This window comes from Pseudomonas sp. S1_E05 (assembly GCF_056337105.1).
This window is the reverse complement of sequence record NZ_JBFRHM010000001.1, coordinates 5305001-5362013: the sequence shown is the minus strand read 5'-3', so window position 1 is coordinate 5362013 and position 57013 is coordinate 5305001. Positions and strand designations below refer to the sequence as shown.

At 57.5% G+C, this 57013-nt stretch carries 57 protein-coding genes, 4 tRNA genes, 2 rRNA genes and 2 pseudogenes (2 of these 65 cut by a window edge); 7 read left to right on the top strand and 58 right to left on the bottom strand.

Features of this window, described 5'->3' with window-relative positions; translation table 11 throughout:
* On the bottom strand, window positions 1-703 hold the 5' portion of the coding sequence (locus AB4N33_RS24760; RefSeq protein ID WP_460120456.1) for a sugar nucleotide-binding protein. It extends 182 nt beyond the left edge of the window; only the first 703 of its 885 coding nucleotides appear in the window; the start codon lies at window positions 701-703; the stop codon falls past the left edge of the window.
* Window positions 704-846: 143 nt separating this feature from the next.
* Between AB4N33_RS24760 and AB4N33_RS24755 the strand changes: the two genes are divergently transcribed.
* The gene (locus tag AB4N33_RS24755) at window positions 847-5142 is read left to right on the top strand and encodes a DEAD/DEAH box helicase (protein WP_476458434.1); all 4296 of its coding nucleotides are present in this window, start codon (window positions 847-849) and stop codon (window positions 5140-5142) included.
* A gap of 158 nt (window positions 5143-5300) precedes the next feature.
* On the opposite strand, the gene AB4N33_RS24750 is transcribed toward AB4N33_RS24755, so the two are convergent.
* Window positions 5301-7409, bottom strand: coding sequence for a mechanosensitive ion channel family protein (locus AB4N33_RS24750; RefSeq protein WP_476458433.1), 2109 nt, complete (start codon window positions 7407-7409; stop codon window positions 5301-5303).
* A gap of 257 nt (window positions 7410-7666) precedes the next feature.
* Between AB4N33_RS24750 and AB4N33_RS24745 the strand changes: the two genes are divergently transcribed.
* From AB4N33_RS24745 to AB4N33_RS24730, 4 genes are read left to right on the top strand one after another with little or no spacing between them, the layout of a single operon-like run.
* Window positions 7667-8593, top strand: coding sequence for a DUF72 domain-containing protein (locus AB4N33_RS24745; protein ID WP_476458432.1), 927 nt, complete (start codon window positions 7667-7669; stop codon window positions 8591-8593).
* Window positions 8590-9387, top strand: coding sequence for an endonuclease/exonuclease/phosphatase family protein (locus AB4N33_RS24740; protein WP_460140827.1), 798 nt, complete (start codon window positions 8590-8592; stop codon window positions 9385-9387). The genes AB4N33_RS24745 and AB4N33_RS24740 overlap by 4 nt, the downstream gene beginning before the upstream one ends.
* The gene (clsB, locus tag AB4N33_RS24735; RefSeq protein ID WP_476458431.1) at window positions 9384-10679 is read left to right on the top strand and encodes a cardiolipin synthase ClsB; all 1296 of its coding nucleotides are present in this window, start codon (window positions 9384-9386) and stop codon (window positions 10677-10679) included. Before AB4N33_RS24740 ends, clsB begins: the two co-directional genes overlap by 4 nt.
* On the top strand, window positions 10666-11652 hold the full coding sequence (locus AB4N33_RS24730; RefSeq protein WP_460140825.1) for a lysylphosphatidylglycerol synthase domain-containing protein: 987 nt from the start codon (window positions 10666-10668) through the stop codon (window positions 11650-11652). The genes clsB and AB4N33_RS24730 overlap by 14 nt, the downstream gene beginning before the upstream one ends.
* Window positions 11653-11786: 134 nt before the next feature.
* Here AB4N33_RS24730 and AB4N33_RS24725 read toward each other — a convergent pair whose 3' ends face one another.
* From AB4N33_RS24725 to AB4N33_RS24715, 3 genes are all read right to left on the bottom strand, one after another.
* The gene (locus AB4N33_RS24725; protein WP_460120443.1) at window positions 11787-12545 is read right to left on the bottom strand and encodes an alpha/beta hydrolase family protein; all 759 of its coding nucleotides are present in this window, start codon (window positions 12543-12545) and stop codon (window positions 11787-11789) included.
* Window positions 12535-13644 (bottom strand): DUF3182 family protein, encoded by a 1110-nt coding sequence (locus AB4N33_RS24720; protein WP_476458430.1) that lies wholly within the window; start codon window positions 13642-13644, stop codon window positions 12535-12537. The genes AB4N33_RS24725 and AB4N33_RS24720 overlap by 11 nt, the downstream gene beginning before the upstream one ends.
* A 282-nt stretch (window positions 13645-13926) precedes the next feature.
* The gene (locus AB4N33_RS24715) at window positions 13927-14901 is read right to left on the bottom strand and encodes a GlxA family transcriptional regulator (protein ID WP_476458429.1); all 975 of its coding nucleotides are present in this window, start codon (window positions 14899-14901) and stop codon (window positions 13927-13929) included.
* 102 nt (window positions 14902-15003) lie between these two features.
* On the opposite strand from AB4N33_RS24715, the gene AB4N33_RS24710 reads away from it, so the two are divergent.
* Window positions 15004-15552 carry a cysteine hydrolase family protein gene (locus AB4N33_RS24710; RefSeq protein WP_476458428.1) on the top strand — a complete coding sequence of 183 codons (549 nt, stop codon included), beginning with the start codon at window positions 15004-15006 and terminating at the stop codon, window positions 15550-15552.
* A 90-nt stretch (window positions 15553-15642) separates the two neighbouring features.
* On the opposite strand, the gene AB4N33_RS24705 is transcribed toward AB4N33_RS24710, so the two are convergent.
* Window positions 15643-16155 carry a single-stranded DNA-binding protein gene (locus tag AB4N33_RS24705; RefSeq protein WP_110965122.1) on the bottom strand — a complete coding sequence of 171 codons (513 nt, stop codon included), beginning with the start codon at window positions 16153-16155 and terminating at the stop codon, window positions 15643-15645.
* 9 nt (window positions 16156-16164) lie between these two features.
* A complete protein-coding gene (locus AB4N33_RS24700; RefSeq protein WP_460120435.1) occupies window positions 16165-17562 on the bottom strand; it encodes an MFS transporter in 1398 nt (465 codons plus the stop codon).
* A 190-nt stretch (window positions 17563-17752) separates the two neighbouring features.
* On the opposite strand from AB4N33_RS24700, the pseudogene uvrA reads away from it, so the two are divergent.
* Window positions 17753-20586: pseudogene (gene uvrA / locus AB4N33_RS24695) on the top strand (excinuclease ABC subunit UvrA).
* A 65-nt stretch (window positions 20587-20651) separates the two neighbouring features.
* On the opposite strand, the gene bfr reads toward uvrA, so the two are convergent.
* The 51 genes and pseudogenes from bfr to AB4N33_RS24440 form a co-directional block, all read right to left on the bottom strand.
* Window positions 20652-21116, bottom strand: coding sequence for a bacterioferritin (gene bfr, locus AB4N33_RS24690; protein WP_460120430.1), 465 nt, complete (start codon window positions 21114-21116; stop codon window positions 20652-20654).
* Window positions 21117-21265: 149 nt separating this feature from the next.
* Window positions 21266-22720, bottom strand: a complete 1455-nt coding sequence (locus tag AB4N33_RS24685) for a catalase (protein ID WP_476458427.1) — start codon at window positions 22718-22720, stop codon at window positions 21266-21268.
* A gap of 192 nt (window positions 22721-22912) precedes the next feature.
* On the bottom strand, window positions 22913-23299 hold the full coding sequence (gene rplQ, locus AB4N33_RS24680) for a 50S ribosomal protein L17 (RefSeq protein WP_007955635.1): 387 nt from the start codon (window positions 23297-23299) through the stop codon (window positions 22913-22915).
* Between the two features lie 42 nt (window positions 23300-23341).
* Window positions 23342-24343: a DNA-directed RNA polymerase subunit alpha gene (locus tag AB4N33_RS24675; RefSeq protein ID WP_003186012.1), complete on the bottom strand. Its 1002-nt coding sequence runs from the start codon at window positions 24341-24343 to the stop codon at window positions 23342-23344.
* Window positions 24344-24365: 22 nt separating this feature from the next.
* Window positions 24366-24986 carry a 30S ribosomal protein S4 gene (rpsD, locus tag AB4N33_RS24670; protein WP_122852423.1) on the bottom strand — a complete coding sequence of 207 codons (621 nt, stop codon included), beginning with the start codon at window positions 24984-24986 and terminating at the stop codon, window positions 24366-24368.
* 18 nt (window positions 24987-25004) lie between these two features.
* Entirely contained in the window at window positions 25005-25394 is a 390-nt protein-coding gene (gene rpsK, locus AB4N33_RS24665) for a 30S ribosomal protein S11 (protein WP_002555466.1), read from the bottom strand.
* Window positions 25395-25424: 30 nt separating this feature from the next.
* Window positions 25425-25781, bottom strand: a complete 357-nt coding sequence (rpsM, locus tag AB4N33_RS24660) for a 30S ribosomal protein S13 (RefSeq protein ID WP_009045849.1) — start codon at window positions 25779-25781, stop codon at window positions 25425-25427.
* Between the two features lie 130 nt (window positions 25782-25911).
* A complete protein-coding gene (gene rpmJ, locus AB4N33_RS24655) occupies window positions 25912-26028 on the bottom strand; it encodes a 50S ribosomal protein L36 (RefSeq protein WP_002555468.1) in 117 nt (38 codons plus the stop codon).
* 27 nt (window positions 26029-26055) lie between these two features.
* Window positions 26056-27384, bottom strand: coding sequence for a preprotein translocase subunit SecY (gene secY, locus AB4N33_RS24650; protein ID WP_003228718.1), 1329 nt, complete (start codon window positions 27382-27384; stop codon window positions 26056-26058).
* Window positions 27385-27822, bottom strand: a complete 438-nt coding sequence (gene rplO, locus AB4N33_RS24645) for a 50S ribosomal protein L15 (RefSeq protein ID WP_003228720.1) — start codon at window positions 27820-27822, stop codon at window positions 27385-27387.
* A 3-nt stretch (window positions 27823-27825) separates the two neighbouring features.
* On the bottom strand, window positions 27826-28002 hold the full coding sequence (gene rpmD, locus AB4N33_RS24640) for a 50S ribosomal protein L30 (RefSeq protein WP_003176408.1): 177 nt from the start codon (window positions 28000-28002) through the stop codon (window positions 27826-27828).
* A 2-nt stretch (window positions 28003-28004) separates the two neighbouring features.
* Complete coding sequence (gene rpsE / locus AB4N33_RS24635; RefSeq protein ID WP_460120424.1) at window positions 28005-28505, bottom strand: 30S ribosomal protein S5; 501 nt, start codon at window positions 28503-28505, stop codon at window positions 28005-28007.
* 3 nt (window positions 28506-28508) lie between these two features.
* Window positions 28509-28859 carry a 50S ribosomal protein L18 gene (gene rplR, locus AB4N33_RS24630; RefSeq protein ID WP_003186037.1) on the bottom strand — a complete coding sequence of 117 codons (351 nt, stop codon included), beginning with the start codon at window positions 28857-28859 and terminating at the stop codon, window positions 28509-28511.
* Window positions 28860-28869: 10 nt separating this feature from the next.
* Window positions 28870-29403, bottom strand: a complete 534-nt coding sequence (gene rplF / locus AB4N33_RS24625) for a 50S ribosomal protein L6 (protein WP_025129400.1) — start codon at window positions 29401-29403, stop codon at window positions 28870-28872.
* A gap of 12 nt (window positions 29404-29415) precedes the next feature.
* Complete coding sequence (gene rpsH, locus AB4N33_RS24620) at window positions 29416-29808, bottom strand: 30S ribosomal protein S8 (protein WP_017848802.1); 393 nt, start codon at window positions 29806-29808, stop codon at window positions 29416-29418.
* A gap of 209 nt (window positions 29809-30017) precedes the next feature.
* Window positions 30018-30323: a 30S ribosomal protein S14 gene (gene rpsN / locus AB4N33_RS24615; RefSeq protein ID WP_003228726.1), complete on the bottom strand. Its 306-nt coding sequence runs from the start codon at window positions 30321-30323 to the stop codon at window positions 30018-30020.
* Between the two features lie 13 nt (window positions 30324-30336).
* The gene (rplE, locus tag AB4N33_RS24610; protein ID WP_003210069.1) at window positions 30337-30876 is read right to left on the bottom strand and encodes a 50S ribosomal protein L5; all 540 of its coding nucleotides are present in this window, start codon (window positions 30874-30876) and stop codon (window positions 30337-30339) included.
* A 20-nt stretch (window positions 30877-30896) separates the two neighbouring features.
* Window positions 30897-31211 carry a 50S ribosomal protein L24 gene (rplX, locus tag AB4N33_RS24605; protein ID WP_003186046.1) on the bottom strand — a complete coding sequence of 105 codons (315 nt, stop codon included), beginning with the start codon at window positions 31209-31211 and terminating at the stop codon, window positions 30897-30899.
* Window positions 31212-31222: 11 nt separating this feature from the next.
* Window positions 31223-31591, bottom strand: a complete 369-nt coding sequence (gene rplN / locus AB4N33_RS24600; protein WP_002555479.1) for a 50S ribosomal protein L14 — start codon at window positions 31589-31591, stop codon at window positions 31223-31225.
* A 23-nt stretch (window positions 31592-31614) separates the two neighbouring features.
* Window positions 31615-31881: a 30S ribosomal protein S17 gene (gene rpsQ, locus AB4N33_RS24595; RefSeq protein WP_003176419.1), complete on the bottom strand. Its 267-nt coding sequence runs from the start codon at window positions 31879-31881 to the stop codon at window positions 31615-31617.
* A gap of 2 nt (window positions 31882-31883) precedes the next feature.
* Window positions 31884-32075 (bottom strand): 50S ribosomal protein L29, encoded by a 192-nt coding sequence (rpmC, locus tag AB4N33_RS24590; RefSeq protein WP_002555481.1) that lies wholly within the window; start codon window positions 32073-32075, stop codon window positions 31884-31886.
* Entirely contained in the window at window positions 32075-32488 is a 414-nt protein-coding gene (gene rplP, locus AB4N33_RS24585; RefSeq protein WP_003228729.1) for a 50S ribosomal protein L16, read from the bottom strand. The genes rpmC and rplP overlap by 1 nt, the downstream gene beginning before the upstream one ends.
* Window positions 32489-32500: 12 nt before the next feature.
* Window positions 32501-33187 carry a 30S ribosomal protein S3 gene (gene rpsC / locus AB4N33_RS24580; protein WP_007970424.1) on the bottom strand — a complete coding sequence of 229 codons (687 nt, stop codon included), beginning with the start codon at window positions 33185-33187 and terminating at the stop codon, window positions 32501-32503.
* A 13-nt stretch (window positions 33188-33200) separates the two neighbouring features.
* Window positions 33201-33533 (bottom strand): 50S ribosomal protein L22, encoded by a 333-nt coding sequence (gene rplV / locus AB4N33_RS24575; protein ID WP_003103908.1) that lies wholly within the window; start codon window positions 33531-33533, stop codon window positions 33201-33203.
* A gap of 11 nt (window positions 33534-33544) precedes the next feature.
* A pseudogene (gene rpsS / locus AB4N33_RS24570) lies at window positions 33545-33819 on the bottom strand (30S ribosomal protein S19).
* A 16-nt stretch (window positions 33820-33835) separates the two neighbouring features.
* Window positions 33836-34660 carry a 50S ribosomal protein L2 gene (gene rplB / locus AB4N33_RS24565; RefSeq protein WP_007924198.1) on the bottom strand — a complete coding sequence of 275 codons (825 nt, stop codon included), beginning with the start codon at window positions 34658-34660 and terminating at the stop codon, window positions 33836-33838.
* A gap of 14 nt (window positions 34661-34674) precedes the next feature.
* Window positions 34675-34974: a 50S ribosomal protein L23 gene (gene rplW / locus AB4N33_RS24560; RefSeq protein ID WP_002555488.1), complete on the bottom strand. Its 300-nt coding sequence runs from the start codon at window positions 34972-34974 to the stop codon at window positions 34675-34677.
* Window positions 34971-35573 (bottom strand): 50S ribosomal protein L4, encoded by a 603-nt coding sequence (gene rplD / locus AB4N33_RS24555; RefSeq protein WP_460120420.1) that lies wholly within the window; start codon window positions 35571-35573, stop codon window positions 34971-34973. Before rplD ends, rplW begins: the two co-directional genes overlap by 4 nt.
* Window positions 35574-35585: 12 nt before the next feature.
* Window positions 35586-36221 (bottom strand): 50S ribosomal protein L3, encoded by a 636-nt coding sequence (gene rplC / locus AB4N33_RS24550; RefSeq protein WP_460120419.1) that lies wholly within the window; start codon window positions 36219-36221, stop codon window positions 35586-35588.
* 80 nt (window positions 36222-36301) lie between these two features.
* Window positions 36302-36613, bottom strand: coding sequence for a 30S ribosomal protein S10 (gene rpsJ, locus AB4N33_RS24545; protein WP_003186070.1), 312 nt, complete (start codon window positions 36611-36613; stop codon window positions 36302-36304).
* A 156-nt stretch (window positions 36614-36769) separates the two neighbouring features.
* On the bottom strand, window positions 36770-37963 hold the full coding sequence (tuf, locus tag AB4N33_RS24540) for an elongation factor Tu (protein WP_460120417.1): 1194 nt from the start codon (window positions 37961-37963) through the stop codon (window positions 36770-36772).
* Between the two features lie 31 nt (window positions 37964-37994).
* Window positions 37995-40100: an elongation factor G gene (gene fusA / locus AB4N33_RS24535; RefSeq protein WP_460120415.1), complete on the bottom strand. Its 2106-nt coding sequence runs from the start codon at window positions 40098-40100 to the stop codon at window positions 37995-37997.
* Between the two features lie 30 nt (window positions 40101-40130).
* Window positions 40131-40604, bottom strand: a complete 474-nt coding sequence (rpsG, locus tag AB4N33_RS24530) for a 30S ribosomal protein S7 (protein ID WP_016772941.1) — start codon at window positions 40602-40604, stop codon at window positions 40131-40133.
* 109 nt (window positions 40605-40713) lie between these two features.
* A complete protein-coding gene (rpsL, locus tag AB4N33_RS24525; protein WP_003186084.1) occupies window positions 40714-41085 on the bottom strand; it encodes a 30S ribosomal protein S12 in 372 nt (123 codons plus the stop codon).
* 216 nt (window positions 41086-41301) lie between these two features.
* Complete coding sequence (gene rpoC / locus AB4N33_RS24520) at window positions 41302-45501, bottom strand: DNA-directed RNA polymerase subunit beta' (protein WP_460120413.1); 4200 nt, start codon at window positions 45499-45501, stop codon at window positions 41302-41304.
* A gap of 64 nt (window positions 45502-45565) precedes the next feature.
* Window positions 45566-49639 (bottom strand): DNA-directed RNA polymerase subunit beta, encoded by a 4074-nt coding sequence (gene rpoB, locus AB4N33_RS24515; RefSeq protein ID WP_460120411.1) that lies wholly within the window; start codon window positions 49637-49639, stop codon window positions 45566-45568.
* A gap of 220 nt (window positions 49640-49859) precedes the next feature.
* The gene (rplL, locus tag AB4N33_RS24510) at window positions 49860-50225 is read right to left on the bottom strand and encodes a 50S ribosomal protein L7/L12 (protein ID WP_033703494.1); all 366 of its coding nucleotides are present in this window, start codon (window positions 50223-50225) and stop codon (window positions 49860-49862) included.
* Between the two features lie 78 nt (window positions 50226-50303).
* Window positions 50304-50804 (bottom strand): 50S ribosomal protein L10, encoded by a 501-nt coding sequence (gene rplJ / locus AB4N33_RS24505; protein WP_018925653.1) that lies wholly within the window; start codon window positions 50802-50804, stop codon window positions 50304-50306.
* A gap of 198 nt (window positions 50805-51002) precedes the next feature.
* Window positions 51003-51698, bottom strand: coding sequence for a 50S ribosomal protein L1 (gene rplA, locus AB4N33_RS24500; RefSeq protein ID WP_460120408.1), 696 nt, complete (start codon window positions 51696-51698; stop codon window positions 51003-51005).
* A complete protein-coding gene (gene rplK / locus AB4N33_RS24495; protein ID WP_003176435.1) occupies window positions 51698-52129 on the bottom strand; it encodes a 50S ribosomal protein L11 in 432 nt (143 codons plus the stop codon). The genes rplA and rplK overlap by 1 nt, the downstream gene beginning before the upstream one ends.
* Window positions 52130-52246: 117 nt before the next feature.
* Window positions 52247-52780, bottom strand: a complete 534-nt coding sequence (gene nusG / locus AB4N33_RS24490; RefSeq protein ID WP_007933727.1) for a transcription termination/antitermination protein NusG — start codon at window positions 52778-52780, stop codon at window positions 52247-52249.
* Window positions 52781-52789: 9 nt separating this feature from the next.
* On the bottom strand, window positions 52790-53158 hold the full coding sequence (secE, locus tag AB4N33_RS24485) for a preprotein translocase subunit SecE (protein ID WP_007896620.1): 369 nt from the start codon (window positions 53156-53158) through the stop codon (window positions 52790-52792).
* A gap of 45 nt (window positions 53159-53203) precedes the next feature.
* Window positions 53204-53279, bottom strand: a tRNA-Trp gene (locus tag AB4N33_RS24480).
* Window positions 53280-53466: 187 nt separating this feature from the next.
* Window positions 53467-53542: transfer RNA gene (locus AB4N33_RS24475), tRNA-Thr, on the bottom strand.
* Between the two features lie 26 nt (window positions 53543-53568).
* Window positions 53569-53642 (bottom strand) — tRNA-Gly (locus AB4N33_RS24470).
* Window positions 53643-53666: 24 nt separating this feature from the next.
* A tRNA-Tyr gene (locus tag AB4N33_RS24465) sits at window positions 53667-53751 on the bottom strand.
* A gap of 143 nt (window positions 53752-53894) precedes the next feature.
* Complete coding sequence (locus tag AB4N33_RS24460) at window positions 53895-54335, bottom strand: hypothetical protein (RefSeq protein ID WP_460120405.1); 441 nt, start codon at window positions 54333-54335, stop codon at window positions 53895-53897.
* A gap of 7 nt (window positions 54336-54342) precedes the next feature.
* Window positions 54343-55092, bottom strand: coding sequence for a pantothenate kinase (locus AB4N33_RS24455; protein WP_476458426.1), 750 nt, complete (start codon window positions 55090-55092; stop codon window positions 54343-54345).
* On the bottom strand, window positions 55082-56041 hold the full coding sequence (gene birA, locus AB4N33_RS24450) for a bifunctional biotin--[acetyl-CoA-carboxylase] ligase/biotin operon repressor BirA (protein ID WP_476458425.1): 960 nt from the start codon (window positions 56039-56041) through the stop codon (window positions 55082-55084). Before birA ends, AB4N33_RS24455 begins: the two co-directional genes overlap by 11 nt.
* A 134-nt stretch (window positions 56042-56175) precedes the next feature.
* Window positions 56176-56291, bottom strand: a 5S ribosomal RNA gene (rrf, locus tag AB4N33_RS24445).
* A 146-nt stretch (window positions 56292-56437) separates the two neighbouring features.
* A 23S ribosomal RNA gene (locus AB4N33_RS24440) occupies window positions 56438-57013 on the bottom strand (it continues 2318 nt past the right edge of the window).

The following is a 57013-nucleotide window of genomic DNA, read 5'->3' as shown; positions in this document are numbered from 1 at the left end:
GCGCGCGGGCTTCGGTGAGAATCGCCTGACCGAGCGCCAGCGGCGTGGTCGCCTCGTGCCCGGCGTAGTGATAGGTGCCCCACAGCGGCGCCGCACAGTCGAGTTGCTTGAGCACCGAAATGATCACCCGGGCCGCATCGTCCACCGGTGTCGGATTGCCCCGACGGTCATCGGCCATCAAGAGCTCTTCTGGGTTTTCGGCACGAGCCAGGAATCGTCCGAGTGTACCTTCGGGGCTGTCATCGAGCAGCCAGCCGAAACGCAGCAACACATGTTGCGGGCACGTGGCACGCACGCTCTGCTCGATTCGCCATAACGCCTGGCCGCGCAGGCCAAGCGGTACGGGTTCGTCTTTTTCGCTGTAGGCGGTGGCGCGAGAGCCGTCGAATACGCGATAGCTCGACGGTTGCAGCAGGACGATGTCGTGATGCTGGCACAATTCGGCCAGGCGCTCGACGGCCCGTTCCTGCCCGGCCAGACGCAGCTCGCTGACGGCCTCCGCCTGAAACCAGTCGAAGTAGTAGGCAAGGTTGATCACCGCATCCGGGCGGGTATCGTCAAGCAGTTGCGTCAGGCTCGCGGCATCCCAGCCGTCTTGCGGAGGGCGGGGGGCGAGGAAGCCGATGTCTTCCTCCGCACCGAGGCGAATCAGCGCCTGCCCAAGGGCATTTCCGCCGCCCAGTAACATAAGGCGCATTCGCATAGAGTCAGCAGGCCCAGTCTTGGTGGAAAAAAAGAAAGTTGTCGGAATCGTTGCATTTTGCGGGTTTAGTGCGCAACCGTCATCCGTAAAGTGTCGATGTCCGGGTCTTGCATCTTCCCGCCCCCACCCGCATAACTGGCCCCATGAACCTGCCCATCCCCGCAAACAGTGCCCTGAACGGCTTCCACCCTGCCGTCAGCGCCTGGTTCAGCAGCACCTTCCCAACGGTCACAGCCGCCCAGGCCCGGGCGTGGCCGCTGATCCGCCAGCACCGTTCGACCTTGATCGCCGCGCCCACCGGTTCGGGCAAGACGCTGACCGCGTTTCTCGCCGTGCTCGATGACCTGGTCCATCGCGGGCTGGAGAGCGGCGAAGGGTTGCCCGACGAAACGCTGGTGGTCTACGTGTCGCCGCTCAAGGCCCTGTCCAACGACATCCAGATCAACCTGCAAACCCCGCTGGCCGGCATCACCGCGCAACTGCGCGCCATGGGTTTGCCCGAGCTGCGCATCAACACCGCCGTACGTACCGGTGACACGCCGCAAAAAGAGCGCTCGGCCATGCGCAAGACCGCGCCGCACATTCTGGTGACCACCCCGGAATCGCTATACGTGCTGCTCGGCTCCGATTCCGGCCGGCACATGCTCAAATCCACGCGCACGGTCATCGTCGACGAAATCCATGCGATCGCCGCCAGCAAACGCGGCAGTCACCTGGCCCTGAGCCTGGAACGTCTGCAGGCGTTGAGTTCAACACCGCTGATGCGCATCGGTCTGTCGGCCACGCAAAAACCCATCGAGGCGGTGTCACGCTTCCTGGTCGGACGCGACCGCCCCTGCGAGATCATCGACATCGGCCACGCCCGTCCCCGAGACCTGGCCATCGAAGTGCCGCCGGTGCCGTTGTCGGCGGTGATGACCAATGACGTGTGGGAGCTGGTCTACGACCGCCTCGCCACGCTCGCCCGGGAGCACCGCACCACGCTGATATTCGTCAACACCCGGCGCCTGGCCGAACGCCTGAGCCGGCATCTGAGCGAACGCCTGGGCAAACAGGCCGTCGCGGCCCACCACGGCAGCCTGGCCAAGGAGTTTCGCCTGGACGCCGAACAACGGCTCAAGCGCGGCGAACTGCAAGTGCTGATCGCCACCGCTTCGCTGGAATTGGGTATCGACATTGGCGACGTTGACCTGGTGTGCCAGATTGCGTCGCCACGGTCGATTGCAGGCTTTCTGCAACGGGTCGGCCGTTCCGGCCACCAGGTGGGTGGCACGCCCAAGGGCCGCTTGTTCGCCACCACCCGCGACGACCTGATCGAATGCACCGCCCTGCTCGACTGCGTGCGGCGTGGCGAGCTCGACATCCTGCACATTCCACTCGCGCCGCTGGATGTGCTGGCCCAGCAGATCATCGCCGAGGTCAGTTGCCAGGAATGGCACGAACAGGCGTTGCTGGACATGTTCCGGCAGGCTTCGCCCTACGCCGGACTCGATGACAAGCACTATCAGGCGCTGCTGCAAATGCTCGCCGAAGGCTACAACGGGCGCCAGGGTATCCGCAGCGCGTTCCTGCACCGCGACGCCGTGACCCGTACACTGCGCGCCCGTCGCGGCAGTCGGCTGACCGCCGTGACCAGCGGCGGCACGATCCCCGACAATGCCGACTACAGCGTGCTGCTCGAACCCCAGGGCCTGAACATTGGCAGCGTCAATGAAGATTTCGCCGTGGAAAGCATTGCTGGCGACGTCTTCCAGCTGGGCAACACCTCGTACCGCATCCTGCGGGTCGAGACGGGCAAGGTCAGGGTCGAGGACGCACAGGGTCAGCCACCGACCATTCCGTTCTGGCTCGGTGAAGCGCCAGGACGCAGTAGCGAGTTGTCATTCGCCGTGGCGCGCCTGCAAGGGCACATCGACGAGTTGCTGAGCGCCACCCCCGGCAACTTGCAACCCACCGTCGACTGGCTGACCGACACCCTCGGCCTGGACCTCGCCAGCGCCGAGCAATTGGTCGACTACCTGGCCCGGGCGCGCCTGACACTGGGTGCCCTGCCCTCGCAGGATACGCTCGTGATGGAGCGTTTTTTCGACGAGTCCGGTGGGACTCAATTGATCATCCACACGCCCTTCGGCAGCCGCGTCAACCGCGCGTGGGGCCTGGCCTTGCGCAAGCGCTTCTGCCGCACCTTCAACTTCGAACTGCAGGCCGCCGCCAGTGAAGATGCCATCGTGCTGTCACTGTCCACCAGCCACAGTTTTGAACTGGACGAAGTCTGGCGCTATCTGCACAGCAACAGCGCCCAACACCTGCTGATTCAAGCCGTGCTCGAGGCGCCACTGTTTGGTGTGCGTTGGCGTTGGAACGCCGGGGTCGCACTGGCGCTGCCGCGTTTTACCGGCGGGCGCAAGGTTGCGCCACAGATCCAGCGGATGAAAAGCGAAGACCTGATCGCCAGCGTATTTCCCGACCAGATCGCCTGCGTTGAAAACCTCGCTGGCGAGCGCGAGGTGCCCGAGCATCCTTTGGTGGAGCAGACTCTCGACGACTGCCTGCACGAAGCCATGGACTGCGAAGGCTGGCTCACGCTGTTGCGGCGCATGGAACGCGGAGAGATTCGACTGATCAGCCGCGATCTGCCGGCACCCTCGCCACTGGCGGCAGAAATCCTCAGTGCACGGCCTTACACCTTTCTCGACGACGCACCGCTGGAAGAGCGGCGCACTCAAGCGGTGATCAACCGCCGCTGGACCGATGCGCAATCCACCGACGACCTCGGGGCCCTGGATGCCGAGGCGATTCAAGCGGTGTGCGACGAAGCCTGGCCGACACCGGCCAGTGTCGATGAAATGCACGAAACGCTGATGAGCCTGGCCTGCATCAGCGCAGTGGAGGCGCAGGCCAATCTCCAATGGCACGACTGGCTGGCCACCCTCGCGGAACGTGGTCGCGCCAGCCTTTTGCAATTGGATGACGGGAAATCGTTATGGCTACCCGTGGAACGGCTGACGTGCCTGCAAGCGATTTATCCACAGGCGATTCTGCGACCGCCGCTACAGGTGCTGCCGGGGTTCGATGAAGCCTGGAACGCAGACGACGCAGTGGTGGAAGTCATCCGTGCGCGGCTCGGCGCTTTTGGTCCGTTGCCGTTGCAGGCAATTGCCGATCCCCTGCAATTGCCATCGACGCAAGTCGCCCAGGCATTGGCGCAACTGGAGCGCGAAGGTTATGTGCTGCGCGGATTTTTCACTCCGGGCGCGGACCAGGAACAATGGTGCGAGCGGCATCTGCTCGCCCGAATTCATCGTTACACGGTCAAGCGTCTGCGCCGTGAAATCGAACCGGTGGCGTTGCAGGACTTCATGCGTTTTCTGTTCGACTGGCAGCATGCGTCCGCGAGCGCTCAAGGCAAGGGCAGCGCGGTCTTGCCGGCGATTATCGGCCAGTTCGAAGGCTACCCCGCCGCTGCTTCAGCCTGGGACAGCGACATCCTGCCGGCGCGCGTCACAGACTATTCGCCGAGCTGGCTGGATGAGCTGTGCCGCAGCGGCAAACTGGTGTGGACGCGCCTGACCGCGCACAGCGCCAGCAGCGCCTTGCGCAGCACTCCGATTGTGCTGCTGCCGCGCAGCCAGGTCGGGTTGTGGAGCGGCCTGACGGAACAAACGCCGGTGAGTGAACTGTCGCCTAAAGCGCAGAAGGTCTACGACGCCTTCAACCAGCACGGCGCACTGTTTTTCGATGAGCTGATGCATGAGGCCCATCTGCTGCGTACCGAGCTGGAAATCGCCTTGCAGGAACTGGTGGGTGCCGGGTTGGTGAATGCTGACAGTTTTGCCGGGTTGCGCGCCCTGATCACACCCGCCAGCAAACGCCAAACCCGCAGCAGTCGACGCGGACGGGGGGCATTCATCGGCGGCATGGACGATGCCGGGCGCTGGGCTTTACTGCGACGCGGGCCGACAGGCGCCGCGCGGGATAAAAACCAGCCCATCCCCAGTGACACTCTCGAACACATCGCCATGACCCTGCTTCGGCGTTACGGCGCAGTGTTCTGGCGTCTGCTGGAGCGCGAGGCGGATTGGCTGCCGAGTTGGCGTGAGTTGCTACGCACCTTTCATCGCCTGGAAGCCAGGGGCGAGATTCGCGGCGGACGGTTTGTCAGTGGCCTGGCCGGTGAGCAGTTCGCCTTGCCCGAGGCGATTCCCTTACTACGCGAAGTCCGCCGGCGTGGACATGACGGCAGTCTGATCGTGGTGTGCGGCGTTGACCCGCTGAACCTGGCTGGCACATTGCTGCCGGGGGCGAAAGTGCCGGCATTGGCAAGTAATCGGTTGGTGTACCGCGATGGGTTGCCGGTCGCGGCGGTGATTGCCGGCAAGCCCGTTTATTGGGTGGAGGCAGATGTGGCGTTGCAGGACAAGCTGATCCGACCGTTTTGAGGGCCATGCCCGCTCCTACACAAGCCCCCTGTAGGAGCGAGTTTACTCGCGATGGTCGTCGATGATGACGCTGGCTGTCTGGAGCCCCGCGGTGTCCGGACCTTCATCGCGAGCGTGCTCGCTCCTACAGAGGGCGTTCGTACACTAAAAAACCCTGCCTAAGTCCGCGAAGGATCCGGCAACACCACCCCCGCACTCTCCTCCTGCACATCCTCCTGCGCCGCCTGCCGCTTCGGCATGAAAACCTGCTGTGGATAAGTCTGCGCGAAATGCACCGATGGGTTGTTATCCACAAGCTTTTTCAAGCGCTGGTTGAACGCCCGGCTCACCGCATATTGCCCGCCGGACACCGTGCGAAATTGCGCCGTCAGCACTACGCCGTTGAGGTCCATCTTGTCGACACCGAATACATCCAGCGGGCCTTGCAGGTTGTACTTGAGAAACGCGTCCTCGCGAATCGAATCCCCGGCCTCTCGGATAAGCGCGATGGCCTGGTCGACATCGGTGTCATAGGTGAACTGCACGGAGAAAAACGCAAAGGCGAATTGCCGCGACTGGTTGGTAACGGCCTTGATCTGGCCAAACGGCACGGAGTGGACAAAACCCTTGCCGTCACGCAGGCGCAAGGTACGGATGGTCAGGCCTTCGACCGTACCGGCGTGACCGGAATCGAGCACCACCCAATCACCCACCGACAGCGTGTCCTCGATGATGATAAACAGACCGGTGATCACGTCCTGCACCAGTTGTTGCGAACCAAAACCGATGGCCAGGCCGACCACACCGGCACCCGCCAGCAGCGGCGCGACATTGATGCCCAGATTGGCCATGGTGGTAATCGCGCAGATCACCACCAGAATGATTTTGATCGCGTTGCGCAGCAGCGGCAGGATGGTCTTGACCCGCGTGCTCGGCTGTCGCGCCGAGCGCTTGTTGACCGGTGGTTTCAAGGCTTCCTGGATCGCCGTGTCGAGCACCACCCACAGCAGCCAGGTCACGAGCAGGATCAGGCCGATGCTGCTCAGCGAATCACTGATCGCCCGTCCCACTGAGTTGCGCTCGGCGAATTCAAACAGCGAGACACCCCAGATGCGTCCGAGAATTTCGATGAACGCCACGGCGATGACGATCCGCAGCAAGGCATGCAGCAAACTGAGAAAACGTTCCTTGTAGGCGCTGCTGCGCTGGATCGCTTCGGCTTTGCGGGATTTGAACAGGTGCTGGAACACCGTGCTGAGGAACACGGTGGCGATCAGCAAGATGGTCGTGAGCAGCGCGCAGCGCAGGGCTTTTTGATTGTCTTCGCCAACACCGATCAGGTTGATCACCGAGACCAGCACCATCAGCAGGATCGGCAGATACCAGAGTCCGGAAAATATTCGCAGTGACTCCTGCAATGAGGGCTGTTTCAAGCGCTGCGCCAGCGAGCGGTTACGAATCAGGTGCGCCACCGGCCGGCGCAGGCGAATCACCAACAGGCCGAAGATGACCGAGGCGAACAGGCCGGTGAACACCGCAATACTGCTGGTGAGATTGCCACCGATTTGCCGGGCGATTTGCGGGCTGGTCAAGGCATCGCTGAGGGCAGCGAGGAAGCCAATGAGGAACAGCGGTCTGGGGCAGTAATCACGGATAATCTGCACTGCCGGGCGCTTGTGGCCAGTCTTGAACAACACCACCACGCACAAGAACATCGACGTAGAGAAAATGCCGCTGCTGGTGGCGTAGGCAAAACACAGCGCCAGCGCCCTGCCTACCGAGACGGGCATGAAATGACTGGCATAGAGGGTCAACGGCAGGCAGACCAGCGCGGGTAACGTGTACGGCAACACGTAGCCAAGCAGATCCTGCGCACGATGACGCTCGCGCAGCCAACGTCCCTGACTCAAGCGCCGCGCCAGCAAGCCGCCGAGCACCGTGAGCAAGGCGAACACGCCGAGCCAAACACCGGACAAGAGCATGAAGTCGCCCGCCACGCTCATGGGTGATCGCGACGACGGCTGGTTCACCAGCTTACCGACCTCGTCCGCCGCCCGGTCCGCGCGCAGGCGCCAGGCGTCGACCAGGTTTTCGTTGAGGTCGAGTTTGTCCTGCACGTCATCGATGCTGGAACTGATGGCGCCCAGCAGGCCACCCTGGACCAGCGGCTCGGGTTTCGCCGGTTCCTCGGCAGCTGCGGGAACGCCCGGCAGCGCAGCGGCTTGCAACCCGTTGCTGCCCAAACACAGCAACGCCCCCAGTAACATCATGATCCTGAACTTGAGCAAAACGGAGAGCTCCTCGACAAGGGTCTGTTAGGAACTGATCAGCATTTGCCCGGCAAGTTCGGTTTTTGCTAAGCAGCCTGTAGGAGCGAGCATGCTCGCGATGGTCTTGAACGATGACGCTGGCGGCCTGATGCCCCGCGGTGATCTTGCGTCCATCGCGAGCATGCTCGCTCCTACAGGTCATGCGTCACTCGCTCGAAACTTTCGCCGCCCTCGCGCAGTCAGCCTGTAAATGGGGCACTCGGACAGGAGGCGACATGGCGGCGATTCACATCGGAATTTCAGGCTGGCGTTATACGCCCTGGCGGGGGGATTTCTACCCAAAGGGGCTTACCCAGAAGCGTGAATTGCACTTCGCCTCACGGGCCGTCAACAGTATCGAGATCAATGGATCGTTTTACGCCCTGCAACGCCCGGAGCGTTATGCCCAGTGGTATGACGAAACTCCGCGAGGCTTCATCTTCAGCGTCAAGGCCCCACGTTTCATCACGCACATCAAGCGCCTGCGGGACATCCACCTGCCCCTGGCCAACTTCTTCGCCTCCGGGGTACTGGAGCTCAAGGAAAAACTCGGCCCGTTCCTTTGGCAGTTTCCACCCAACTTCAAGTTCGACCCCGAACTGTTTGAGCATTTTCTTGAACAACTGCCCCGCGACACCTCCGAGGCTGCGGCCCTCGCCCGCCAGCATGATGACCACCTGCACGGCCAGGCCAGCACCCGAGCGTACAGGAAGAAGCCGCTACGCCATGCCGTGGAGATCCGCAACGACAGCTTCATCGACCCACAGTTCGTACGCTTGCTCAAGCGCTACAACGTCGCCCTGGTGGTCGCCGACACGGCCGGCAAATGGCCTTACCGTGAAGACATTACCAGCGACTTCGTCTATGTGCGCCTGCACGGAGCCGAGGAACTCTATGCCAGTGGCTACACGCCAGAGGCCCTAAAACGCTGGGGCGATCGGATCGAGGCCTGGCACCACGGCCAGCAACCCTCGGACCCGCACCTGATCGCGCCCCGACAGAAACCAAAACCGCGCAAATCTCGCGACGTGTTCTGCTTTTTCGACAACGACGTCAAAGTGCATGCGCCTTACGACGCCCGCCATTTGCTCAAGCGGTTCGGCCTGGACAAGAACCTTGAGACCACGCCGGGCGAACCGGTGGCCGATGGGGTGCTTTCATGAGTGAATCCTTGCCGTTGAGCCCCCCCGTACAGGGAACCCCAACCCCGCCGCCGGTGCATCGTTTCACGGTGCTGACCGTGAACACGCACAAGGGCTTCACGGCGCTCAATCGGCGTTTCATTCTGCCTGAGCTGCGTGAGGCCGTGCGCAGCGTGTCGGCCGACGTGGTGTTCCTGCAGGAGGTCCACGGCGCCCACGAACATCACCCCCAGCGCTACAGCAACTGGCCGGCGATGCCGCAATACGAGTTCCTCGCCGACACGCTCTGGCCGCAGTTTGCCTACGGGCGCAATGCGGTGTACCCGGCAGGCGATCACGGCAATGCGCTGCTGTCGAAATTCCAGATCATCCAGCATGACAACCTCGACGTGTCCATCAGCGGCCACGAGAACCGCGGCCTGCTGCATTGCGTGTTGCGCCTGCCGGGCGATGGTCCGCAGGTGCATGCGATCTGCGTTCACCTGGGACTGCGCGAAACACATCGCAACGAACAGCTGAAACTGCTGGCCCGGCTTCTCGACAAATTGCCCGCCGATGCGCCGGTAATCGTCGCCGGTGACTTCAATGACTGGCGCCAGCGTGCCGACGCATTACTCAAGCCGTGCGGCCTGCGCGAAGTATTCGCCGAGCACCACGGCAAACCGGCACGCAGTTTCCCGGCGCGCTTGCCTGCTTTGCGCCTGGACCGCATCTATGTGCGCAACCTCAAGGCCAGCCGCCCGCAAGTACTGTCAACGCGCCCCTGGTCGCACCTTTCCGACCACGCCCCCCTTTCGGTGGAGATCGAATTATGAGCAGCGCCCCGTTGGAAGAGACCCGCGTGGAGCATGTGGCCATGGAGCCGGGCGTCCGAGCCCCTGGCGTGGTCGATGTCGAGTACGGTTGGCAAGGCAACAACCTGGTGAGGCTGCTGGAAAATGGCGAAGCCTATTTTCCCCGGGTGTTCGAGGCCATGCGTGAAGCCAAGACCGAAATCCTCCTGGAAACCTTCATCGTGTTCGAGGACAAGGTGGGCAACGAACTGCAGCAAGTGCTGATCGAGGCGGCGCAACGCGGCGTGCGCGTCACCGCAAACTTCGATGGTTTCGGCTGCGGAGAGTTGACCACCGGCTACCTGACCGCGTTGAGCCAGGCCGGCGTACACATCCAGATGTTCGACCCCGCCCCCAAGCACCTGGGCTTTCGCACCAACTGGTTCCGCCGCTTGCATCGCAAGATTGTGGTAGTGGACGGCACGATTGCATTCATCGGCGGCATCAACTTTTCCGCTGACCACCTCGCTGATTTCGGGCCGGAAGCCAAGCAGGATTACTCAGTTGAAATCCAGGGGCCGGCCGTGGCGGATATTCATCATTTCGCCCTGCTGCAAAGCGGTCGCCCGGCGCGCGCCAAATACTGGTGGCAACGGCGCCGGCAGCGGCGCTCAGAGCTGGCGATCAGCGACCACGATGGCCAGGTACGCCTCGTTTATCGCGATAACGGCGATCACAACACCGACATCGAAGAGGTTTACCGGCAGGTGTTGCGCACGGCCCAGCGCCGGGTGGTGATTGCCAATGCGTACTTTTTCCCCGGATACCGTTTGCTGCGCGAAATCCGCAACGCCGCCCGCCGGGGCGTTGAGGTACGACTGATCCTGCAAGGCCAGCCGGACATGCTGGTGGCCAAACTGGCGGCCCGCATGACCTATGACTACCTGCTCAAGGCTGGTGTGCAAATCCACGAATACTGTGAGCGCCCGCTGCACGGCAAAGTCGCGCTGGTCGACGAGGATTGGGCCACCGTAGGTTCGAGCAACCTCGACCCGCTGAGCCTGTCGATGAACCTGGAAGCCAACGTGCTGATCCGTGATCGGGTGTTCAACCAGGAATTGTTCGATCGCCTGGAAATCCTCAGTGAAAACCATTGCAAAGCCATGGATCCGGACAAGGCGCCGCGCGGACGAATCTGGCACATGACCGTGGGTTTCCTGGTGTTTCACTTCCTTCGCCATTTCCCGTCCTGGGCGGGGTGGCTGCCGGCGCACAAGCCACGTTTGAAACTGTTCACTCACGCCACCGGGGGCGATCGCCATGGAACGCACTGATACTCAATCGCCCACGCGCACTGACGGCCAACATTCATCACGCTGGGCCAAGTGGAAAAAACCGCTGACGATGTTGTTCTTCCTGGCGCTGATCGTGCTGTTGACGATGCTGGCCCAGCGCATCGAATGGAACGAGGTGTTCGACACCCTCGCCGACTTCAAGGTGCGCACCCTGGTCATCGCTGCCGGCCTGACTCTGCTGAGTTTCCTGACCTACGCCAGCTATGACCTGATCGGCCGCACCTACATCCGACAGGACCTGACCTGGAAGCAGATCCTGCCCGTGGGCATCATCAGCTACGCCTTCAACCTCAACCTCAGTGCCTGGGTCGGCGGCATCGCTATGCGTTTTCGCCTGTACTCGCGGCTTGGCGTGAGCAAGGGCAACATCGCGAAGATCCTCGGGCTTAGCCTGACGACAAACTGGTTCGGCTACATGCTCATCGCCGGTGCGGTGTTCAGCAGCGGCTTGGTACGCATGCCGCCAGGCTGGAAACTCAGCAGCGATGCATTGCAGGGTGTGGGCTTTTTACTGTTGCTGGTGAGCGCGGGATATCTGGCCGCATGCCGGTTTTCCAAGCGGCGGGAGTGGTCGATACGCGGCGTGGAGATCAACCTGCCATCGGTGCGCATGGCGATTCTGCAATTGGCGTTGGGAGCGCTCAACTGGTCGCTGATGGCCGCGGTGATCTTTACTCTGCTGCCGAGCAAACTGGATTACCCATTGGTGCTCGGGGTGTTGCTGATCAGTGCCATTGCCGGGGTCATTACGCACATTCCGGCGGGGCTTGGGGTGCTGGAGGCGGTGTTTGTCGCGCTGTTACAGCACGAAGCCTCGCGTGGCAGTCTTGTAGCGGGTTTGCTGGCGTACCGGGCGATTTACTTCATCCTGCCGTTGTTGATTACGTTGGTGATGTATCTGGTGGTGGAGGCCAAGGCGAAGTCGTTGCGCATTGCCAAGAAGCCTCAGTAATGGGTGTGACGGCAAGGACGCCTTCGCGGGCAAGCCCGCTCCCACAAGGTTCTTCGGCGTTCCACAAATACATGAACACTGGAGAACACTGTGGGAGCGGGCTTGCCCGCGAAGGCGCCAGTAAGGCCACCCCATCACTTGGACTGAATGATGCTTAACCGCTCACCCACCACCATCTCGGTAATCCAGTCCACCAGGATCGAGGTGTAGGCCTGCTGCGAAACCGGTTCGCTCAACGCATGGTCGGCGCCGTCGATGATCCGGTGGGTCAACGAATGCGTCTGCTGGCACGCCGCGCGGTAACTCATGATTGTCGCGTGAGGCACGAAATCGTCGGTTTCGGATTCAACCAGCAAAACGTCCCCGGTGAACTGCGAACAGGCGTGCAATGCGCGGTTGCTGTCGGCGCGGACCAGGGTGCTGCGGTAATCACGCAGATCCTGTTTGTCCAGTTCACGCTTGGGCGTATGCCACTGCTCGTCGCGGTACAGCGCCGGCACCCGCAGCGCCAACCAGCGCACCGGACGCAATGACGTCAGGATCGACGCCAGATAACCGCCGTAACTGGTACCGACCACGGCAATCGCTGAAGTGTCCAGCGCCGGGTGCGCGAGCAATCGATCATACGCCGCCAGAAGATCGCGCAGATTATCCTCACGGGTGACCCGCGTCAGTGGAATGCCGGTGCCGCCGGTGTGCCCGCGCAAATCGAAGGTCAGGCACACACAGCCCAGGCCGGCAATGCCCTTGGCCCGTTCAAGATCACGCTCCTGGCTGCCGCCCCAACCGTGCACGAACAACACGCCGGGTACCTTGGACTTGGGACTCAGAAACGTCCCGCTCATCTGTTCGTCATCGATGTCGATTTGAATGCTTTCGCTTCTAGCCGTCATAGGATTGGACCGTTACATATTTGAGTAGGAACTCACTGTTCTGGGCCGGCCCGCGGTACACCTCGATGGCGTCCGCCGGCAGCGCGGTGTCGGTGTAGGTTTCCACCGAGGACACACGGATCGCACGCATTTGCGGGTCATTGATGAAACTCTGCAACGCCGCCACTTCCGCGCTGCTGGCACCGCCCATGCGCCAGGATTGTTCGAGCACACCACTGCGGCGCCTGCCGTTGCTGTCCACGCCCTGGGCAATGTCGTAATTGCGGCGCGAAGCATAGAACGCGGGATACGCTTGATCCGCAGCACAGTCGAACACCTGGGCCTGATGGATGGCCAGCCGCACGTCGTCGGGCAGCTTCAGCTCCAGTAAATCATCGTAATCACCGCGCACCACGATCAGGTTCGAACCGCCGTAGACCTCTTCGCCTTGAGCATCGCGGGTCAGGTATTGATCGCCGCAGTAGCTCAGCACGATGTCACCGAAAAAACTCTGCCCGACGCTATGAGTGACCACCTCAGACAGATCCTGCTCCAGCACCACGCCTTCAGTGAACAACGCCCGGGCCTCGGACCGAGCGAGGACCGCGTCGAACTCGTCCAGGCTCTTGATCACCTCTTGGCCACGTCCGGCGCAGGCATGAATGGGCTTCAGGCGAATCGGGCCGGCGTAGAGCAAGTGCTCCGCCGCTGATCGTGCATCGTCGAACGAAAACACGCTGAGCCCGTCGAGCACCACGCCGCGCACCCGCTCGGAAAACAACGGCGACCAACCCGGCGGGGCCAAGGCGTTCTTGTCGCGCAGGCCGTGGCTGATGGCCTTGGTGCAGATGAAATCATGTTCGACATAACCACCCCAGAGATCCTGGGGTCCCATGACCCCCAGTTGTCGGGCAATTGCAGCGCCCACCAGAGTCTGGGTCGGCAACAGGTAGAGGTCTCGCCCCTGATGGCGCTCGGGGTCGTAACTGCCGCCGTACTTGTAACCGAGGATCTGCGCCAGCCATCGAGCCAGTGCACGATTGGTCTCGACTTCGTGCTGTGGAGCATCGGGTCGCACGGAATGGGCGACTACCAGTTTCTTGCGGTTTGTTGGGGTCATGCGTCCCCCTTCAATCGGCGCTGGATGAATGTCATTGAAGGGGTGCAGAGATCAGGCCAATTGACCTTGTGAGGAAACGCCGTTGTAAATCAGGAGCTTTCGGGCGTGCTCCAGGACAGGCGCCGTTTTATTCTGCACGACGCCCCGTGCAAATTGCACGATTCTTGCCAGGTGCCATGCCCCCTGTAGGAGCGAGCTTGCTCGCGATTGCGTCGTGTCAGTCGGAAGATTTGCAGCTGACACACCGCTATCGCGAGCAAGCTCGCTCCTACAGTTCATCGGTTAGCGACTGCCAAACCTCGACCGGTAATCACTCGGCGCCAAACCGGTGATTTTCCTGAATGTGGCGCGAAATGCACTGGGGTCCTGATAGCCCACGGTCCAGGCAATGTGGTCGATGGTGCCATTGGTGAACTCAAGCATCTCCCGGGCCTTGCCGATCCGCAGGTGTTGGCAGTATTCGGTGGGTTTGAGGCCGGTGGCCGCACGGAAACGACGCAGGAACGTGCGCTCTTCCAACCCCGCCCGCTCGGCCATCGCCGTCAGCGAGACATCAGTGGCACCGGTGCTCTGCAACCAATGCTGAACCTTCAGAATCGAGGCATCGCCATGGCTGAGGATCGGTGCAAAGTTACTGCCGCACTCACTGGCACTGTCGCTGTGCTCCACCACCAGGAAACGCGCGGTAGCGGTGGCAATGCTTGGCCCCATCAGACGGTCGACCAGGCGCAGCCCCAACTCGGACCACGCCATCAAGCCAGCAGTAGTAATCAGGTCGCCATCGTCGACAATGGGTGTATCGGCTTTGAGTTTGATGTCGGGGTAACGCTCGGCGAAGGACTTGGCGGAAGTCCAATGAGTGGTGGCACTACGCCCGTCGAGCAAGCCGCTTTCGGCCAACAGAATGGAGCCCACACACACGCCGCCGATGGTCGCGCCCCGGGCGTGTTGCTGACAAATCCAGTCCAGTAACGCCTGGGACGCCTGACCTTCGGAAAATCCGGCAATCGACGGCGGAATGAGCAATGCCACCAAACCGTCATCTGCCGCTGGATGGCTGTCGTAGCCCCGCCGAGGCGCCTGGTGCTCGTCAACCTGCCAATGGCTGACCCTGAATAGCGGTAGCTGCGCCGCCTGTTGGTCGGCGGCAATCCGGTTGGCGACGCCAAACAGGTCCGTCAACCCATGCACCGCCGCCATCTGCGCGCCAGGGTAAATCAGCACACCGAGTTCGGCGACTGGCCTTTGTGCGTCCATTGTCAGTTTTCCCCTTTCTATTGTCGGTGCCGCCAATCCTCGGAGGGTCGGCCCGAGCCGATACTTCATTCCACACCCAATCCGCACTTAGAGGAAACAGCCATGGCCAAGCAAGCACTCATCGTAGTCGATATCCAAAACGACTACTTCCCACAAGGCAAGTGGCCGCTGGCCGGAGCAGACACCGCGGCAGACAACGCAGCACGATTGATCGAGACGTTTCGCAGTGTTGGCGATTCGGTGGTACACATCCGCCACGAATTCACGTCCCATGAGGCCCCCTTCTTCACCCCCGGCTCCGAAGGCGCCCAGTTGCACCCCAAAGTCCTCAATCGCACCGACGAACCCGTCGTGCTCAAGCACTTCGTCAACTCGTTCCGCGAAACTGAACTCAAATCGATCCTCGACGAGCAGGGCATCAAGGAGCTGGTAGTGGTCGGCAGCATGAGCCACATGTGCATCGACGGCATCACCCGCGCCGCCGCCGACATGGGTTATGCAGTTACCGTGATTCACGATGCCTGCGCCTCCCGGGACCTGGAGTTCAACGGTGTGACGGTACCCGCCTCGCACGTGCACGCCGCCTTCATGGCTGCGCTGGGTTTTGCCTATGCCAAGGTCGTGTCTACAGACGAGTTCATCGCGGCCTGAACCCACCGCCCATAAAAAAACCCGCACCCTCTGTCCAGGTGCGGGTTTTTGATTCAGCTTGCCGTTTGAAGCTTGCGGCTTATAGCTGCCTCAGAACGGAATATCGTCATCGAAGCTGTCGAAATCCGGAGCCGGTTGCGGGGCGGCCTGCTGAGGCGCAGGGCGCTGCTGCGGTGCCGACTGCTGCGGACGCGGAGCCTGCTGGCGTGGGGCCGATTGCTGGTAGTTGTTGCCACCGCCTTGTTGGTCTCCCTGTTGTGGACGGCCGCCCAGCAGTTGCATGGTGCCTTGCATGTCGACCACGATTTCGGTGGTGTAACGCTTGATGCCGTCTTTTTCCCACTCGCGGGTTTGCAACTTGCCTTCGATGTAGACCTGCGAACCCTTGCGCAGGTATTCGCCGGCGATTTCAGCCACCTTGCCGAACATCGAAACACGGTGCCATTCAGTCTTTTCGACTTTCTGGCCGGTTTGCTTGTCGGTCCACTGTTCGCTGGTCGCCAGACTCAGGTTGGTCACGGCGTTACCGTTAGGCAGGTAGCGAACTTCGGGATCCTGGCCGCAAGTGCCGACCAATATGACTTTGTTAACCCCACGGGCCATAACGTTCTCCTAGGCTTCGCACGCTGTCGCGGCCGGGTTGTTCACCAGACGCTCGAGGGTAGTGCGATCCAATAGTTCGGTGTCCAATTTGATGTAAATCGCCGCCTCATCTGCAACGATCACTGCATCTGTTACCCCTACAACGGCCATCAGGCGCTCGACCAGACCCGCTTCGCGGATCGCCTCGGGCGACAACGGCAAGCGCAGGCTCGTCACGTAGGGAGGTTCGCGCATGGTAACAGCAAAGGCCAGCCAGATGGCAGCCAGGGCGGCGCATCCAAGGAACACAACCGACAGACCGCCGTGCTGGAACATCCAGCCGCCGAGTATCCCGCCCAGTGCCGATCCGAGGAACTGACTGGTGGAATAAACGCCCATCGCCGTACCCTTGCCACCCGCTGGTGAAACCTTGCTGATCAGCGATGGCAGCGAAGCTTCCAGCAAATTGAACGCGGTAAAGAACACCACCGTCCCGATCACAAGGGCTCGCAGGCTATCGCCGAACTGCCAGAAGAATAGCTCAGTGAGCATCAGCGTCAGCACCGCGCCCAACAAAACTCGTTTCATTTTGCGTTTCTTCTCGCCATAGATGATGAACGGGATCATGGCGAAGAATGAAATCAACAGCGCAGTCAGGTAGACCCACCAGTGCTGCTCCTTGGGCAGCCCGGCTTTTTCGACCAGGGCCAGGGGCAATGCGACGAAGCTCGACATCAACATCGCGTGCAACACAAAGATGCCCAGGTCCAGTCGCAGCAGGTCCGGGTGCTTGAGCGTCGGTATCAAGGCCTGGCGCGCGACGCCGGACTCCCGGTGCTGCAACGGCCCACTGGCGCGCGGCACCATGAACGCGACGATCAGAATGCCCACCAGGGCCATGCCGCCGGTGGCGAGAAAAAGTCCGGACAAGCCGAATGCGCGGGTCAGCAACGGACCGACCACCATCGCGACGGCGAACGACAGGCCGATCGTCATCCCGATCATGGCCATGGCCTTGGTACGATGCTGTTCTCGGGTCAGGTCGGACAGCAGCGCCATCACGGCAGCGGAAATCGCCCCGGCACCCTGCAGGATGCGACCGGCAATCACGCCCCAGATCGAGTCGGCACTGGCGGCCAGCACGCTGCCCAGGGCAAAGACGATCAGGCCCAGGTAAATCACCGGGCGGCGACCGATGCGGTCGGATATGACCCCGAAAGGAATCTGAAAAATCGCCTGGGTCAGGCCGTAAGCGCCAATCGCCAGCCCGATAAGGGCCGGGGTCGCTCCCGCCAGATCCATGCCATAGGTCGCCAATACCGGCAACACCATGAACATGCCAAGCATACGGAAGGCGAACACGAGGGCCAGACCGCTTGCCGCGCGGGTCTCACTGCCACTCATGCGTTCGCTGTGGGGATCGTGCATGGAAAAACCTCGTGTGAACCGGCCGCGATTCTACCAGTCCCATCGAATGACAGGGTAAATCGCGACGCTTTGACGCGTTCCGCTGACAGACTCTTCATGAACGCGCATTATCCACTCGCTCCATAGTGTTTATCCATCCAGTATTTGCCCGTATACTCCACGTTTTCGACGCCCGCCGAGCGAGGCCACTTTGGACAAGATCCTGATTCGTGGGGCCCGAACCCACAACCTGAAGAACATCGACCTGACCCTGCCACGGGACAAACTGATTGTCATCACCGGCCTGTCCGGGTCCGGCAAGTCTTCCCTGGCATTCGACACGCTGTATGCCGAAGGCCAGCGCCGCTACGTCGAGTCGCTGTCGGCCTATGCCCGGCAGTTTTTGTCGATGATGGAAAAACCCGACGTCGACACCATCGAAGGCCTGTCGCCGGCCATCTCCATCGAACAGAAGTCGACCTCGCACAACCCGCGCTCGACCGTCGGCACCATCACCGAAATTTACGACTACCTGCGCCTGCTCTATGCGCGGGTGGGCATTCCGCGTTGCCCGGACCACGATATTCCGCTCGAAGCACAAACCGTCAGCCAAATGGTCGACCTGGTGCTCGCCCAGCCGGAAGGTAGCAAGCTGATGCTGCTGGCCCCGGTGATTCGCGAGCGTAAGGGCGAACACCTGTCGGTCTTCGAAGAGCTGCGCGCCCAGGGTTTCGTGCGTGCCCGGATCAACGGCAAGCTCTACGAGCTGGACGAAGCGCCCAAGCTCGATAAGCAGAAAAAACACACCATCGACGTAGTGGTCGACCGCTTCAAGGTCCGCGCCGACCTGCAGCAACGCCTGGCCGAATCCTTCGAGACGGCGCTGAAACTGGCGGACGGCATCGCGCTGGTGGCACCGATGGATGACGAACCGGGCGAGGAGATCATCTTCTCCGCACGTTTCGCCTGCCCGATCTGCGGCCATGCCATCAGCGAGCTGGAACCCAAGCTGTTCTCCTTCAACAACCCGGCCGGCGCCTGCCCGACATGCGATGGTCTGGGGGTGAAGCAATTCTTCGACATCAAGCGACTGGTCAATGGTGATCTGACCCTGGCTGAAGGCGCTATTCGCGGCTGGGACAGGCGAAACGTCTACTATTTCCAGATGCTCGGCTCGCTGGCTTCACACTACAAGTTCAGCCTGGAAGTGCCGTTCAACGAACTGCCGGCCGAGCAACAGAAAGTCATCCTCCACGGCAGCGGCTCGCAAAGCGTCGACTTCAAGTACCTGAACGACCGTGGCGACATCGTCAAACGCTCGCACCCGTTCGAAGGCATCGTTCCCAACCTGGAACGTCGCTACCGAGAAACCGAGTCGGCTTCCGTGCGCGAGGAACTGGCGAAGTTCCTCAGCACCCAGCCTTGCCCGGATTGCCGTGGCACCCGCCTGCGTCGCGAGGCGCGGCATGTATGGGTAGGCGAGAAGAACCTGCCGGCGGTCACCAATCTGCCAATCGGTGATGCCTGCGACTACTTCGGCGTGCTAAAGCTCAGCGGGCGCCGTGGCGAGATTGCCGACAAGATCCTCAAGGAAATCCGCGAGCGCCTGCAATTCCTGGTCAACGTCGGCTTGGACTACCTGTCCCTGGACCGCAGCGCGGACACCCTGTCGGGCGGTGAAGCCCAGCGCATTCGCCTGGCGAGCCAGATAGGCGCCGGGCTTGTGGGCGTGTTGTACATCCTCGATGAACCATCGATCGGCCTGCATCAGCGCGACAACGACCGTTTGCTCGGTACGCTCAAGCACCTGCGCGACATCGGCAACACGGTGATCGTGGTCGAGCACGATGAAGATGCCATCCGCCTGGCGGACTACGTCGTGGATATCGGCCCGGGCGCTGGCGTACATGGCGGCAACATCGTTGCCGAAGGTACACCGAAGGAAGTGATGGCCCACCCGGATTCGCTGACGGGCAAGTACCTCTCGGGCCGGGTGAAAATCGAAGTACCGGCCAAGCGCACGCCGCGCAACAAGAAGCTGTCGCTTTCTCTGAAAGGGGCTCGCGGCAACAACTTGCGTAACGTCGACCTGGATATCCCGATTGGCCTGCTGACCTGCGTTACCGGGGTTTCCGGCTCCGGCAAGTCAACGTTGATCAACAACACGTTGTTCCCGTTGAGCGCCACCGCCCTTAACGGCGCCACCACGCTTGAAGCGGCCGCGCACGACAGCATCAAAGGACTGGAGCACCTGGACAAGGTCGTCGACATTGACCAAAGCCCAATCGGCCGCACGCCGCGCTCCAACCCGGCGACCTACACCGGGCTGTTCACACCGATTCGCGAGCTGTTCGCCGGGGTTCCGGAGTCCCGTTCGCGTGGTTACGGCCCGGGGCGCTTCTCCTTCAACGTCAAGGGGGGCGCTGCGAAGCTTGTCAGGGAGATGGCCTGATCAAGGTTGAGATGCACTTCCTGCCGGACATCTACGTTCCGTGTGATGTCTGCAAGAGCAAGCGTTACAACCGCGAAACGCTGGAGATCAAATACAAGGGCAAGAGCATTCACGAAACCCTCGAGATGACCATCGAGGAAGCGCGGGAGTTCTTCGATGCCGTCCCAGCCCTGGCGCGCAAGCTCCAGACGCTGATGGACGTCGGCCTGTCGTACATCAAGCTGGGGCAGTCGGCGACCACGCTGTCCGGTGGTGAAGCGCAGCGGGTGAAACTGTCCCGCGAGCTGTCCAAGCGCGATACCGGCAAGACCCTGTACATCCTCGATGAGCCAACCACCGGTTTGCACTTCGCGGATATTCAGCAACTGCTGGACGTGCTGCACCGTTTGCGCGACCACGGCAACACCGTGGTGGTAATCGAGCACAATCTGGACGTGATCAAGACCGCCGACTGGCTGGTGGACCTCGGGCCGGAAGGTGGTTCCAAAGGGGGGCAGATCATTGCCGTGGGTACCCCGGAAGAGGTTGCCGAGATGAAGCAGTCGCACACCGGCTTCTACCTCAAGCCGCTGTTGGAACGCGACAGGGCTTAGTCCTGCGCATGAAAAAGCCCCTGTCACGTTATCGGTGACAGGGGCTTTTTTGTAGCCGCTGCAAATCAGGCGTGGGATTGCAGGTAGTTCTCGATACCGATGAGTTTGATCAGGCCCAACTGCTTTTCCAGCCAGTAGGTGTGATCTTCTTCGGTATCGTTCAATTGAACGCGCAGGATCTCGCGGCTGACATAGTCCTGGTGCTTTTCGCACAACTCGATGCCTTTGCAGAGTGCAGCGCGGACTTTGTATTCCAGTTGCAGGTCCGCAGCAAGCATGTCGGACACCGTCACTCCAACGATTACATCATCCGGACGCATACGTGGCGTGCCTTCGAGCATCAGAATGCGGCGCATCAGGGCGTCAGCGTGGCCGGCTTCCTCTTCCATCTCATGGTTGATTCGCTCGTAGAGCTTGGTGAAACCCCAGTCTTCATACATGCGCGAATGAACGAAATATTGGTCACGCGCTGCCAGTTCTCCGGTCAGCAACGTGTTGAGGTAATCGATTACGTCTGGGTGGCCTTGCATCGCCCTACATCTCCCTGCTTGAAAGTCTGTAGTTTGAACCAACCTGACCGGAAGGTCACTCACTTGACGCAACAAAAGCGAAGATATTCTGAGAAAAGCAGCCGAAATAACGCAAAAACCGCCCGAATGAGGGCGGTTCTGCTTCTCGTTTAGACTTCGTTAAGCTGTACACCCAACGCCTTCGCGATTGCTTCTCCATACGCCGGGTCGGCTTTGTAGAAATGCTGCAATTGGCGGTCTACCACATCCCCGGACACACCACCCATGGCGCCGGCGATGTTGTTGACCAGCAGGGATTTCTGCTCATCACTCATCAGGCGGAAAAGCGCACCGGCGTGGCTGTAGTAGTCGGTGTCTTCGCGGTGATCGTAGCGATCAGCCACGCCACTCAATTTCAGTGCTGGTTCGGCATAACGAGGCGCTTGCTTCGGCGATTCTACGTAGCTGTTCGGCTCGTAGTTCGGTGCGGCGCCGCCATTGCTGCCAAACGCCATCGAACCATCACGTTGATAGCTGTTGACCGGGCTACGCGGTGCATTCACTGGCAACTGCTGGTGATTGGTACCGACGCGGTAGCGGTGCGCATCCGCATAGGCGAATACCCGACCTTGCAACATGCGATCCGGCGACAAGCCTACACCCGGCACCATGTTGCTCGGCCCGAACGCCGCCTGCTCAACCTCGGCGAAGTAGTTCAGCGGGTTGCGGTTAAGCTCCAGTTCGCCGACTTCAATCAGCGGAAACTCTTTCTGCGACCAGGTCTTGGTCACGTCGAACGGGTTTTCGTAGTGCCCTTCAGCCTGGGCTTCGGTCATGACCTGGATGCAGACACTCCATTTAGGAAAGTCGCCACGCTCGATCGCTTCGAACAGATCACGCTGTGCGTAATCTGGATCGGTACCGGCCAGCCGGGCAGCCTCTGCCGGCGCCAGGTTCTTGATCCCCTGCTTGGTCTTGTAGTGCCACTTCACCCACCGGCGCTCGCCGCTGGCATTGATCAGGCTATAAGTGTGACTCCCGAAGCCGTGCATGTGACGGTAGCCGTCAGGGATGCCGCGATCCGAAAACAGAATAGTGACCTGGTGCAGCGCCTCAGGAGAGTGTGACCAGAAATCCCACATGGCCTGAGCACTTTTCAGATTGCTCTGCGGCAGACGTTTCTGGGTGTGGATAAAGTCCGGAAATTTGAGTGGGTCACGGATGAAGAACACGGGCGTATTGTTGCCCACGATGTCCCAGTTACCTTCCTCAGTGTAGAACTTCAACGCGAAGCCCCGTGGATCTCGTTCGGTATCAGCCGAGCCGCGCTCGCCGCCAACGGTAGAAAAACGCAGGAAGGTTGGAGTTTGCTTACCCACCGATTCAAACAGTTTGGCGCTGGTGTATTCGGTGATGTCGCGCGTCACCGTGAACGTACCGTAGGCGCCCGAACCCTTTGCGTGCACACGGCGCTCAGGAATGTTTTCCCGGTTGAAGTGGGCCAGTTTTTCCAGCAAGTGGAAGTCCTCGAGAAGCAGCGGACCGCGAGGGCCGGCGGAGCGAGAATTCTGGTTATCAGCGACAGGAGCGCCACTGGCGGTGGTGAGTATTTTATTTTGGCTCATGCGATCTCTTCCTCTTCGGTCTGCCGGCTAATCGGCTTGGTGGAGAGTATTGACCACAAATGTTACACGTACAAATTCATTAACTTTTGATATTCGATAGAAATATCTAATCCACCACTTCAGACGCAAAACTTTTTGAGCTCCCACAAAAAACCGGGCACAAGGCCCGGTTTTTCGTTTCAGACTGACGTCTTACTCAGCGGATACAGCTTCACCGCCGACAGCACGATCAACCAACTCGACGTACGCCATAGGCGCATTGTCGCCAGCGCGGAAACCGCACTTGAGGATGCGCAGATAGCCACCCTCACGGGTAGCGTAACGCTTGCCCAGGTCGTTGAAGAGCTTACCAACGATAGCTTTCGAACGAGTACGGTCGAAAGCCAGACGACGGTTAGCAACGCTGTCTGTCTTGGCCAGAGTGATCAGCGGCTCGGCAACGCGGCGCAGTTCTTTGGCTTTTGGCAGAGTAGTTTTGATCAGCTCGTGCTCGAACAGCGACACCGCCATGTTTTGGAACATGGCCTTGCGGTGCGAGCTGGTGCGGCTCAGGTGACGACCACTTTTACGATGACGCATGGTTCATTCCTTACCAAACACAACGTTCGGTGATTACGACGATCAGGCAGTCGCCTTGTCGTCCTTCTTAAGACTTGCAGGCGGCCAGTTGTCGAGGCGCATGCCGAGGGACAGACCGCGGGAGGCCAGAACGTCCTTGATTTCAGTCAAGGATTTCTTGCCCAGGTTCGGAGTCTTCAACAGCTCTACTTCGGTGCGCTGAATCAGGTCGCCGATGTAGTAGATGTTTTCCGCCTTAAGGCAGTTAGCCGAACGTACAGTCAGTTCCAGATCGTCAACCGGGCGAAGCAGGATCGGATCGATCTCGTCTTCCTGCTCGACAACCACTGGTTCACTGTCACCTTTGAGGTCGACGAACGCAGCCAACTGCTGTTGCAGGATGGTTGCAGCACGGCGGATAGCCTCTTCAGGATCCAGGGTACCGTTGGTTTCCAGATCAATAACCAGCTTGTCCAGGTTAGTACGCTGTTCGACACGGGCGTTTTCCACCACGTATGCGATACGGCGAACCGGGCTGAACGAAGAGTCGAGCTGCAAGCGACCAATGCTGCGGCTTTCGTCTTCATCGCTCTGACGCGAGTCTGCCGGTTCATAACCACGACCACGAGCTACGGTGAGCTTCATGTTCAGGGCGCCGTTAGACGCCAGGTTAGCGATTACGTGATCGGGGTTAACGATCTCGACATCATGATCCAGCTGAATATCGGCAGCGGTAACCACCCCCGAACCCTTCTTCGACAAGGTCAGCGTAACTTCGTCACGACCGTGCAGCTTGATAGCCAGACCTTTAAGGTTCAACAGGATTTCAATTACGTCTTCCTGTACGCCTTCGATGGCGCTGTACTCGTGGAGTACACCGTCAATCTCGGCCTCGACTACTGCACAGCCGGGCATTGAGGACAACAGGATGCGGCGCAGCGCGTTGCCCAGGGTGTGGCCGAAACCACGCTCGAGAGGCTCGAGCGTGATCTTGGCGCGGGTTGGACTGACAACCTGCACATCAATATGGCGTGGTGTCAGGAACTCATTTACCGAAATCTGCATGGATGCACCTATTTTCTAGCCCTTACTTGGAGTAGAGCTCGACAATCAGGCTTTCGTTGATGTCGGCGGACAGATCACTGCGAGCTGGAACGTTCTTGAAAACGCCCGACTTCTTCTCAGTGTCTACTTCTACCCATTCTACGCGGCCACGTTGGGCACACAGATCGAGAGCTTGGACAATGCGAAGTTGGTTTTTTGCTTTCTCGCGAACAGCAACCACGTCACCAGCACGAACCTGGTAGGACGGAACGTTAACGGTTTTGCCGTTTACGCTGATCGACTTGTGCGATACCAGCTGACGGGATTCGGCACGAGTCGAACCAAAGCCCATACGGTATACAACGTTGTCCAGACGGCATTCGAGCAGTTGCAGCAGGTTTTCGCCTGTTGCACCTTTCTTGCCAGCAGCTTCTTTGTAGTAGCCGCTGAATTGACGCTCGAGAACGCCGTAGATACGACGGACCTTCTGCTTTTCACGCAGTTGGGTGCCGTAGTCGGACTGGCGACCGCGGCGTTGGCCGTGGATACCAGGTGCTGCTTCAATGTTGCACTTCGATTCGATCGCGCGCACGCCGCTCTTCAGGAAGAGATCGGTGCCTTCGCGACGAGCGAGTTTGCATTTTGGACCAATGTAACGAGCCATTCTTCACAATCTCCTGGATTACACGCGGCGCTTCTTCGGCGGACGGCACCCGTTGTGCGGGATTGGCGTCACGTCGGTGATGCTGGCGATCTTGTAGCCACAGCCGTTCAAAGCACGGACTGCAGATTCACGACCTGGGCCTGGACCTTTGACGTTAACGTCGAGGTTTTTCAGACCGTATTCCAGCGCAGCTTGACCAGCACGCTCAGCAGCTACTTGAGCAGCGAACGGGGTGGACTTACGGGAACCGCGGAAACCCGAACCACCGGAGGTAGCCCAGGAAAGAGCGTTACCTTGACGGTCGGTGATGGTCACGATGGTGTTGTTAAAAGAAGCATGGATGTGGGCGATGCCATCAACCACTGTCTTTTTAACTTTTTTACGAGGACGAGCAGCAGGTTTTGCCATGATTAAATTCCTGTCGATTCGCTGGGGCGATTACTTGCGGATCGGCTTACGCGGACCTTTACGGGTACGCGCGTTGGTCTTGGTACGCTGACCGCGTACTGGAAGACCGCGACGATGACGCAGACCGCGATAGCAACCGAGGTCCATCAAGCGCTTGATTTTCATGTTGATTTCGCGACGCAGGTCACCTTCAGTGGTGAACTTCGCCACTTCGCCACGCAGCTGTTCAATTTGCTCGTCGCTCAGATCCTTGATCTTAGCGGCTGGGTTTACCCCAGTCTCTGCACAGATTTTCTGCGCAGTTGTGCGACCAACACCATAGATGTAGGTCAGCGAGATAACAGTATGCTTGTTATCTGGAATGTTAACGCCTGCAATACGGGCCATTCAGTGGGACTCCAATTGACAGCTACCTACGCCCCGGAAGCCAAGAAATAGGGCGCGAGATAATATCGCTGTAATAACAAATAATCAACCCGGTAGCACACTAGCTACCGGGTTTGAAGCACAATCACACTCAGCCTTGGCGCTGTTTGTGACGCGGTTCCGCGCTGCAAATTACTCGAACAACACCTTCGCGGCGAATAATCTTGCAGTTACGGCACAGCTTTTTCACCGATGCACGAACTTTCATCACCAACTCCTCGAACCTTATGGGTACTCAGCGCAACATGCCGCTGCCGTAACCCTTCAGGTTGGCTTTCTTCATCAGGGATTCGTACTGGTGCGAAACGAGGTGCGATTGTACTTGGGACATGAAGTCCATCACAACCACGACGACGATCAGCAACGAGGTCCCGCCAAGGTAGAACGGAACGTTTGCCGCAACCACCAGGAACTGGGGCAACAGGCACACGGCCGTCATGTATAGAGCACCGAACATGGTCAAGCGAGTCAGAACGCCATCAATGTAGCGCGCAGACTGCTCACCTGGACGGATGCCCGGAATAAAGGCACCGGACTTCTTCAGGTTTTCCGCTACGTCTTTCGGATTGAACATCAACGCCGTATAGAAGAAGCAGAAGAAAATAATCCCTGCACTAAACAGCAGAATATTCAACGGCTGACCAGGAGCGATCGACTGCGAGATGTCCTGCAACCAGCCCATACCCTCAGACTGACCAAACCAGGCACCCAGCGAAGCCGGGAACAGCAGAATGCTGCTCGCGAAAATGGCCGGAATAACACCGGCCATGTTCACCTTCAGCGGCAGGTGGCTGGTCTGCGCAGCAAAAACCTTGCGGCCCTGCTGACGCTTGGCGTAGTGAACAGCAATACGACGCTGACCACGCTCAATGAACACCACGAAACCGATAATCGCTACTGCCAGCAAACCGATGGCAACCAGGGCGAAGATATTGATATCACCCTGACGCGCAGACTCGAAAGACTGCCCGATTGCTCTCGGAAGACCGGCGACGATACCCGAAAAAATCAACATCGAGATACCGTTGCCAACACCACGCTCAGTAATCTGCTCACCCAGCCACATCATGAACATCGCACCAGCCACAAAAGTGGATACCGCGACGAAATGGAAGCCAAAGTCACCAGTGAACGCAACGCCCTGCCCTGCCAGACCAATGGACATGCCAATTGCCTGGACGAGAGCGAGGACGACAGTGCCGTAGCGGGTGTACTGGCTGATCTTGCGACGGCCAGCTTCACCTTCCTTCTTCAACTGCTCCAGCTGCGGGCTGACGGCGGTCATCAATTGCATGATGATCGATGCCGAAATGTACGGCATGATCCCCAGTGCAAAAATGCTCATCCGCTCCAGCGCGCCGCCGGAAAACATGTTGAACAAGCTAAGAATGGTCCCCTCATTCTGTCGAAACAGGTCCGCGAGTCGGTCCGGGTTGATACCTGGAACCGGGATGTGTGCGCCTATTCGGTAGACGATAATCGCCAGGAACAGAAAACGCAGACGAGCCCAGAGTTCAGACATACCGCCTTTGCCGAGCGCAGAGAGAGCACCTTGCTTAGCCATTTATTCCTCGAACTTGCCGCCAGCTGCTTCGATAGCCGCACGCGCACCTTTGGTGGCGCCGATTCCCTTCCCGATGGTTACAGCGCGAGTCACTTCACCGGACAGCATGATTTTCACACGCTGTACGTTGACGTTGATCACGTTGGCATCTTTCAAGGACTGCACGGTGACGATGTCGCCTTCCACTTTGGCCAGCTCGGACAGACGCACTTCTGCGCGGTCCATGGCTTTCAGGGAAACGAAACCGAACTTCGGCAGGCGACGATGCAGCGGCTGTTGACCGCCTTCAAAGCCTGGAGCAATGGTGCCACCGGAGCGGGAGGTCTGACCTTTGTGGCCACGGCCACCGGTCTTGCCCAAACCACTACCGATACCACGGCCCGGACGATGCTTTTCGCGACGGGAACCCGGCGCTGGACTCAGATCATTGAGTTTCATCGATTAACCCTCGACACGCAGCATGTAGTAAGCCTTGTTGATCATCCCGCGATTCTCGGGAGTATCCTGGACTTCTACAGTGTGACCGATGCGACGCAGACCCAGACCCTTAACGCACAGTTTGTGGTTAGGGATGCGGCCGGTCATGCTTTTGATCAGCGTTACTTTAACGGTAGCCATGATCAGAAGATCTCCTTGACGCTTTTGCCACGCTTGGCGGCAATGGACTCAGGAGATTGCATGGCTTTCAGACCCTTGAAAGTGGCGTGAACCACGTTTACCGGGTTAGTCGAGCCGTAGCACTTGGCCAGAACGTTCTGAACGCCAGCAACTTCGAGAACGGCACGCATAGCGCCGCCAGCGATGATACCGGTACCTTCAGAAGCAGGCTGCATGTATACCTTCGAAGCGCCATGGGCGGACTTCGTTGCGTACTGCAGGGTGGTGCCGTTCAGATCAACCTGGATCATGTTGCGGCGAGCAGCTTCCATTGCCTTCTGGATCGCAGCAGGCACTTCACGCGACTTGCCACGGCCGAAGCCAACACGCCCTTTACCATCACCTACCACGGTCAACGCGGTGAAGGTGAAGATACGGCCGCCTTTAACGGTTTTGGCTACGCGGTTAACTTGAACCAGCTTCTCGATGTAGCCTTCGTCGCGCTTTTGGTCGTTATTTGACATAACTTAGAACTCCAGCCCAGCTTCACGAGCAGCATCAGCCAGCGCCTTGACGCGACCGTGGTACTTGAAGCCAGAGCGGTCGAAAGCCACCTGCGAGACGCCAGCGGCTTTAGCACGCGTAGCGACCAGCTGGCCAACCTTAGTGGCCGCGTCGATGTTGCCGGTAGCACCATCACGCAGTTCTTTATCCAAAGTCGAAGCACTTGCCAGGACTTTGTTGCCGTCGGCCGAAATGACCTGGGCGTAGATGTGCTGCGACGAGCGGAACACGCAGAGACGCACGACTTCGAGTTCGTGCATTTTCAGGCGTGCTTTGCGAGCGCGACGCAGTCGAGTAACTTTTTTGTCGGTCATTTGCTATGCCCTACTTCTTCTTGGCTTCTTTACGACGGACGACTTCGTCCGCGTAGCGCACACCTTTGCCTTTGTACGGCTCTGGTGGACGGAAGTCGCGGATCTCGGCGGCCACTTGACCTACCAGCTGCTTGTCGATGCCCTTGATCAGGATATCGGTCTGGCTAGGAGTCTCAGCGGTGATGCCTTCCGGCAGTTCATAATCCACTGGGTGCGAGAAGCCAAGAGCCAGGTTCAGCACTGTGCCTTTTGCTTGCGCTTTGTAACCAACACCGACCAGCTGGAGCTTGCGCTCGAAGCCTTGGCTTACGCCTTGGACCATGTTGTTTACCAACGCACGAGTGGTACCGGCCATTGCGCGAGTCTGTTGATCGCCATTGCGAGCAGCAAAACGCAGCTCACCAGCTTCTTCAACAATCTCAACGGACGAATGGACGTTCAGTTCGAGAGTGCCCTTGGCACCCTTCACCGAAAGCTGTTGGCCTGCGAATTTGACTTCGACACCGGCTGGCAGCTTAACGGGGTTCTTAGCGACGCGAGACATGCTTATCCCCCCTTAGAACACAGTGCAAAGAACTTCGCCGCCGACACCGGCAGCGCGCGCAGCACGATCCGTCATCACACCCTTGTTGGTGGAGACGATAGACACACCGAGACCGCCACGAACTTTTGGCAGATCCTCGACGGACTTGTACTGACGCAGGCCTGGGCGGCTGACGCGCTTCACTTCCTCGATGACCGGACGGCCTTCGAAGTACTTCAGCTCGATGGACAGCAGTGGCTTGATTTCGCTGCTGATCTGATAACCCGCAATGTAACCCTCGTCCTTCAGGACTTTGGCAACAGCTACCTTCAAAGTAGAAGATGGCATGCTTACGACGGACTTTTCAGCCATCTGGGCATTACGGATTCGAGTTAGCATGTCCGCTAACGGGTCCTGCATACTCATGGGCTAGACGCTCCTAATACACAAAAAATTAGCCTTTCGGCTACTACGTGTCGCCGAATACATCCGTGCAAAAAAGCACGGGCTCAGGCGAGCCGGGTATTCTAGACACACCCCAGAAATGAATCAAGCCCCAATAGGGGCTTGATTCAAGTACAAGGTCACCGGCGGTCAGGTAATTGCAACCCTGAACGCCGAGACTTTGACATTGCTTACCAGCTGGCTTTAACCAGACCTGGAACGTCACCACGCATTGCCGCTTCACGCAGTTTGTTACGGCCCAGGCCGAACTTGCGGTAAACGCCGTGCGGACGACCAGTCAGGCGGCAACGGTTACGCATGCGCGAAGCGCTTGCATCACGTGGTTGCTTCTGCAGAGCTACGGTAGCTTCCCAACGTGCTTCTGGACTTGCGTTCAGATCCACGATGATCGCTTTGAGCGCTGCACGCTTGGTGGCGTACTTGGCAACGGTGAGCTGACGCTTCAGCTCACGGTTTTTCATGCTCTTCTTGGCCATTTTCCTACTCCAATCAGTTGCGGAACGGGAATTTGAAAGCACGCAGCAGAGCGCGGCCTTCATCATCGTTCTTGGCAGTGGTGGTCAGGGTAATGTCCAGACCGCGGAGAGCATCGATCTTGTCGTAGTCGATTTCCGGGAAAATGATCTGCTCTTTAACGCCCATGCTGTAGTTACCACGACCATCGAAGGACTTGGCATTCAGGCCGCGGAAGTCGCGGACCCGAGGCAGGGAGATCGACAGCAGACGATCCAGGAACTCGTACATACGCTCACGGCGCAGGGTCACTTTGACGCCGATCGGCCATCCTTCGCGGACTTTGAAGCCAGCGATGGATTTACGAGCGTAGGTCACAACGACTTTCTGGCCGGTGATCTTTTCCAGGTCAGCAACAGCGTGCTCGATGACTTTTTTGTCGCCGATCGCTTCGCCCAGACCCATGTTCAGGGTGATCTTGGTAACGCGCGGAACTTCCATCACGTTCGAAAGCTTAAGTTCTTCCTTAAGTTTCGGAGCGATTTCCTTCCGGTAAATCTCTTTTAGTCGTGCCATGGTCTTCTACCTAGCAGTGTTCAAGCATCAACCGCTTTTTGGGTCGACTTGAAGACACGAATTTTCTTACCGTCTTCTACTTTGAAACCAACGCGGTCAGCCTTGTTGGTTTCGCCGTTGAAGATGGCGACGTTGGAAGCGTGCAGTGGCGCTTCTTTCTCGACGATACCGCCCTGTACGCCCGACATCGGGTTAGGCTTGGTATGGCGCTTGACCAGGTTCAGACCACCAACAACCAGACGGTTGTCAGCAAGAACCTTCAGCACCTTACCGCGCTTACCTTTGTCTTTGCCGGCGATCACGATGATCTCGTCGTCACGACGAATCTTTTGCATGTCGGATCTCCTTACAGCACTTCTGGGGCGAGCGAGACGATCTTCATGAACTTCTCAGTACGAAGTTCACGGGTCACTGGCCCAAAGATACGGGTGCCGATCGGCTCTTGCTTGTTGTTCAGAAGAACAGCAGCGTTGCCATCAAAGCGGATAATGGAGCCATCAGCACGACGTACGCCGTGACGAGTGCGGACTACAACAGCAGTCATCACTTGGCCTTTTTTCACTTTACCGCGAGGAATTGCTTCCTTGACGGTAACTTTGATGATGTCACCGATACCAGCGTAACGACGATGGGAGCCACCCAGCACCTTGATGCACATAACACGGCGAGCGCCGCTGTTATCGGCCACATCGAGCATGGATTGAGTCTGAATCATATAATTTCTCCGACCCCTAGTCCTTAGACTTCCACAGCGCGTTCGAGAACATCAACCAGCGCCCAAGACTTGGTCTTGGCCAAAGGACGAGTTTCACGAATAGTGACTTTGTCGCCAATGTGGCACTGATTGGTTTCGTCGTGCGCGTGCAGCTTAGTCGAACGCTTAACGTATTTACCGTAGATCGGGTGCTTAACGCGACGCTCGATCAGTACGGTGATGGTTTTGTCCATCTTGTCGCTGACAACACGGCCAGTCAGCGTACGGACAGTCTTTTCGGCTTCAGCCATGATCACTTACCTGCCTGCTGGTTGAGCACAGTCTTCACGCGAGCGATGTCGCGCTTAACTTGCGAGAGCAGATGCGACTGCCCCAACTGGCCAGTTGCTTTCTGCATGCGCAGATTGAACTGGTCGCGCAGCAAGCCGAGCAGTTGCTCGTTCAGCTGCTGTGCGGATTTTTCACGAAGTTCATTCGCTTTCATCACATCACCGTCCGTTTAACAAAGGAGGTGGCGAGCGGCAGCTTTGCAGCAGCCAGGGCGAAAGCCTCACGCGCCAGCTCTTCAGAAACACCCTCGATTTCATACAGGACTTTGCCTGGCTGAATCTGGGCAACCCAGTATTCGACGTTACCCTTACCTTTACCCATCCGAACTTCGAGTGGCTTCTTGGAAATAGGCTTGTCCGGGAATACACGGATCCAGATCTTGCCGCCACGTTTTACGTGACGGGTCAGAGCACGACGCGCTGACTCGATCTGACGAGCGGTGAGACGACCACGAGCAACAGACTTCAGCGCGAACTCGCCGAAGCTGACTTTGCTACCGCGCAGTGCCAGACCACGGTTGTGGCCGGTCATCTGCTTGCGGAACTTCGTACGCTTAGGTTGCAACATTTGGCGTACCCCTTACTTAGCAGCTTTTTTACGAGGCGCTGGTGCTTGTGGCTTCAGCTCTTCTTGGCGACCACCAATTACTTCGCCTTTGAAGATCCAAACCTTTACACCGATCACACCGTAGGTGGTGTGAGCTTCGTAGTTGGCATAGTCGATGTCGGCACGCAGGGTGTGCAATGGCACACGACCTTCGCGATACCATTCAGTACGTGCGATTTCAGCACCGCCGAGACGACCGCTCACTTGGATTTTGATGCCTTTGGCACCAATGCGCATGGCGTTCTGTACTGCGCGCTTCATAGCGCGACGGAACATTACGCGACGCTCCAGCTGCTGAGCTACGCTCTGCGCAACCAGCATACCGTCGAGCTCCGGCTTGCGGATCTCTTCGATATTGATGTGCACAGGCACACCCATTTGCTTGGTCAGGTCCTGACGCAGTTTCTCAACATCTTCACCTTTCTTCCCGATAACGATACCTGGACGAGCGGTGTGGATGGTGATGCGTGCAGTTTGGGCCGGACGATGGATATCGATACGGCTTACGGACGCGCTTTTTAGTTTGTCTTGGAGGTACTCACGCACATTCAGATCTGCGAGCAAATAGTCCGCATAAGTCCGACCGTCTGCGTACCAGACGGAGGTGTGCTCCTTGACGATTCCCAGGCGAATGCCAATGGGATGTACTTTCTGACCCATCTCTTCGACTCCGTTACTTGTCAGCAACCTTGACAGTGATATGGCAAGACCGCTTGACGATGCGATCAGCACGGCCTTTGGCACGTGGCATGATGCGCTTCAGCGAACGCCCTTCGTTGACGAAAACGGTGCTGACCTTCAGGTCATCAACGTCTGCGCCTTCGTTATGCTCGGCGTTGGCTACGGCCGACTCCAGCACTTTCTTCATGATCTCGGCGGCTTTCTTACTGCTGAAAGCCAACAGGTTGAGCGCTTCGCCCACCTTCTTCCCGCGGATCTGGTCGGCGACCAAGCGGGCTTTCTGGGCGGAGATTCGAGCGCCCGACAACTTAGCGGCTACTTCCATTTCCTAACCCCTTAACGCTTGGCTTTCTTGTCAGCCACGTGCCCGCGATAGTTACGGGTACCGGCGAACTCGCCCAGTTTGTGGCCGACCATGTCTTCGTTCACGAGAACTGGGACGTGCTGACGACCGTTGTGTACTGCGATGGTCAGACCGACCATTTGTGGCAGGATCATCGAACGACGCGACCAGGTTTTCACCGGTTTGCGATCATTCTTTTCCGCCGCCACTTCGATCTTCTTCAGTAGGTGAAGATCGATAAAAGGACCTTTTTCAGAGAACGTGGCACTGTCGTATCCCTCTATTTACTTGCGACGACGGACGATCATTTTGTCGGTACGCTTATTACCACGAGTCTTCGCGCCCTTAGTCGGGAAGCCCCATGGCGATACCGGATGACGACCACCAGAGGTACGACCTTCACCACCACCATGTGGGTGGTCAACCGGGTTCATGGCAACACCACGAACGGTTGGGCGAACGCCACGCCAGCGTTTGGCACCAGCTTTACCCAGCGAACGCAGGCTGTGCTCGGAGTTCGAGACTTCGCCCAGGGTCGCACGGCATTCAGCCAGCACTTTACGCATCTCACCAGAACGCAGACGCAGGGTCACGTAGACACCTTCACGAGCGATCAGCTGAGCCGAAGCACCAGCGGAACGAGCGATTTGCGCGCCTTTACCTGGCTTCAATTCGATGCCGTGTACGGTGCTACCAACTGGAATGTTGCGCAGTTGCAGAGCGTTGCCCGGCTTGATCGGCGCCAAGGCACCTGCGATCAGCTGGTCGCCAGCGCTCACGCCTTTAGGGGCGATGATGTAGCGACGCTCGCCATCTGCGTACAGCAGCAGAGCGATGTGAGCAGTACGGTTTGGATCGTATTCGATACGCTCGACAGTGGCAGCGATGCCATCTTTGTCGTTGCGACGGAAGTCGACCAGACGGTAATGCTGCTTATGACCACCACCAACGTGACGCGTGGTAATACGGCCATTGTTGTTACGACCACCAGACTTCGATTTTTTCTCGAGCAGCGGTGCGTGAGGAGCGCCTTTATGCAGCTCCTGGTTGACCACCTTGACCACAAAACGGCGGCCAGGGGAAGTCGGTTTGCATTTAACGATTGCCATGATGCACCCCTTCCTTACTCAGCACTGCTGCTGAAATCGAGATCTTGGCCTGGCTGAAGGGAGATAACTGCCTTCTTCCAGTCATTACGCTTGCCCAGACCGCGAGCAGTGCGCTTGCTCTTACCCAGAACGTTCAGGGTAGTAACACGCTCTACTTTCACGCTGAACAGGCTTTCGACGGCCTTCTTGATTTCCAGCTTGGTTGCGTCAGTAGCAACCTTGAAAACGAACTGGCCTTTTTTGTCAGCCAGAACCGTAGCCTTTTCGGAAACGTGCGGGCCAAGCAGAACTTTAAATACGCGTTCCTGGTTCATCCCAGCAGCTCCTCGAATTTCTTCACGGCCGACACGGTGATCAACACCTTGTCGTATGCGATCAGACTAACTGGATCGGAACCTTGCACATCACGTACATCGACGTGTGGCAGGTTGCGAGCAGCCAGGTACAGGTTCTGGTCAACAGCGTCCGACACGATCAGAACGTCGGTCAGGCTCATGTTGGTCAGTTTGCCCAGCAGGTCTTTGGTTTTCGGGGTTTCAACAGCGAAATCCTGAACCACAACCAGACGATCAGTACGCACCAGCTCAGCAAGGATGGAACGCATTGCTGCGCGATACATCTTCTTGTTCAGCTTTTGGGAGTGATCCTGAGGACGAGCTGCGAAAGTGGTACCGCCGCCACGCCAGATTGGGCTACGAATGGTACCGGCACGAGCACGGCCAGTACCTTTCTGACGCCATGGGCGCTTGCCGCCACCGGAAACGTCGGAACGGGTCTTTTGCTGCTTGCTACCTTGACGGCCGCCGGCCATGTAGGCCACGACTGCTTGGTGAACCAGCGTCTCGTTGAATTCGCCGCCAAATGTCAGTTCGGAAACTTCGATCGCTTGAGCGTCATTTACATTTAATTGCATGTCAGCTTCCCCTTAACCGCGAGCCTTGGCTGCTGGACGTACAACCACGTTGCCGCCAGTAGCGCCAGGAACAGCACCCTTGACCAACAACAGATTGCGTTCAGCGTCCACGCGCACTACTTCGAGGGACTGCACGGTCACGCGCTCAGCGCCCATATGACCGGACATTTTTTTGCCCTTGAATACACGACCAGGAGTCTGGCACTGGCCGATAGAGCCTGGAACGCGGTGGGATACGGAGTTACCGTGGGTGTTATCTTGCCCGCGGAAGTTCCAACGCTTGATCGTACCCTGGAAGCCTTTACCCTTGGACTGACCGGTTACATCAACCAGTTGACCAGCGGCGAAGAGTTCAGCGTTGATCAGATCGCCGGCCTGGTACTCGCCTTCTTCAAGGCGGAATTCCATTACGGTACGACCAGCGGCTACGTTCGCCTTGGCGAAGTGGCCAGCCTGAGCTGCTGTTACACGCGAAGCGCGACGCTCGCCGACAGTGACTTGCACTGCACGATAGCCATCGGTTTCTTCAGTTTTGAACTGGGTGACGCGATTCGGCTCGATCTCAATGACCGTGACCGGAATGGAGACACCTTCTTCGGTGAAAATACGGGTCATACCGCATTTACGACCGACTACACCAATAGTCATGTTGTAAACCTCATGAGTGTACGGGGCTTTCACCCGCTATGGCCGCCCATTTCAGAGCGTTACACGACCAAGACCGAGTCTTAGCCGAGGCTGATCTGCACTTCCACACCGGCCGCAAGATCAAGCTTCATAAGAGCATCAACGGTTTTATCCGTTGGCTGGACGATGTCCAGAACGCGCTTATGAGTACGGATCTCGTACTGGTCACGCGCGTCTTTGTTGACGTGCGGGGAGACCAGAACGGTGAACCGCTCTTTACGGGTAGGCAGTGGAATTGGACCACGCACTTGAGCACCAGTACGTTTCGCGGTTTCCACGATTTCCTGGGTTGATTGGTCGATCAGGCGATGGTCAAAAGCCTTCAACCTGATACGGATTTGCTGATTTTGCATTGGATTTCAGACTCCGGCTGCTATTCCCACCGGGCGCAATACGCCCGTTAAAAGGAGGCGCAATTCTATAGACGCCCCAGATAGGTGTCAACCCAATAAAAAAGCCCCCGCTGAGCGGGGGCTTTTTCAAAGCATCGAAGCTATCTCAAAAAGAGATTACTCGATGATTTTAGCTACGACGCCAGCGCCGACGGTACGACCGCCTTCACGGATAGCGAAACGCAGACCGTCTTCCATCGCGATGGTTTTGATCAGGGTAACTTCCATCTGGATGTTATCACCTGGCATTACCATTTCAACGCCTTCTGGCAGCTGGCAGTTACCAGTCACGTCAGTAGTACGGAAGTAGAACTGTGGACGGTAGCCTTTGAAGAACGGAGTGTGACGACCGCCTTCTTCCTTGCTCAGAACGTAAACTTCTGCGGTGAACTTGGTGTGCGGCTTAACCGAACCTGGCTTAACCAGAACCTGGCCACGCTCAACGTCGTCACGCTTGGTACCACGCAGCAGAACGCCGCAGTTCTCGCCAGCACGACCTTCGTCGAGCAGTTTGCGGAACATTTCAACACCGGTGCAGGTGGTGGTAGTGGTGTCACGCAGACCAACGATTTCCAGTGCATCTTGAACGCGAACGATACCGCGCTCGATACGACCGGTTACCACAGTACCGCGACCGGAGATCGAGAATACGTCTTCGATTGGCATCAGGAACGGCTTGTCGATCATACGAACTGGTTCTGGGATGTAGCTGTCCAGAGTCTCTACCAGCTTCTTAACAGCGGTAGTGCCCATTTCGTTGTCGTCTTTGCCTTCCAGCGCCATACGAGCAGAACCGATGATGATTGGAGTGTCATCACCTGGGAAGTCGTAAGTGCTCAGCAGGTCGCGCACTTCCATCTCAACCAGTTCCAGCAGCTCAGCGTCGTCTACCAGGTCAGCCTTGTTCAGGAAAACCACGATGTACGGAACGCCTACCTGGCGGGACAGCAGGATGTGCTCACGGGTTTGTGGCATCGGACCATCAGCGGCCGAGCAAACCAGAATCGCGCCGTCCATCTGGGCAGCACCGGTGATCATGTTCTTCACGTAGTCAGCGTGACCTGGGCAGTCAACGTGAGCGTAGTGACGGATCAGCGAGTTGTATTCAACGTGCGCGGTGTTGATGGTGATACCACGAGCTTTTTCTTCTGGCGCGCTGTCGATCTTGTCGAATTCAACTACGGCCGAACCGAAAACTTCGGAGCAGACGCGAGTCAGAGCTGCGGTCAGAGTGGTTTTACCGTGGTCAACGTGACCGATGGTGCCAACGTTGACGTGCGGAAGGGAACGATCAAATTTTTCTTTAGCCACGACAATTAACTCCTAGCCTAAAGGGGCTGAATCAGCCTTGTTTTTTGGTTACAGTTTCGACGATGTGCGACGGAGCTGTATCGTATTTTTTGAATTCCATAGAGTAGCTTGCGCGACCCTGGGACATGGAACGAACGTCGGTCGCATAACCGAACATCTCACCCAGCGGAACTTCGGCGCGGATAACTTTGCCGGAGACCGTGTCTTCCATACCCTGAATCATGCCACGGCGACGGTTAAGGTCGCCCATCACATCACCCATATAGTCTTCAGGCGTAACAACCTCTACCGCCATGATCGGCTCGAGCAACTCACCACCGCCCTTCTGGGCCAGTTGCTTGGTCGCCATGGAAGCAGCCACCTTGAACGCCATCTCGTTGGAGTCGACGTCGTGGTAGGAACCATCGAACACAGTAGCCTTCAGGCCGATCAGCGGATAACCGGCAACTACGCCGTTTTTCATCTGCTCTTCGATACCTTTCTGGATAGCCGGGATGTATTCCTTAGGAACCACACCACCCACTACTTCGTTCACGAATTGCAGACCTTCCTGACCTTCGTCAGCAGGGGCAAAACGAATCCAGCAGTGACCAAACTGGCCACGACCACCGGATTGACGAACGAACTTGCCTTCGATTTCGCAGTTCTTCGTGATGCGCTCACGATACGAAACTTGAGGCTTACCGATGTTGGCTTCAACGTTGAACTCACGGCGCATCCGGTCAACCAGGATGTCCAGGTGCAACTCACCCATACCAGAGATGATCGTCTGACCAGTCTCTTCATCAGTCTTGACGCGGAAAGACGGGTCTTCCTGAGCGAGCTTGCCCAGAGCGATACCCATTTTTTCCTGGTCATCCTTGGTCTTAGGCTCAACGGCAACCGAAATAACCGGCTCCGGGAAGTCCATGCGAACCAGGATGATTGGCTTGTCAGCGCTGCACAAAGTCTCACCAGTGGTGACGTCCTTCATGCCGATCAAGGCCGCGATGTCACCAGCGCGTACTTCCTTGATTTCTTCACGGGCGTTTGCGTGCATTTGCACCATACGGCCCACGCGCTCTTTCTTGCCTTTGACCGAGTTGATCACGCCGTCACCGGAGTTCAACACGCCCGAATAAACACGGACAAAGGTCAGAGTACCCACGAACGGGTCGGTAGCGATCTTGAACGCCAGTGCTGCGAACGGCTCTTCGTCGTTTGCATGACGCTCCATTTCCTCTTCCTCGTTATCAGGGTTGGAACCCTTGATAGCAGGAATGTCGGTTGGAGCAGGCAGGAAGTCGATAACGGCGTCGAGAACCAGGGGAACACCCTTGTTCTTGAAGGAAGAACCGCAAACAGCCAGAACGATTTCGCCGGCGATAGTACGCTGACGCAAAGCAGCCTTGATCTCTTCGATCGACAGCTCTTCGCCTTCCAGGTACTTGTTCATCAGCTCTTCGTTGGCTTCGGCAGCGGCTTCAACCATGTTGTTGCGCCACTCTTCAGCCAGCTCTTGCAGCTCGGCAGGGATGTCCTTGCGAACAGGGACCATACCCTTGTCGGAGTCGTTCCAGTAGACAGCTTGCATGTTGATCAGATCGATCTGACCCTGGAAGTTGTCTTCGGAACCGATAGCCAACTGAATCGGCACCGGAGTGTGACCCAGACGCTGCTTGATCTGACCAATCACGCGCAGGAAGTTAGCGCCGGCACGGTCCATCTTGTTTACGTAAACAAGACGTGGAACACCGTATTTGTTGGCTTGGCGCCATACGGTTTCGGACTGCGGCTCAACGCCCGAAGTACCGCAGAACACAACGACAGCGCCGTCGAGTACGCGCAGGGAGCGCTCTACTTCAATGGTGAAGTCTACGTGGCCCGGGGTATCGATAACGTTGAAGCGATGCTCGTGCGAGTACTGCTTCTCGGAACCTTTCCAGAAGGCGGTGATGGCAGCAGAAGTAATGGTAATACCACGCTCCTGCTCCTGCACCATCCAGTCTGTGGTCGCGGCGCCATCATGCACCTCGCCCATTTTGTGACTTTTGCCGGTGTAAAAAAGGACGCGCTCGGTGGTGGTGGTTTTACCAGCATCCACGTGAGCGACGATACCGATGTTACGGTAGCGGCTAATCGGAGTAGTACGAGCCATAAAGCCCTCGCAAAATTAGTGAAGCTTAAATTAGAAGCGGTAGTGCGAGAAAGCCTTGTTGGCTTCGGCCATACGGTGCACGTCTTCACGCTTCTTAACTGCAGCACCTTTGCCTTCAGCAGCATCCAGCAGTTCGCCAGCCAAACGCAGAGCCATGGACTTCTCGCCGCGCTTGCGGGCGAAGTCTACCAACCAGCGCATTGCCAGAGCGTTACGACGGGAAGGACGAACCTCGACCGGAACCTGGTAAGTAGCACCACCAACGCGGCGCGACTTCACTTCGACCAGCGGAGCGATGGCGTCGAGTGCTTTTTCGAAGAGTTCCAGGGGATCGGTGCCAGCCTTACGAGCCGCAACGGTTTCCAGGGCACCATAAACGATACGCTCGGCAACGGCTTTCTTGCCGCTTTCCATAACGTGGTTCATGAATTTGGCGAGGATTTGGCTTCCGTATTTCGGATCGTCCAGAATCTCACGCTTTGCTGCTACGCGACGTCTTGGCATTGATAAGCCCTCAAACGGTCTTCAGGTTAGTTCGGAACAGATCTCTAGAGATACGTGCCCGACCTTACTCTTATCGACTCAATAAATTAGAAAACTGCAAAGCGGCCAATTACTTCGGACGCTTGGTACCGTACTTCGAACGACCCTGGTTACGACCTTTGACACCGGAAGTATCCAACGAACCGCGAACGGTGTGATAACGAACACCTGGCAAGTCTTTTACACGACCGCCGCGGATCAGTACCACGCTGTGCTCTTGCAGGTTGTGACCTTCACCACCGATGTACGAGGAAACCTCGAAACCGTTGGTCAGGCGCACACGGCATACTTTACGCAGTGCCGAGTTAGGTTTTTTCGGCGTGGTGGTGTACACACGGGTGCACACGCCACGACGTTGCGGGCAGTTCTGCAGCGCAGGCACGTCGGATTTCTCGACGATACGCTTACGCGGCTGACGTACCAGCTGGTTGATAGTTGCCATCTACTAGCTCCACTGTTGTCTTGCGACGCTATTGTCTTGCAAGAAAAGCAAAATGGCAGGAACGAGTTCCCGCCAAATTTAGGGGTACAAGAGTCTAAAGAGGATCTTGGCCCCAGTCAAGGCAAGGCCCCGACCTCCCCGCTCATCCAACCTCGACAATTTGCCTCGATTCGATGAACGGAATGGCCAGGGCCTTACGCTCGTTTATCGCAGAACTCAGTTACCGCTCGAGTTCAGCGCTTCGGTCAGCGCAGCTTCTACTTCACTGGCGCTTACGCGCAACGGCTTGTCGGCTTCACGGCGACGCTTACGCTCGCTGTGATAGGCCAGGCCGGTACCCGCCGGGATCAGACGACCCACGACCACGTTTTCTTTCAGGCCGCGCAGGTAATCGCGCTTGCCGGTTACCGCCGCTTCGGTCAGTACACGGGTGGTTTCCTGGAAGGAAGCCGCCGAGATGAACGATTCGGTGGACAACGACGCCTTGGTGATACCCAGCAGTACGCGAGTGAACTTGGAGACAAACTTGTCTTCCGCAGCCAGACGCTCGTTCTCTACCAGTACGTGAGTCAGTTCCATCTGGTCGCCCTTGATGAAACTGGAATCGCCGGATTCAGCGATTTCAACTTTACGCAGCATCTGACGCAGGATGGTCTCGATGTGCTTGTCGTTGATCTTCACGCCTTGCAGGCGATAAACGTCCTGGATCTCGTTCACGATGTACTTGGCCAGCGCACTCACACCCAGCAGACGCAGGATGTCGTGTGGATCGCTCGGGCCGTCGGAGATAACTTCGCCACGGTTTACCTGTTCGCCTTCGAAGACGTTCAGGTGACGCCACTTCGGAATCAGCTCTTCGTACGGATCGCTACCGTCGTTCGGAGTAATGACCAGACGGCGCTTGCCCTTGGTTTCTTTACCGAACGCGATGGTGCCGCTGACTTCAGCCAGAATCGACGCTTCTTTCGGACGACGGGCTTCGAACAAGTCGGCAACACGCGGCAGACCACCGGTGATGTCACGAGTCTTCGAGGTCTCTTGCGGGATACGAGCGATAACATCACCGATCGCGATCTTCGCACCATCCGCTACACCGACCAGGGCGTTGGCTGGCAGGAAGTACTGAGCGATAACGTCAGTGCCTGGCAGCAACAGATCCTTGCCGTTGTCGTCGACCATCTTCACGGCTGGACGAATGTCCTTGCCGGCAGCTGGACGATCTTTGGCGTCGAGTACTTCAATGTTGGTCATACCGGTCAATTCGTCAGTCTGACGCTTGATCGTGATGCCTTCTTCCATGCCCACGTAGGTCACGGTACCTTTCATTTCGGTAACGATTGGGTGAGTGTGCGGATCCCACTTGGCAACGATTGCGCCAGCGTCGACCTTGTCACCTTCTTTAACCGAAATCACAGCACCGTACGGCAGCTTGTAACGCTCGCGCTCACGACCGAAGTCATCAGCGATAGCCAGCTCACCGGAACGGGAGACAGCAACCAGGTGACCATCCACTCGCTCAACGTGCTTCAGGTTGTGCAGACGGACGGTACCGCCGTTCTTAACCTGAACGCTGTCGGCTGCGGAGGTCCGGCTTGCCGCACCACCGATGTGGAACGTCCGCATCGTCAGCTGGGTACCCGGCTCACCGATGGACTGTGCAGCGATAACGCCGACCGATTCACCGATGTTCACCTGGTGACCACGAGCCAGATCACGGCCGTAGCACTTGGCGCAAATGCCATAGCGGGTTTCGCAGCTGATCGGCGAACGCACGATCACTTCGTCGATGCTGTTCAGCTCGATGAACTCGACCCACTTCTCGTCTACCAGGGTGCCAGCAGGAACGATGACGTCCTCGGTACCCGGCTTGAATACGTCACGGGCGATGACACGACCCAATACGCGCTCACCCAACGGCTCGACAACGTCACCGCCTTCAATGTGCGGCGTCATCAGCAAGCCTTGCTCGGTCCCGCAATCGATCTCGGTCACGACCAGATCCTGCGCCACGTCTACCAGACGACGAGTCAGGTAACCGGAGTTCGCAGTTTTCAACGCGGTATCCGCCAGACCTTTACGAGCACCGTGAGTGGAAATGAAGTACTGGAGTACGCTCAAACCTTCACGGAAGTTCGCAGTAATCGGCGTTTCGATGATGGAACCGTCCGGCTTGGCCATCAGGCCACGCATACCGGCGAGCTGACGGATCTGCGCAGCAGAACCCCGTGCGCCCGAGTCGGCCATCATGTACATCGAGTTGAAGGATTCCTGGTCGACTTCGTCGCCATGACGGTCGATGACTTTCTCTTTCGAGAGGTTGGCCATCATCGCCTTGGAAACTTCGTCGTTCGCCTTGGACCAGAGGTCGATCACCTTGTTGTACTTCTCGCCCTGGGTTACCAGGCCGGAGGCGTACTGGCTTTCGATCTCTTTCACTTCGTCGGTAGCGGTACCGATGATTCGAGCTTTTTCATCCGGGATAACGAAGTCGTTAACACCGATGGAAACGCCGGAGATGGTCGAATAGGCAAAACCGGTGTACATCAACTGGTCAGCGAAGATCACGGTCTCTTTCAGACCGACCACGCGGTAGCACTGGTTGATCAGCTTGGAGATCGCCTTTTTCTTCATCGGCAGGTTGACGACGTCGAAGGACAGACCTTTTGGCACAACCTGGAACAGCAGCGCACGGCCGACAGTGGTGTCGACGATACGGGTACCGGTCACGCTACCACCGTCACGATCGTTGACGGTTTCGTTGATCCGCACTTTGACTTTCGCGTGCAGTGCGGCTTCGCCGGCACGGAACACACGGTCAACTTCCTGCAGATCCGCGAACACACGACCTTCGCCCTTGGCGTTGATCGCTTCACGAGTCATGTAGTACAGACCCAGTACAACGTCCTGCGACGGAACGATGATTGGCTCACCGTTGGCTGGCGACAGAATGTTGTTGGTCGACATCATCAACGCACGCGCTTCCAGCTGGGCTTCCAGCGTCAGCGGTACGTGCACGGCCATTTGGTCGCCGTCGAAGTCGGCGTTGTACGCAGCACAAACCAACGGGTGCAGCTGAATAGCCTTACCTTCGATCAGTACTGGTTCAAACGCCTGGATACCCAGACGGTGAAGGGTCGGTGCACGGTTGAGGAGTACCGGGTGTTCGCGAATGACTTCAGCGAGAACGTCCCATACTTCCGGCAGCTCGCGCTCGACCATCTTTTTGGCGGCCTTGATGGTGGTCGCCAGACCACGCATTTCCAACTTGCCGAAAATGAACGGCTTGAACAGCTCGAGAGCCATTTTCTTCGGCAGACCGCACTGGTGCAGACGCAGGGTCGGACCTACGGTAATTACCGAACGACCGGAGTAGTCAACACGCTTACCGAGCAAGTTCTGACGGAAACGACCTTGCTTACCCTTGATCATGTCAGCCAGGGATTTCAGAGGACGCTTGTTCGAACCGGTAATGGCGCGGCCACGACGGCCGTTGTCGAGCAGTGCATCGACAGCTTCCTGCAACATACGCTTTTCGTTGCGCACGATGATGTCCGGAGCGGACAGATCGAGCAGGCGCTTCAAGCGGTTGTTACGGTTGATCACTCGACGATACAAATCGTTGAGGTCGGAAGTCGCGAAGCGACCGCCATCCAGCGGGACCAGTGGACGCAGATCTGGCGGCAGAACCGGCAGAACGGTCAGCACCATCCATTCTGGCAAGTTGCCGGAACCCTGGAAGGCTTCCATCAACTTCAGACGCTTGGACAGCTTCTTGATTTTGGTCTCGGAGTTGGTTTGCGGAATTTCTTCGCGCAGACGACCAATCTCGTGCTCCAGGTCGATAGCGTGCAGCAGTTCGCGGACAGCTTCGGCACCCATGCGGGCATCGAAATCGTCACCGAATTCTTCCAGCGCTTCGAAGTACTGCTCGTCGTTGAGCAACTGACCTTTTTCAAGGGTGGTCATGCCTGGATCGATAACGACATAGCTCTCGAAGTAGAGAACGCGCTCGATATCACGCAGGGTCATGTCCATCAGCAAGCCGATACGCGACGGCAGCGATTTCAGGAACCAGATGTGAGCAACCGGCGAAGCCAGTTCGATGTGCGCCATGCGCTCACGACGAACTTTGGCCAGTGCGACTTCAACGCCGCACTTCTCGCAGATCACACCACGGTGCTTCAAGCGCTTGTACTTACCGCACAGGCACTCGTAATCCTTCACCGGGCCAAAGATCTTGGCGCAGAACAGGCCGTCACGCTCAGGTTTGAACGTACGGTAGTTGATGGTTTCCGGCTTTTTAACTTCACCGAACGACCACGAACGGATCATCTCAGGCGATGCCAACCCGATACGGATGGCGTCGAACTCTTCGACTTGACCCTGGTTTTTCAGCAAATTCAGTAGGTCTTTCAAGGCCTTTCCTCCTGGCGGAGCAGAGAGCGGGCAATCCTGCCCCGCTCTCGATTCGCGTCACGTGTTATTCGGTTTCCAGATCGATATCGATGCCGAGGGAACGAATTTCCTTGATCAACACGTTGAAGGACTCGGGCATGCCCGGCTCCATACGGTGATCGCCGTCCACGATGTTTTTGTACATCTTGGTCCGACCGTTCACATCGTCCGACTTCACTGTGAGCATTTCTTGCAGAGTGTATGCAGCACCGTATGCTTCCAGTGCCCAGACCTCCATCTCCCCGAAACGCTGACCACCGAACTGCGCCTTACCACCCAGCGGCTGCTGGGTAACCAGGCTGTACGAACCGGTAGAACGAGCGTGCATCTTGTCGTCTACCAAGTGGTTCAGCTTCAGCATGTACATGTAGCCAACGGTAACCGGGCGCTCGAACTTGTTGCCGGTACGGCCGTCAGTCAGTTGCATCTGGCCGCTTTCCGGCAGGTCTGCCAGTTTCAGCATGGCCTTGATTTCAACTTCCTTGGCACCGTCGAATACCGGAGTGGCCATTGGAACGCCGCCACGCAGGTTGTTCGCAAGATCCAGGATTTCCTGGTCGGAGAAGTCATCGAGGCTTTCCTGACGACCACCGATCTCGTTGTAGATCTCGTGCAGGAACTTACGCAGCTCGGCAACCTTACGCTGCTCTTCAACCATGCGGTTGATCTTCTCGCCCAGACCTTTGGCCGCGAGGCCCAGGTGGGTTTCGAGGATCTGACCAACGTTCATACGCGAAGGTACGCCCAGCGGGTTGAGTACGACATCGACCGGCGTGCCATTGGCATCGTGCGGCATGTCTTCAACCGGCATGATCACGGAGACCACACCCTTGTTACCGTGACGACCGGCCATCTTGTCGCCCGGCTGGATGCGACGACGGATTGCCAGGTAGACCTTGACGATTTTCAGCACGCCTGGAGCCAGGTCATCGCCCTGCTGCAGTTTGCGCTTCTTGTCTTCGAACTTGTCGTCCAGCAGACGGCGGCGATCGACGATGTAAGCCTGAGCCTTCTCGAGCTGCTCGTTCAGAGCATCTTCAGCCATGCGCAGCTTGAACCACTGACCATGCTCAAGACCGTCGAGCACTTCATCGGTGATGTCCTGGCCTTTCTTCAGACCAGCGCCGCCTTCGGCTTTGTGGCCAACCAGAGCGGAGCGCAGACGTTCGAAGGTAGCGCCTTCAACGATACGGAACTCTTCGTTCAGATCCTTGCGGATCTCGTCGAGCTGGCTCTTCTCGATGGACAGGGCACGACTGTCGCGCTCAACGCCATCACGGGTGAAGACCTGAACGTCGATGACAGTACCTTTGGTACCGGTTGGTACGCGCAGGGAAGTGTCCTTAACGTCGCTAGCCTTCTCACCGAAGATCGCGCGCAGCAGTTTTTCTTCTGGCGTCAGTTGGGTCTCGCCTTTCGGAGTGACCTTGCCGACCAGAATGTCGCCCGGGCCAACTTCGGCGCCGACGTAAACGATACCGGCTTCGTCCAGCTTGTTCAGCGCAGCTTCACCCACGTTCGGGATGTCCGCAGTGATTTCCTCTGGGCCAAGCTTGGTGTCACGAGCCACGCAGGTCAGTTCCTGAATGTGGATCGTGGTGAAGCGATCTTCCTGAACCACACGCTCGGACAGGCAGATGGAGTCTTCGAAGTTGAAGCCGTTCCATGCCATGAACGCGATACGCATGTTCTGACCCAAAGCCAGTTCACCCATATCGGTGGACGGACCGTCAGCCATGATGTCGCTACGCTGAACCCGATCACCCTTACGCACCAGCGGACGCTGGTTGATGCAGGTGTTCTGGTTGGAGCGGGTGTATTTGGTCAGGTTGTAGATGTCGACACCGGCTTCGCCAGTTTCAACTTCATCATCTGCAACACGAACCACGATACGGCTGGCGTCGACGGAATCGATAACGCCGCCACGACGAGCCACGACGCAAACGCCGGAGTCACGAGCTACGTTACGCTCCATGCCGGTACCGACCAGCGGCTTGTCAGCGCGCAGCGTTGGTACAGCTTGACGCTGCATGTTCGAACCCATCAACGCACGGTTGGCGTCGTCGTGCTCGAGGAACGGGATCAGCGACGCTGCGACCGAAACTACCTGCTTCGGCGACACGTCCATCAAGGTGACGTCTTCCGGCGCCTTGACGGTGAACTCGTTCAGGTGACGAACAGCTACCAGCTCGTCGATCAGGACTTTCTTGTCGCTCATCGTGGCGGAAGCCTGGGCGATCACGTGATCAGCTTCTTCGATGGCGGACAGGAATACGATCTCGTCAGTGACCAGAGCGTCTTTCACCACACGGTACGGACTCTCGAGGAAACCGTACTGGTTGGTGCGCGCATACGCAGCCAGGGAGTTGATCAGACCGATGTTCGGACCTTCCGGCGTTTCAATCGGGCATACACGACCGTAGTGAGTCGGGTGTACGTCACGAACTTCGAAGCCTGCACGTTCACGAGTCAAACCACCTGGGCCGAGTGCGGAAACACGACGCTTGTGGGTGATCTCGGACAGCGGGTTGTTCTGGTCCATGAACTGGGACAGCTGGCTCGAACCGAAGAACTCTTTCACCGCCGCAGCCACTGGCTTGGCGTTGATGAGGTCTTGCGGCATCAGGCCTTCGCTTTCAGCCATCGACAGACGCTCTTTGACCGCGCGCTCAACACGCACCAAGCCAACGCGGAACTGGTTTTCGGCCATCTCGCCTACACAGCGAACACGACGGTTACCCAGGTGGTCGATGTCATCGACGATGCCTTTGCCGTTACGGATGTCGACCAGCGTCTTCAGTACCGCAACGATGTCTTCCTTGGACAACACGCCCGAACCTTCGATTTCGGTACGACCGATACGACGGTTGAACTTCATCCGGCCGACCGCAGACAGGTCATAGCGCTCAGGGCTGAAGAACAGGTTGTTGAACAGGGTCTCGGCAGCATCCTTGGTTGGCGGCTCGCCTGGACGCATCATGCGATAGATTTCGACCAGCGCTTCCAATTGGTTGCTGGTGGAATCGATCTTCAGGGTGTCGGAGACGAACGGACCACAGTCGATATCGTTGGTGTACAACGTCTCGATGCGAACGACCTGAGCCTTGGCAATTTTTGCCAGCACTTCTGTCGTCAGCTCGGTGTTGCATTCAGCCAGGATTTCACCGGTAGCCGGGTGCACGATGACCTTGGCGGTGGTGCGACCCAGGACGTAGTCCAGAGGCACTTCCAGCTCTTTGATCCCGGCTTTTTCCAGCTGGTTGATGTGACGAGCAGTGATACGGCGACCTTGCTCGACAATAACCTTGCCTTTGTCATCCTGGATGTCCAGGACCGCAATTTCACCGCGCAGACGCTGAGGCACCAGTTCCAGGCTCAGGTTTTCGCCTTTCACATGGAATACGTTGGTGGTGTAGAACGCGTCCAGCACTTCTTCAGTGGTGTAACCGAGCGCGCGCAGCAATACCGATGCTGGCAGCTTGCGGCGACGGTCGATACGCACGAACACGCAGTCTTTCGGGTCGAACTCGAAGTCCAACCACGAACCGCGGTAAGGGATGATCCGCGCCGAGTACAGCAGCTTGCCGGAGCTGTGCGTCTTGCCACGATCGTGGTCGAAGAACACGCCAGGGGAGCGGTGCAGCTGGGAAACGATTACACGCTCAGTACCATTGATTACGAAGGTACCGTTTTCAGTCATCAGGGGAATTTCACCCATGTAGACTTCTTGCTCTTTGATGTCCTTGATCGCTTTGTTCGACGATTCTTTGTCGAAAATGATCAGGCGCACTTTTACCCGCAAAGGTACGGCGTAAGTCACACCGCGCAATACGCATTCTTTGACATCAAATGCCGGTTCGCCCAGGCGATAACCGACGTACTCCAAGGCAGCATTGCCGGAGTAGCTGATGATCGGGAAAACGGATTTGAAGGCCGCATGCAGGCCCACGTCGCGGAACTGATCTTTAGTCGCTCCCGCTTGCAAGAATTCACGATACGAATCCAGCTGGATGGCCAGGAGGTAAGGCACATCCATGACGTCCGGCAACTTGCTAAAGTCCTTGCGGATACGTTTTTTCTCAGTATATGAGTAAGCCATCAGCGTTCCCCAGCTTGGTCACCTGCTTGTTTGGCCCCTCCCGACGGGAGCAGCCAGAAAATCGTGCAAACCCCATGGTTTGCGCCACCATATCGGGTGGTTACAGCTCGTTATCAGCACCGACCCAGTCGGCTGCCAATAACGGAAAAAGGCCGGTGGCAAGAGCCACCAGCCATCAGCCTGTCGCTTAACGCTCGGGCTGGAGGAGCAAAGTCGATGCTTACTTCAGCTCGACTTTAGCGCCTGCTTCTTCCAGCTTCTTCTTAGCGTCTTCAGCAGCTTCTTTCGAAACGCCTTCAGCTACAACCTGAGGAGCGCCGTCGACTTTCTCTTTGGCTTCTTTCAGGCCCAGACCAGTCAGTTCACGAACTGCCTTGATCACGTTTACTTTCTTCTCGCCGGCTTCAAGCAGAACAACGTTGAATTCGGTTTGCTCTTCAACAACAGCGGCAGCAGCAGCTGGACCAGCAGCAGCAACAGCAGCGGTCACGCCGAAGGTTTCTTCCATTGCTTTGATCAGCTCAACAACTTCCAGAACGGTTTTCTGGCCGATTGCTTCGATGATTTGTTCGTTAGTCAGAGACATGACTTGAATCCTGTATTGGGGTGACAGCTTACGCAGCCATCAAATTAAACATATGATTTGGAAAGATTCGACTGAGCCTTAGGCTGCAGCAGCTTCTTTCTGGTCGCGAACGGCTGCCAGAGTACGAGCCAGCTTGCTGGTAGCGCCTTGAATCACGCTCATCAGTTTCGCAATAGCTTCGTCGCGGGTCGGCAGGGTAGCCAACACGTCGATCTGGTTAGCGGCAAGAAACTTGCCATCAAACGCAGCTGCCTTGATCTCGAACTTGTCCTGACCCTTGGCGAACTCTTTGAAAATCCGGGCAGCAGCGCCTGGATGTTCCTTGGAGAATGCAATCAGGGTAGGGCCGGTGAACACGTCGTTGAGGACACTGAATTCAGTGTCAGCAACAGCGCGCTTGAGCAGGGTGTTACGTACAACACGTACGTAAACGCCAGCTTCACGAGCCTCTTTACGGAGTCCGGTCATTGCGCCTACTGTTACGCCACGGGCATCAGCCACGACAGCGGACAGAGCGACTTTGGCAGCCTCGTTGACTTCAGCGACGATGGCCTTCTTGTCTTCGAGTTTAATTGCCACGGGTTTAACTCCTGCTTGTTACCGTTTCATCCAGTCGGAACCGGATGTCGTTTTGGTGTCTGATTCGGTAAGGAACCGGGAGCACCATCTGCGTAGGCTTGTGGTTTAAGACTTGCGTCGCCTACGGTCTTGGATAGCCCCCGCCAGGCAGGGACCCCAATTTTTCAATTGGCGCAATCACTTGCGCCAATTTATGCCTTACGCGTCGAGCGAGCTTTGGTCGATGACCAGACCTGGGCCCATAGTGGTGCTCAGGGTAACGCGCTTGACGTAAATGCCTTTCGAAGAAGCTGGCTTGATACGCTTCAGATCAGCGATCAGGGCTTCAACGTTTTCCTTCAGCTTGACGGCATCGAAGCCGATCTTGCCAACGGAAGTGTGGATGATGCCGTTTTTGTCGGTGCGATAACGAACCTGACCAGCCTTCGCGTTCTTGACTGCGGTAGCTACGTCTGGAGTAACGGTGCCGACTTTAGGGTTAGGCATCAGGCCACGTGGACCGAGGATCTGACCCAACTGACCTACAACGCGCATGGCATCCGGGGATGCGATAACTACGTCATAGTTCAGGTCGCCGCCTTTCATTTCGGCAGCCAGTTCGTCCATACCTACACGGTCAGCGCCGGCAGCCAGAGCGGCCTCGGCAGCTGGACCCTGGGTGAACACAGCAACGCGTACGGTCTTGCCAGTGCCGTGTGGCAGCACGGTAGCGCTACGAACGACCTGGTCGGATTTACGCGGGTCAACGCCCAGGTTTACAGCAACGTCGAACGACTCGCTGAACTTTACAGTCGACAGCTCAGACAGCAGAGCAGCAGCGTCTACAAAGTTGTAGGCCTTGCCTGCTTCGATTTTGCCGGCGATAGCCTTTTGACGCTTGGTCAGCTTAGCCATTACACACCCTCCACGTTAAGGCCCATGCTACGAGCAGAACCGGCGATGGTACGCACAGCCGCATCCATATCAGCTGCAGTCAGATCCGCGTTTTTGGTTTTCGCGATTTCTTCCAGCTGAGCACGAGTCACAGTGCCAACCTTAACGGTGTTCGGACGAGCGGAACCGCTGGTCAGACCGGCCGCCTTCTTCAGCAGAACCGAAGCAGGGGTGGATTTGGTTTCGAAAGTGAAGCTACGGTCGCTGTAGACAGTGATGATCACTGGAGTCGGCAGACCTGGCTCAAGACCCTGAGTACGGGCGTTGAAAGCCTTGCAGAATTCCATGATGTTCACGCCGTGCTGACCCAGTGCAGGGCCAACAGGTGGACTTGGGTTAGCCTGAGCGGCCTTCACTTGCAGCTTGATGTAAGCGGTAATCTTCTTGGCCATGAGGCACTCCAATTACGGGTTCGAACGCCTCGAAAGGCTCCCCGGTTACTTGCGCGTTTATCCCAGTGACGACAAAACCCCACAGCCTGGGGCTGCGGGGTTGGGATGCTTGTACAGCTAGACCTTTTCGACCTGGCTGAACTCCAACTCTACCGGAGTAGAGCGACCGAAAATGAGCACCGCCACTTGGATCCGGCTCTTTTCGTAGTTAACTTCTTCAACGGTGCCGGTAAAGTCGGCAAACGGACCATCATTGACACGCACCGACTCGCCCGGCTCGAACAACGTCTTCGGCTTAGGCTTGTCGCTACCATCAGCAACGCGACGCAGAATCGCTTCCGCTTCTTTATCCGTGATAGGTGCAGGCTTGTCGGCGGTACCGCCAATGAAGCCCATCACACGAGGAGTATCCTTGACCAAGTGCCAAGTACCCTCGTTCATATCCATCTGAACCAGCACATAACCTGGGAAGAACTTACGCTCGCTTTTGCGTTTCTGGCCATTACGCATTTCAACCACTTCTTCAGTGGGAACCAGAATTTCGCCGAAGCCATCTTCCATGCCAGCCAGCTTTACGCGCTCAATCAGCGAGCGCATGACATGCTTCTCGTAACCGGAGTAAGCATGCACAACATACCAACGCTTAGCCACGGGACACCCTTAGCCGACAATCAAGGAGACAAGCCAACCGAGCAGGGAATCAAGACCCCACAACAGCAGCGCCATAACCAGCACCACAGCCACAACGATCAGCGTGGTCTGCGTGGTCTCTTGGCGCGTTGGCCATACGACTTTACGAATCTCGGTGCGAGCTTCCTTAACCAGTACAAAGAAAGACTTGCCCTTGACGGTCTGCAGGCCTACAAAGGCAGCTACAGCAGCAATGACGAGCAACGCTAGTACGCGGTACAGGATCGGCGAAGCAGAGTAATACTGATTACCAACAACGCCAACGACCACCAAAGCGACTACTACTAGCCACTTGAGCAGATCGAAGCGAGAGCCTTGAGCTTCAGCTTTAGGAGTCATCTATGAAGATCCTGTGAAAAGAAAGCCAGATACACCGAGTGAATCTGGCAGGTCAGGAGGGAATCGAACCCCCAACCTACGGTTTTGGAGACCGTCGCTCTGCCAATTGAGCTACTGACCTAAAACAAAATCAGGCCGACCATTATGCCGGCCCGAAAAAGACATTACAACAACTTACTCGACAACCCAGCCCTCAACACCGGCGGGATGACTACCCTCCTGAGCAAAAACCCTCCCAGGAAAGGAGCAGAACAAACCAAGCAAGCCATTAAAACAAAGGCAGATATTTTCATATCTGCCTTGTTATATGGAGCTCTTGAGCGGATTTGAACCGCTGACCTCACCCTTACCAAGGGTGTGCTCTACCAACTGAGCTACAAGAGCGTAACACCTTGCAAAACCTGCAAGTTTGGAGCGGGTAGCGGGAATCGAACCCGCATCATCAGCTTGGAAGGCTGAGGTTCTACCACTAAACTATACCCGCGGAGCTTGCAGCTCTCGCTAAAAATGGTGGAGGGGGAAGGATTCGAACCTTCGAAGTCGTAGACGTCAGATTTACAGTCTGATCCCTTTGGCCGCTCGGGAACCCCTCCTAAGCGAGCCGGCATTCTACATCATGCCAGCCTTCTGTCAAGCATTTTTCTCATTAAAAACCTGAGCTTAGCTGCGTTGACCTCACTTCACACCGTAGCCCTTTAAAGGTCTTCACTGCGAAGCGGGCGCCATTCTATGCAAACTACTCGGCGGACGCAACCCCCTCGCAGGGCATTATTTTATGTTTTAAGTCATTGAATTCTCTGGAAAGGTTTTGAAGCTGCACATCGTCAAGCCAGCGTCGGCTTTCAGGGGCCACCTGCACCCAGAAACCCGCGAGTTCCGGGTTACTCCTCGAGAGAGGCTGATATTTGATCTCCATACCTTTTAAGCGCGCTTCCACCGCCTGGAGCGACTCCTGTCGCGCGAAACCACCCAGGTAAAGACATTCATTGTCCGACTGCACAGGCTTTCCCTTGGCCCGAGACGCATCAGTCGCCTCGCTCAGCAAGCGAATATCCTGCTGATTTCCTTTGTAGAGACTCAAAGGGGTGACGTCCTTCGCGCGCAGGGGAGCCTCTTGTTGATGCCATATGTAATAGAACACATTGAGAACGAGCAGCAGCAGGAACAACCAACGCATAAGAACCTCAGGACAAAGGACATGCCATAGCCAAACCCACGAATACCAGATCAGGAACCACCCTGGCCTCAGGCACGACCCCGGACACCAACCCCGCGTCCCCTCCTGTCAGGAACAACGAAAAATCTGCCCCCCAATAGGTACGCGCAAGTTCCAGTTGAGTCAGAACGAACCCCCGCAACATCAGGGAGCAACCACGCTCTACCGCCTCGACAGTCGTCCGCCCCGGCACAAGGCTCTCCAGGGCGCGCTCGGCAGCCAAGTCTCCATAGCGAATTTTACGAGTATGGGTGCGCAGTTGATTTCGCATAAGCGGCATTCCAGGGCAAATGAAGCCCCCAAGATGCTGACCATCAGCGGCAATAAAATCCGCCGTGACGGCGGTCCCGAAATCCAGCACCAGGCATGCACCGGCAGCCAAATGATATCCGCCAAGCATCGCCAGCCAGCGATCCAGACCGAGGCGCTCGAATTCCTCGTAGCCGTTGCGGACCCCCGACATTTCGCGCGCAGGGGCCGCACATGCCACTGAAACGCCAAAGGCGCCGGTCAACAGGGCGACCAGCGCAGCAGTCTCTTCATCCGTCCTCACACTGACCAACCGGCAGAATTTGAGATCCAGCCCGGCGAGCGCTCCCAGACTTTCTAGAAGCGCGAGATTCGAATCGACGACACCTTCACCTATCGTGCGGCACTTGTCAGCAGCAAGCACCCGCCACTTGATGAAACTGTTTCCGCAGTCGAGCTCAAGAATCATCGCGCAACCTCAAACTGAGCTCACCACCACTAAAGACTTTTTCCACACCTTCCACCTTCAAGCGCAGCGCACCCTGACTATCAATACCAAGCACTTCGCCATCGACCTGGTTGACTCCAGCGATCAACGACACCGCCCGTCCCTGCCACAGATGACTCTGTTCCCACTCCACTTGGATCGCAGCAAATCCGCCATTACGATGACGATCCAAGTAAAGCCGTAGCATTTGCCCTAATTTCGCGACCAGGTGATTGCGATCGACTGCGACTCCCGACTCAAGCCGCATGGATGTCCATTGCTGATCAACCTCATCGGTCACCTGCATGTTCACATTGATTCCCACACCGAGAACGACGTGACAGACATCAGCGGGATCGCCGACCAATTCAAGCAGGATCCCGGCGATTTTCTTGCGGCCGACCAGAACATCGTTAGGCCACTTCAATCCAGCACCCGATACACCCAGGCCTCGCAAGGTTTGCATGACTGCGAGCCCGACAACAAGACTCAACCCCTCCAACTGTCGCATTCCACCGTCAATACGCAACACCAGGCTGTAGTAGATGTTCTCCGCGAACGGGCTCGCCCACCGGCGCCCCCGACGTCCGCGCCCTGAAGTCTGCCGTTCAGCAAGCACCAGTAATGGCGCAGCCACGCCCCGCTCTATCGCGCGCAACGCTTCGGCATTGGTCGAGTCAATTGAGTCAAATACCAGGATGGGCCAATTACAACCAGGCGAGTGCTCCGTGATCGCGTCCGAATCCAGCAAGGTCAACGGAGCAGCCAGTTGATAGCCACGACCTCGCACCTTATGGATAGACAGACCCAGCTCAGCCTCTAAAAGCTGAAGCTGTTTCCATACGGCACTGCGACTGACACCCAACGCAGCACCCAGCGCCTGCCCCGAATGAAATCGACCATCCTTAAGAAGCTCTAACAACGTCAGCATGCAGGTCTCGCCTCACAATGAGGCACGCATGATAGCCACGCCTTGATCCCTTGCATAGAAAGCGTGTCAGGCAGATTTGCGAGCGACAAAAACAAAACCCCAACTGCTTTCGCAATTGGGGTTTCGGAATTTAATCTTGACGATGACCTACTCTCACATGGGGAAACCCCACACTACCATCGGCGATGCATCGTTTCACTGCTGAGTTCGGGATGGGATCAGGTGGTTCCAATGCTCTATGGTCGTCAAGAAATTCTTGAGCTGACGTGTCTTTCGACATTCCAGCGAATCGGGCATGTGATGTCTTTCGGTGCTTTGTGAGCTGCAAACTTTCGGTTCGTTTCGTCTTCACAACACCACAATCTGGCCTTTCGACTCAAATTGCTTGGGTGTTATATGGTCAAGCCTCACGGGCAATTAGTATTGGTTAGCTCAACGCCTCACAGCGCTTACACACCCAACCTATCAACGTCGTAGTCTTCGACGGCCCTTCAGGGAACTCAAGGTTCCAGTGAGATCTCATCTTGAGGCAAGTTTCCCGCTTAGATGCTTTCAGCGGTTATCTTTCCCGAACATAGCTACCCGGCAATGCCACTGGCGTGACAACCGGAACACCAGAGGTTCGTCCACTCCGGTCCTCTCGTACTAGGAGCAGCCCCTCTCAAATCTCAAACGTCCACGGCAGATAGGGACCGAACTGTCTCACGACGTTCTAAACCCAGCTCGCGTACCACTTTAAATGGCGAACAGCCATACCCTTGGGACCGGCTTCAGCCCCAGGATGTGATGAGCCGACATCGAGGTGCCAAACACCGCCGTCGATATGAACTCTTGGGCGGTATCAGCCTGTTATCCCCGGAGTACCTTTTATCCGTTGAGCGATGGCCCTTCCATACAGAACCACCGGATCACTAAGACCTACTTTCGTACCTGCTCGACGTGTCTGTCTCGCAGTCAAGCGCGCTTTTGCCT

Coding starts and splice junctions, on each gene's coding strand:
- AB4N33_RS24755 (WP_476458434.1), top strand. CDS start 847: ATGAACCTGCCCATCCCCGCAAACAGTGCCCTGAACGGCTTCCACCCT.
- AB4N33_RS24745 (WP_476458432.1), top strand. CDS start 7,667: ATGGCGGCGATTCACATCGGAATTTCAGGCTGGCGTTATACGCCCTGG.
- AB4N33_RS24740 (WP_460140827.1), top strand. CDS start 8,590: ATGAGTGAATCCTTGCCGTTGAGCCCCCCCGTACAGGGAACCCCAACC.
- clsB (WP_476458431.1), top strand. CDS start 9,384: ATGAGCAGCGCCCCGTTGGAAGAGACCCGCGTGGAGCATGTGGCCATG.
- AB4N33_RS24730 (WP_460140825.1), top strand. CDS start 10,666: ATGGAACGCACTGATACTCAATCGCCCACGCGCACTGACGGCCAACAT.
- AB4N33_RS24725 (WP_460120443.1), bottom strand. CDS start 12,545: ATGACGGCTAGAAGCGAAAGCATTCAAATCGACATCGATGACGAACAG.
- AB4N33_RS24720 (WP_476458430.1), bottom strand. CDS start 13,644: ATGACCCCAACAAACCGCAAGAAACTGGTAGTCGCCCATTCCGTGCGA.
- AB4N33_RS24715 (WP_476458429.1), bottom strand. CDS start 14,901: ATGGACGCACAAAGGCCAGTCGCCGAACTCGGTGTGCTGATTTACCCT.
- AB4N33_RS24710 (WP_476458428.1), top strand. CDS start 15,004: ATGGCCAAGCAAGCACTCATCGTAGTCGATATCCAAAACGACTACTTC.
- AB4N33_RS24705 (WP_110965122.1), bottom strand. CDS start 16,155: ATGGCCCGTGGGGTTAACAAAGTCATATTGGTCGGCACTTGCGGCCAG.
- AB4N33_RS24700 (WP_460120435.1), bottom strand. CDS start 17,562: ATGCACGATCCCCACAGCGAACGCATGAGTGGCAGTGAGACCCGCGCG.
- bfr (WP_460120430.1), bottom strand. CDS start 21,116: ATGCAAGGCCACCCAGACGTAATCGATTACCTCAACACGTTGCTGACC.
- AB4N33_RS24685 (WP_476458427.1), bottom strand. CDS start 22,720: ATGAGCCAAAATAAAATACTCACCACCGCCAGTGGCGCTCCTGTCGCT.
- rplQ (WP_007955635.1), bottom strand. CDS start 23,299: ATGCGTCATCGTAAAAGTGGTCGTCACCTGAGCCGCACCAGCTCGCAC.
- AB4N33_RS24675 (WP_003186012.1), bottom strand. CDS start 24,343: ATGCAGATTTCGGTAAATGAGTTCCTGACACCACGCCATATTGATGTG.
- rpsD (WP_122852423.1), bottom strand. CDS start 24,986: ATGGCTCGTTACATTGGTCCAAAATGCAAACTCGCTCGTCGCGAAGGC.
- rpsK (WP_002555466.1), bottom strand. CDS start 25,394: ATGGCAAAACCTGCTGCTCGTCCTCGTAAAAAAGTTAAAAAGACAGTG.
- rpsM (WP_009045849.1), bottom strand. CDS start 25,781: ATGGCCCGTATTGCAGGCGTTAACATTCCAGATAACAAGCATACTGTT.
- rpmJ (WP_002555468.1), bottom strand. CDS start 26,028: ATGAAAGTTCGTGCATCGGTGAAAAAGCTGTGCCGTAACTGCAAGATT.
- secY (WP_003228718.1), bottom strand. CDS start 27,384: ATGGCTAAGCAAGGTGCTCTCTCTGCGCTCGGCAAAGGCGGTATGTCT.
- rplO (WP_003228720.1), bottom strand. CDS start 27,822: ATGAAACTCAATGATCTGAGTCCAGCGCCGGGTTCCCGTCGCGAAAAG.
- rpmD (WP_003176408.1), bottom strand. CDS start 28,002: ATGGCTACCGTTAAAGTAACGCTGATCAAAAGCATGACCGGCCGCATC.
- rpsE (WP_460120424.1), bottom strand. CDS start 28,505: ATGTCAAATAACGACCAAAAGCGCGACGAAGGCTACATCGAGAAGCTG.
- rplR (WP_003186037.1), bottom strand. CDS start 28,859: ATGACCGACAAAAAAGTTACTCGACTGCGTCGCGCTCGCAAAGCACGC.
- rplF (WP_025129400.1), bottom strand. CDS start 29,403: ATGTCTCGCGTCGCTAAGAACCCCGTTAAGCTGCCAGCCGGTGTCGAA.
- rpsH (WP_017848802.1), bottom strand. CDS start 29,808: ATGAGTATGCAGGACCCGTTAGCGGACATGCTAACTCGAATCCGTAAT.
- rpsN (WP_003228726.1), bottom strand. CDS start 30,323: ATGGCCAAGAAGAGCATGAAAAACCGTGAGCTGAAGCGTCAGCTCACC.
- rplE (WP_003210069.1), bottom strand. CDS start 30,876: ATGGCACGACTAAAAGAGATTTACCGGAAGGAAATCGCTCCGAAACTT.
- rplX (WP_003186046.1), bottom strand. CDS start 31,211: ATGCAAAAGATTCGTCGTGACGACGAGATCATCGTGATCGCCGGCAAA.
- rplN (WP_002555479.1), bottom strand. CDS start 31,591: ATGATTCAGACTCAATCCATGCTCGATGTGGCCGATAACAGCGGCGCT.
- rpsQ (WP_003176419.1), bottom strand. CDS start 31,881: ATGGCTGAAGCCGAAAAGACTGTCCGTACGCTGACTGGCCGTGTTGTC.
- rpmC (WP_002555481.1), bottom strand. CDS start 32,075: ATGAAAGCGAATGAACTTCGTGAAAAATCCGCACAGCAGCTGAACGAG.
- rplP (WP_003228729.1), bottom strand. CDS start 32,488: ATGTTGCAACCTAAGCGTACGAAGTTCCGCAAGCAGATGACCGGCCAC.
- rpsC (WP_007970424.1), bottom strand. CDS start 33,187: ATGGGTCAGAAAGTACATCCCATTGGCATTCGCCTGGGAATCGTCAAG.
- rplV (WP_003103908.1), bottom strand. CDS start 33,533: ATGGAAGTAGCCGCTAAGTTGTCGGGCGCTCGAATCTCCGCCCAGAAA.
- rplB (WP_007924198.1), bottom strand. CDS start 34,660: ATGGCAATCGTTAAATGCAAACCGACTTCCCCTGGCCGCCGTTTTGTG.
- rplW (WP_002555488.1), bottom strand. CDS start 34,974: ATGAACCAGGAACGCGTATTTAAAGTTCTGCTTGGCCCGCACGTTTCC.
- rplD (WP_460120420.1), bottom strand. CDS start 35,573: ATGCAATTAAATGTAAATGACGCTCAAGCGATCGAAGTTTCCGAACTG.
- rplC (WP_460120419.1), bottom strand. CDS start 36,221: ATGACTATTGGTGTAGTCGGTCGTAAATGCGGTATGACCCGTATTTTC.
- rpsJ (WP_003186070.1), bottom strand. CDS start 36,613: ATGCAAAATCAGCAAATCCGTATCAGGTTGAAGGCTTTTGACCATCGC.
- fusA (WP_460120415.1), bottom strand. CDS start 40,100: ATGGCTCGTACTACTCCGATTAGCCGCTACCGTAACATCGGTATCGTC.
- rpsG (WP_016772941.1), bottom strand. CDS start 40,604: ATGCCAAGACGTCGCGTAGCAGCAAAGCGTGAGATTCTGGACGATCCG.
- rpsL (WP_003186084.1), bottom strand. CDS start 41,085: ATGGCAACTATCAACCAGCTGGTACGTCAGCCGCGTAAGCGTATCGTC.
- rpoB (WP_460120411.1), bottom strand. CDS start 49,639: ATGGCTTACTCATATACTGAGAAAAAACGTATCCGCAAGGACTTTAGC.
- rplL (WP_033703494.1), bottom strand. CDS start 50,225: ATGTCTCTGACTAACGAACAAATCATCGAAGCAATCGGCCAGAAAACC.
- rplA (WP_460120408.1), bottom strand. CDS start 51,698: ATGGCTAAGCTGACCAAGCGTCAAAAGGCTATCGCCGGCAAAATCGAA.
- rplK (WP_003176435.1), bottom strand. CDS start 52,129: ATGGCCAAGAAGATTACCGCTTACATCAAGCTGCAAGTGAAGGCCGCT.
- secE (WP_007896620.1), bottom strand. CDS start 53,158: ATGACTCCTAAAGCTGAAGCTCAAGGCTCTCGCTTCGATCTGCTCAAG.
- AB4N33_RS24460 (WP_460120405.1), bottom strand. CDS start 54,335: ATGCGTTGGTTGTTCCTGCTGCTGCTCGTTCTCAATGTGTTCTATTAC.
- AB4N33_RS24455 (WP_476458426.1), bottom strand. CDS start 55,092: ATGATTCTTGAGCTCGACTGCGGAAACAGTTTCATCAAGTGGCGGGTG.
- birA (WP_476458425.1), bottom strand. CDS start 56,041: ATGCTGACGTTGTTAGAGCTTCTTAAGGATGGTCGATTTCATTCGGGG.